58 protein-coding genes, 1 tRNA gene and 1 pseudogene (1 of these 60 cut by a window edge) are annotated in these 56,347 nt (G+C 71.1%); 12 read left to right on the top strand and 48 right to left on the bottom strand.

Features of this window, described 5'->3' with window-relative positions; translation table 11 throughout:
- Positions 1–983 (top strand): replication-associated recombination protein A (locus tag IT293_13340; protein MCC6765639.1); only part of this gene is annotated, 983 nt, incomplete at its 5' end.
- A 10-nt stretch (positions 984–993) separates the two neighbouring features.
- Here IT293_13340 and IT293_13345 read toward each other — a convergent pair.
- Positions 994–2,421, bottom strand: a complete 1,428-nt coding sequence (locus tag IT293_13345) for a sulfatase (protein MCC6765640.1) — start codon at positions 2,419–2,421, stop codon at positions 994–996.
- 124 nt (positions 2,422–2,545) lie between these two features.
- On the opposite strand from IT293_13345, the gene IT293_13350 reads away from it, so the two are divergent.
- Positions 2,546–4,402 (top strand): tetratricopeptide repeat protein, encoded by a 1,857-nt coding sequence (locus IT293_13350; GenBank protein MCC6765641.1) that lies wholly within the window; start codon positions 2,546–2,548, stop codon positions 4,400–4,402.
- Between the two features lie 25 nt (positions 4,403–4,427).
- Here the strand turns inward: IT293_13350 and truA are convergent, their stop codons facing one another.
- The 27 genes from truA to tolQ all read right to left on the bottom strand — a co-directional run bounded on the left by truA (position 4,428) and on the right by tolQ (position 28,334).
- Positions 4,428–5,165, bottom strand: a complete 738-nt coding sequence (gene truA / locus IT293_13355; protein MCC6765642.1) for a tRNA pseudouridine(38-40) synthase TruA — start codon at positions 5,163–5,165, stop codon at positions 4,428–4,430.
- A 39-nt stretch (positions 5,166–5,204) separates the two neighbouring features.
- Positions 5,205–6,233 carry an aspartate-semialdehyde dehydrogenase gene (locus IT293_13360; protein MCC6765643.1) on the bottom strand — a complete coding sequence of 343 codons (1,029 nt, stop codon included), beginning with the start codon at positions 6,231–6,233 and terminating at the stop codon, positions 5,205–5,207.
- 5 nt (positions 6,234–6,238) lie between these two features.
- Positions 6,239–6,835: a 3-isopropylmalate dehydratase gene (locus IT293_13365; GenBank protein ID MCC6765644.1), complete on the bottom strand. Its 597-nt coding sequence runs from the start codon at positions 6,833–6,835 to the stop codon at positions 6,239–6,241.
- The gene (locus IT293_13370; protein ID MCC6765645.1) at positions 6,832–8,133 is read right to left on the bottom strand and encodes a 3-isopropylmalate dehydratase large subunit; all 1,302 of its coding nucleotides are present in this window, start codon (positions 8,131–8,133) and stop codon (positions 6,832–6,834) included. The genes IT293_13365 and IT293_13370 overlap by 4 nt, the downstream gene beginning before the upstream one ends.
- 30 nt (positions 8,134–8,163) lie before the next feature.
- A complete protein-coding gene (locus IT293_13375; protein ID MCC6765646.1) occupies positions 8,164–9,735 on the bottom strand; it encodes a 2-isopropylmalate synthase in 1,572 nt (523 codons plus the stop codon).
- A 104-nt stretch (positions 9,736–9,839) separates the two neighbouring features.
- The gene (gene pssA, locus IT293_13380) at positions 9,840–10,628 is read right to left on the bottom strand and encodes a CDP-diacylglycerol--serine O-phosphatidyltransferase (protein ID MCC6765647.1); all 789 of its coding nucleotides are present in this window, start codon (positions 10,626–10,628) and stop codon (positions 9,840–9,842) included.
- A 17-nt stretch (positions 10,629–10,645) separates the two neighbouring features.
- Entirely contained in the window at positions 10,646–11,278 is a 633-nt protein-coding gene (locus IT293_13385; protein MCC6765648.1) for a phosphatidylserine decarboxylase family protein, read from the bottom strand.
- Positions 11,279–11,300: 22 nt separating this feature from the next.
- Positions 11,301–12,317 carry a ketol-acid reductoisomerase gene (gene ilvC / locus IT293_13390; GenBank protein ID MCC6765649.1) on the bottom strand — a complete coding sequence of 339 codons (1,017 nt, stop codon included), beginning with the start codon at positions 12,315–12,317 and terminating at the stop codon, positions 11,301–11,303.
- Positions 12,314–12,832 carry an acetolactate synthase small subunit gene (gene ilvN / locus IT293_13395; protein ID MCC6765650.1) on the bottom strand — a complete coding sequence of 173 codons (519 nt, stop codon included), beginning with the start codon at positions 12,830–12,832 and terminating at the stop codon, positions 12,314–12,316. The genes ilvC and ilvN overlap by 4 nt, the downstream gene beginning before the upstream one ends.
- Before the next feature lie 102 nt (positions 12,833–12,934).
- Complete coding sequence (locus IT293_13400; GenBank protein MCC6765651.1) at positions 12,935–13,153, bottom strand: DUF465 domain-containing protein; 219 nt, start codon at positions 13,151–13,153, stop codon at positions 12,935–12,937.
- Positions 13,154–13,218: 65 nt separating this feature from the next.
- On the bottom strand, positions 13,219–13,962 hold the full coding sequence (gene tsaB / locus IT293_13405) for a tRNA (adenosine(37)-N6)-threonylcarbamoyltransferase complex dimerization subunit type 1 TsaB (GenBank protein ID MCC6765652.1): 744 nt from the start codon (positions 13,960–13,962) through the stop codon (positions 13,219–13,221).
- 28 nt (positions 13,963–13,990) lie between these two features.
- A complete protein-coding gene (rseP, locus tag IT293_13410; protein MCC6765653.1) occupies positions 13,991–15,064 on the bottom strand; it encodes an RIP metalloprotease RseP in 1,074 nt (357 codons plus the stop codon).
- Between the two features lie 21 nt (positions 15,065–15,085).
- A complete protein-coding gene (locus tag IT293_13415) occupies positions 15,086–15,913 on the bottom strand; it encodes a phosphatidate cytidylyltransferase (protein MCC6765654.1) in 828 nt (275 codons plus the stop codon).
- On the bottom strand, positions 15,900–16,655 hold the full coding sequence (locus IT293_13420) for an isoprenyl transferase (GenBank protein ID MCC6765655.1): 756 nt from the start codon (positions 16,653–16,655) through the stop codon (positions 15,900–15,902). Before IT293_13420 ends, IT293_13415 begins: the two co-directional genes overlap by 14 nt.
- Positions 16,655–17,209: a ribosome recycling factor gene (gene frr / locus IT293_13425; GenBank protein ID MCC6765656.1), complete on the bottom strand. Its 555-nt coding sequence runs from the start codon at positions 17,207–17,209 to the stop codon at positions 16,655–16,657. Before frr ends, IT293_13420 begins: the two co-directional genes overlap by 1 nt.
- A complete protein-coding gene (locus IT293_13430) occupies positions 17,210–18,010 on the bottom strand; it encodes a UMP kinase (GenBank protein ID MCC6765657.1) in 801 nt (266 codons plus the stop codon). It lies immediately after the preceding gene.
- Between the two features lie 16 nt (positions 18,011–18,026).
- Positions 18,027–18,665: a translation elongation factor Ts gene (gene tsf / locus IT293_13435; GenBank protein ID MCC6765658.1), complete on the bottom strand. Its 639-nt coding sequence runs from the start codon at positions 18,663–18,665 to the stop codon at positions 18,027–18,029.
- Positions 18,662–19,453: a 30S ribosomal protein S2 gene (gene rpsB, locus IT293_13440; GenBank protein MCC6765659.1), complete on the bottom strand. Its 792-nt coding sequence runs from the start codon at positions 19,451–19,453 to the stop codon at positions 18,662–18,664. The genes tsf and rpsB overlap by 4 nt, the downstream gene beginning before the upstream one ends.
- Positions 19,454–19,584: 131 nt before the next feature.
- Positions 19,585–20,832: a transcription termination factor Rho gene (rho, locus tag IT293_13445; protein MCC6765660.1), complete on the bottom strand. Its 1,248-nt coding sequence runs from the start codon at positions 20,830–20,832 to the stop codon at positions 19,585–19,587.
- Between the two features lie 580 nt (positions 20,833–21,412).
- On the bottom strand, positions 21,413–22,315 hold the full coding sequence (locus tag IT293_13450) for an RluA family pseudouridine synthase (protein MCC6765661.1): 903 nt from the start codon (positions 22,313–22,315) through the stop codon (positions 21,413–21,415).
- Between the two features lie 8 nt (positions 22,316–22,323).
- Complete coding sequence (locus tag IT293_13455) at positions 22,324–23,250, bottom strand: bifunctional riboflavin kinase/FAD synthetase (GenBank protein MCC6765662.1); 927 nt, start codon at positions 23,248–23,250, stop codon at positions 22,324–22,326.
- Positions 23,251–23,252: 2 nt separating this feature from the next.
- The gene (gene ybgF, locus IT293_13460) at positions 23,253–24,056 is read right to left on the bottom strand and encodes a tol-pal system protein YbgF (protein MCC6765663.1); all 804 of its coding nucleotides are present in this window, start codon (positions 24,054–24,056) and stop codon (positions 23,253–23,255) included.
- A gap of 49 nt (positions 24,057–24,105) precedes the next feature.
- Entirely contained in the window at positions 24,106–24,633 is a 528-nt protein-coding gene (gene pal / locus IT293_13465; protein MCC6765664.1) for a peptidoglycan-associated lipoprotein Pal, read from the bottom strand.
- Between the two features lie 29 nt (positions 24,634–24,662).
- The gene (gene tolB / locus IT293_13470; GenBank protein ID MCC6765665.1) at positions 24,663–25,976 is read right to left on the bottom strand and encodes a Tol-Pal system beta propeller repeat protein TolB; all 1,314 of its coding nucleotides are present in this window, start codon (positions 25,974–25,976) and stop codon (positions 24,663–24,665) included.
- Positions 25,977–25,997: 21 nt separating this feature from the next.
- Positions 25,998–27,155, bottom strand: a complete 1,158-nt coding sequence (locus IT293_13475; GenBank protein MCC6765666.1) for a TonB C-terminal domain-containing protein — start codon at positions 27,153–27,155, stop codon at positions 25,998–26,000.
- Between the two features lie 9 nt (positions 27,156–27,164).
- A complete protein-coding gene (gene tolR / locus IT293_13480; GenBank protein ID MCC6765667.1) occupies positions 27,165–27,647 on the bottom strand; it encodes a protein TolR in 483 nt (160 codons plus the stop codon).
- 15 nt (positions 27,648–27,662) lie between these two features.
- Entirely contained in the window at positions 27,663–28,334 is a 672-nt protein-coding gene (gene tolQ / locus IT293_13485) for a protein TolQ (protein ID MCC6765668.1), read from the bottom strand.
- A gap of 304 nt (positions 28,335–28,638) precedes the next feature.
- Here tolQ and IT293_13490 point away from each other — a divergent pair, with 304 nt between their 5' ends.
- The 7 genes from IT293_13490 to IT293_13520 all read left to right on the top strand — a co-directional run bounded on the left by IT293_13490 (position 28,639) and on the right by IT293_13520 (position 34,201).
- Positions 28,639–29,814, top strand: coding sequence for a phosphoglycerate kinase (locus IT293_13490; GenBank protein ID MCC6765669.1), 1,176 nt, complete (start codon positions 28,639–28,641; stop codon positions 29,812–29,814).
- Complete coding sequence (locus IT293_13495; protein MCC6765670.1) at positions 29,811–30,575, top strand: triose-phosphate isomerase; 765 nt, start codon at positions 29,811–29,813, stop codon at positions 30,573–30,575. The genes IT293_13490 and IT293_13495 overlap by 4 nt, the downstream gene beginning before the upstream one ends.
- Positions 30,576–30,589: 14 nt before the next feature.
- Entirely contained in the window at positions 30,590–31,060 is a 471-nt protein-coding gene (secG, locus tag IT293_13500) for a preprotein translocase subunit SecG (protein ID MCC6765671.1), read from the top strand.
- A gap of 91 nt (positions 31,061–31,151) precedes the next feature.
- Positions 31,152–31,234: transfer RNA gene (locus IT293_13505), tRNA-Leu, on the top strand.
- A 311-nt stretch (positions 31,235–31,545) separates the two neighbouring features.
- Positions 31,546–32,271, top strand: a complete 726-nt coding sequence (locus IT293_13510; GenBank protein MCC6765672.1) for a phosphoribosyltransferase — start codon at positions 31,546–31,548, stop codon at positions 32,269–32,271.
- On the top strand, positions 32,252–33,181 hold the full coding sequence (locus IT293_13515; GenBank protein MCC6765673.1) for a DNA-binding protein: 930 nt from the start codon (positions 32,252–32,254) through the stop codon (positions 33,179–33,181). Before IT293_13510 ends, IT293_13515 begins: the two co-directional genes overlap by 20 nt.
- A gap of 78 nt (positions 33,182–33,259) precedes the next feature.
- The gene (locus tag IT293_13520) at positions 33,260–34,201 is read left to right on the top strand and encodes a lytic murein transglycosylase (protein MCC6765674.1); all 942 of its coding nucleotides are present in this window, start codon (positions 33,260–33,262) and stop codon (positions 34,199–34,201) included.
- A gap of 109 nt (positions 34,202–34,310) precedes the next feature.
- On the opposite strand, the gene IT293_13525 is transcribed toward IT293_13520, so the two are convergent.
- From IT293_13525 to IT293_13550, 6 genes and pseudogenes are all read right to left on the bottom strand, one after another.
- On the bottom strand, positions 34,311–34,556 hold the full coding sequence (locus tag IT293_13525) for a hypothetical protein (GenBank protein MCC6765675.1): 246 nt from the start codon (positions 34,554–34,556) through the stop codon (positions 34,311–34,313).
- Between the two features lie 191 nt (positions 34,557–34,747).
- Positions 34,748–35,425: a response regulator transcription factor gene (locus tag IT293_13530; GenBank protein ID MCC6765676.1), complete on the bottom strand. Its 678-nt coding sequence runs from the start codon at positions 35,423–35,425 to the stop codon at positions 34,748–34,750.
- The gene (locus tag IT293_13535) at positions 35,422–36,537 is read right to left on the bottom strand and encodes a hypothetical protein (protein ID MCC6765677.1); all 1,116 of its coding nucleotides are present in this window, start codon (positions 36,535–36,537) and stop codon (positions 35,422–35,424) included. The genes IT293_13530 and IT293_13535 overlap by 4 nt, the downstream gene beginning before the upstream one ends.
- 201 nt (positions 36,538–36,738) lie before the next feature.
- Complete coding sequence (locus IT293_13540; protein ID MCC6765678.1) at positions 36,739–37,401, bottom strand: BON domain-containing protein; 663 nt, start codon at positions 37,399–37,401, stop codon at positions 36,739–36,741.
- A gap of 143 nt (positions 37,402–37,544) precedes the next feature.
- A pseudogene (locus tag IT293_13545) lies at positions 37,545–37,787 on the bottom strand (cytochrome c).
- Positions 37,788–37,820: 33 nt separating this feature from the next.
- On the bottom strand, positions 37,821–38,537 hold the full coding sequence (locus tag IT293_13550; protein MCC6765679.1) for a TerB family tellurite resistance protein: 717 nt from the start codon (positions 38,535–38,537) through the stop codon (positions 37,821–37,823).
- Positions 38,538–38,734: 197 nt separating this feature from the next.
- Here IT293_13550 and IT293_13555 point away from each other — a divergent pair, with 197 nt between their 5' ends.
- A complete protein-coding gene (locus tag IT293_13555; protein MCC6765680.1) occupies positions 38,735–39,169 on the top strand; it encodes a hypothetical protein in 435 nt (144 codons plus the stop codon).
- Here IT293_13555 and corA read toward each other — a convergent pair.
- On the bottom strand, positions 39,166–40,254 hold the full coding sequence (gene corA / locus IT293_13560; protein MCC6765681.1) for a magnesium/cobalt transporter CorA: 1,089 nt from the start codon (positions 40,252–40,254) through the stop codon (positions 39,166–39,168). The genes IT293_13555 and corA overlap by 4 nt on opposite strands.
- Positions 40,255–40,258: 4 nt before the next feature.
- Complete coding sequence (locus IT293_13565) at positions 40,259–41,719, bottom strand: amidase (protein ID MCC6765682.1); 1,461 nt, start codon at positions 41,717–41,719, stop codon at positions 40,259–40,261.
- Between the two features lie 610 nt (positions 41,720–42,329).
- On the opposite strand from IT293_13565, the gene IT293_13570 reads away from it, so the two are divergent.
- Positions 42,330–42,929 carry a nucleotidyltransferase gene (locus IT293_13570; protein ID MCC6765683.1) on the top strand — a complete coding sequence of 200 codons (600 nt, stop codon included), beginning with the start codon at positions 42,330–42,332 and terminating at the stop codon, positions 42,927–42,929.
- An 84-nt stretch (positions 42,930–43,013) separates the two neighbouring features.
- On the opposite strand, the gene IT293_13575 is transcribed toward IT293_13570, so the two are convergent.
- On the bottom strand, positions 43,014–43,358 hold the full coding sequence (locus IT293_13575; protein MCC6765684.1) for a nucleotidyltransferase domain-containing protein: 345 nt from the start codon (positions 43,356–43,358) through the stop codon (positions 43,014–43,016).
- Positions 43,359–43,474: 116 nt separating this feature from the next.
- Positions 43,475–43,627, bottom strand: coding sequence for a hypothetical protein (locus IT293_13580; protein ID MCC6765685.1), 153 nt, complete (start codon positions 43,625–43,627; stop codon positions 43,475–43,477).
- A gap of 698 nt (positions 43,628–44,325) precedes the next feature.
- Here IT293_13580 and IT293_13585 point away from each other — a divergent pair.
- Positions 44,326–44,835: a cytochrome c gene (locus tag IT293_13585; GenBank protein MCC6765686.1), complete on the top strand. Its 510-nt coding sequence runs from the start codon at positions 44,326–44,328 to the stop codon at positions 44,833–44,835.
- A 20-nt stretch (positions 44,836–44,855) separates the two neighbouring features.
- On the opposite strand, the gene IT293_13590 is transcribed toward IT293_13585, so the two are convergent.
- The 10 genes from IT293_13590 to IT293_13635 form a co-directional block, all read right to left on the bottom strand.
- On the bottom strand, positions 44,856–46,361 hold the full coding sequence (locus IT293_13590) for a thymidine phosphorylase family protein (GenBank protein MCC6765687.1): 1,506 nt from the start codon (positions 46,359–46,361) through the stop codon (positions 44,856–44,858).
- A gap of 11 nt (positions 46,362–46,372) precedes the next feature.
- Positions 46,373–47,782, bottom strand: coding sequence for an MBL fold metallo-hydrolase (locus IT293_13595; protein MCC6765688.1), 1,410 nt, complete (start codon positions 47,780–47,782; stop codon positions 46,373–46,375).
- Positions 47,779–48,654, bottom strand: a complete 876-nt coding sequence (locus IT293_13600; GenBank protein ID MCC6765689.1) for a ribose-phosphate diphosphokinase — start codon at positions 48,652–48,654, stop codon at positions 47,779–47,781. Before IT293_13600 ends, IT293_13595 begins: the two co-directional genes overlap by 4 nt.
- 132 nt (positions 48,655–48,786) lie before the next feature.
- Complete coding sequence (locus IT293_13605) at positions 48,787–49,245, bottom strand: universal stress protein (protein ID MCC6765690.1); 459 nt, start codon at positions 49,243–49,245, stop codon at positions 48,787–48,789.
- Positions 49,246–49,252: 7 nt separating this feature from the next.
- The gene (locus tag IT293_13610) at positions 49,253–50,134 is read right to left on the bottom strand and encodes a universal stress protein (protein ID MCC6765691.1); all 882 of its coding nucleotides are present in this window, start codon (positions 50,132–50,134) and stop codon (positions 49,253–49,255) included.
- A 139-nt stretch (positions 50,135–50,273) separates the two neighbouring features.
- Positions 50,274–51,152 (bottom strand): FAD/NAD(P)-binding protein, encoded by an 879-nt coding sequence (locus IT293_13615; protein ID MCC6765692.1) that lies wholly within the window; start codon positions 51,150–51,152, stop codon positions 50,274–50,276.
- The gene (locus IT293_13620) at positions 51,149–52,180 is read right to left on the bottom strand and encodes a 4Fe-4S dicluster domain-containing protein (GenBank protein ID MCC6765693.1); all 1,032 of its coding nucleotides are present in this window, start codon (positions 52,178–52,180) and stop codon (positions 51,149–51,151) included. Before IT293_13620 ends, IT293_13615 begins: the two co-directional genes overlap by 4 nt.
- On the bottom strand, positions 52,180–54,204 hold the full coding sequence (gene fdhF, locus IT293_13625; GenBank protein ID MCC6765694.1) for a formate dehydrogenase subunit alpha: 2,025 nt from the start codon (positions 54,202–54,204) through the stop codon (positions 52,180–52,182). Before fdhF ends, IT293_13620 begins: the two co-directional genes overlap by 1 nt.
- A gap of 87 nt (positions 54,205–54,291) precedes the next feature.
- The gene (locus IT293_13630) at positions 54,292–54,780 is read right to left on the bottom strand and encodes a universal stress protein (GenBank protein ID MCC6765695.1); all 489 of its coding nucleotides are present in this window, start codon (positions 54,778–54,780) and stop codon (positions 54,292–54,294) included.
- 276 nt (positions 54,781–55,056) lie between these two features.
- Positions 55,057–56,347, bottom strand: partial view of an AAA family ATPase gene (locus tag IT293_13635; GenBank protein ID MCC6765696.1) — the 3' portion only. Its footprint extends 317 nt past the window's final position; only the last 1,291 of its 1,608 coding nucleotides appear in the window; its start codon lies beyond the right edge, outside the window; it ends in the stop codon at positions 55,057–55,059.

The raw sequence follows: 56,347 nt of genomic DNA on the forward strand, positions 1-56,347 counted from the left end.
AGATCCACCGCTTCAACAAGGCGCAGCAGGACGCCTTCCTGCCCCACGTCGAGAACGGCACGATCGTGCTCCTCGGCGCCACCACCGAGAATCCCTCGTTCGAGGTGATCGCGCCGCTGCTCTCGCGTACCCGCGTGGTCGTCCTCGAGTCGCTCGGCGACGACGCCCTGGGGCGCCTCCTCGATCGCGCCGTCGCCGACCGCGAGCGCGGGCTCGGCGCCTTCGACGTGACGCTCGCCGCGGAGGCCCGCGCCTTCCTCGCCGAGCGCTCCCATGGCGACGCGCGCGTCGCGCTCGGGGCGCTCGAACTCGCGGCGAGCCTCGCGCGCCAGCGCGGCGCGCCGACGCTCGATCTGGCGCTGGTCGAGGAAGCGCTGCAGCAGAAGGCGCTGCGCTACGACAAGGCCGGCGAGGAGCACTACAACGTCGTCTCGGCGTTCATCAAAAGCCTGCGCGCCAGCGACCCCGACGCCGCCATCTACTGGATGATGCGCATGCTCGACGCCGGCGAGGATCCCCTCTTCGTGGCCCGCCGCATGATCATCTTCGCCGCCGAAGACGTCGGCAACGCGGATCCGCGGGCGCTCCAGATCGCCGTCGCGGCCAAGGACGCGTTCCACTTCGTCGGCCTGCCCGAGGGACGCATCCCGCTCGCGCAGGCGGCGACGTACCTCGCGTGCGCGCCGAAATCGAACGCGTCCTACCGCGCCATGCTCGCGGCCGGCGAGGCGGTCGAGCGCCACGGCGCCCTGCCCGTCCCGCTGGCACTCCGCAACGCGCCGACGCCGCTCATGAAGGGACTCGGATACGGCGCCGGCTACCGCTATCCGCACGACTACGCGGGCGGCGTCGCGGCCCAGCAATGCCTCCCCGATCGGCTCGCCGACGCGACGTTCTACGAGCCGACCGAGCGCGGGGAAGAAGCGGCGGTCCGCGCGCGCCTGCTCGCCGTCCGCGCCGCGAAGGACGAGCCGACGGGCTGACGCCGCCGCGTCAGTGGATGTACCCGAGGCTCTTCAGCGCCTCGCGTGTCGCGTCGTCGACGGTCCCCGCCGGGCCGTCACCCTCGGCGCGCGGCAGGCCCGCGAGGTACAGCCGCATCGTGCGTTCCATGGACGAGGCGCGCTCCGGATCCGCCGCGATCAGGTTCGTCTGCTCGTGGGGATCGGCCGCGAGGTCGTAGAGCGCGGAAGCCCCTTGGCTGTTCCACATGTACTTCCAGTCGCCGTCGAAGACGGCGAGCCAGTCGCCGTACGGATACAGCGCGGCGAGAACGTAGCTCTCGGCCATGAGCGGCCGGCCGAGCTTCGGCGGCACCGCGCTCTGAATCCCGTCCGGCCGCGGCAAGGCGAGCCGCTCGAGCACCAGCGCCATGACGTCGGTGAGCTGGATCCGGTCCGCACGCTCGCCGAGACCACCATCGCCGAGCGGCGGCTTGCTCACGAACGGAACGTGCAGCACCTCCTGATAGGGCGCGGTCCCGTGCCCTTTCAGCCCGTGCTCTCCGAAGAGCTCCCCGTGGTCGGACGTGACGATGATCCAGGTCCGGTCGTAGAGATTGCGGCGCCTGAGCAGGCTCACGACCTCCCCGAGGTGCTGGTCGGCGTAGCGGATCTCGGCATCGTAGAGCGCCAGGGTCTGCTCCGGCGTCGGTTGCGCGCCCGGCGGCACCGGCGCCGGCAGGTAGCGCGCGGCGAGATCCGCGGGCGGAAGGAGCGGGGCGTGCGCATCGAAATAGTTGAGGAAGAGGAAGAACGGCTCCTCGACCCGCTCCAGCCACGGGAGCGCCCGCGCGTTCAGGTCGGCCGCGACGCGGCCGTTCACGCTGCCGATGCCGTCGTCGTCCCACCAATCGAAGCCGGTGCCGAGACCGAACACGGCCTTGAGCCACGGGCCGCCGGCAAAGCCGCCCGTCCGGTACCCCGCCTTGCCGAGCATGCCCGCGAGCGTCGCCTCCGTCGGCGCGACGCCACGCACGCGGTATTCGTTCAGGCTCGGCCGGTTCGGAATCGCGCTCGCGAGCACGAGAGAGCCGCGCGGGTCGTAGCGCGCCCCGTGGCTCGTCGGGCATTTTCCCGTGAACAGCGACGCGTGGGACGGCAGCGTCCACGTTCCGGGCGCGATCGCGCGGGTGTACACGGTCGACTCGACGGCGAGCGCGTCGAGCGCCGGGCTCGTGTCGCGTCCGTAGCCGTAGCATCCAAGATGATCCGCGCGTGTCGTATCGAGCGTGACGAGCAAGACGTTCGGGCGGTCGACGCGGCGTCGGCGACAGGCTCCCGCCACCGACGAAGCAAGCGCGAGCGCGCCGACGCGCGCGCCCGTCCCGAGCACGCGTCGGCGCGTCCAGGGCGGCGTCACCGACACCACCCGGACCGCGGTTTCTTGTCGCTCCGCGCGACCGCGTGGTATGGCCGCCATGATCGTGCGTGCGTCGGACGTCGCGCTCCGATCGCGTCGGTCATCGGACGAGGGTACCAAGTCGGAGCGACCCCGCAAACAACCCGATCGGTCGTCGTCGCCCGCGAGCCGGACGCGGGCGCTCATGGTCGCCCTGCTCGCCGGCGCGCTCACCGCGGCCGTCTACTGGCCCGCGACGCGCGGCGGATACGTGTGGGACGACGGCGGCCTCATCACGAAGCCGCGCGAGACCCTCGACGAATGGCGAGACGTGCCGGCGGCGTTCGGACGCGCCGCGACCGCCGGCGAAGGCGTCGCGTACTACCGACCGATCATGATCGCGAGCTTCGTCCTCGACGCGAAGCTCTTCGACCCCGAAGCCTCGTCGTTCCACCGCACCAACGTGGTCCTCCACGGCGCGAACGTCGGGCTGATCGTGCTCGCGCTCGCCGCCTTCGGATGCGGGATCTGGACGGCGGCGGTTGCCGCTCTGCTCTTCGGCCTGCATCCGCTCCAGTGCCAGGCCGTCGCGCTCATCCTCGGGCGGAACGACGTTCTCCTGGTTCCGCCGATCCTCGCGATGCTCGTCGCCGACGAGCGCGTGCGGCCGACGCGGCCGCGGCTCGCGGACGCGCTCGTGGTCGCGAGCTTCGCGGCGACGCTCTGGACCAAGGAGACCGGCATCGTCGCCCCGGTGTTCCTCCTGCTGATGGACGTGCTCTGGCGTCGCCGCTCACCGGCGCACGCCCTCCGAACGAGGCTGCCGCTCCTCGGCGTGCTGCTCCTCGTCACGGTCCTCTACGGCCTCACCCGCCTCGCGGTGATCGGCGCGCTTCTGGACAACGGGACGTACCCGTACGTTCCGATCGGCGAACGTCCTGCGGTCGCGATCGCCATCTTCGGCTACTACCTCCGCCACGTCCTGCTGCCGTGGGGCATGGCGCCCGCGCCCTATCACCGGGGCTTGATCGATCCCAGCAACCCCGAGCTCTGGAGCGCGGCCGGCTTCGTCCTCGCCTTCGCAGCGGTCGTCGTCCTGACTCTGCGGCGCGCCCCGCGGGTCGCCTGCGGCCTCCTCATGTTCGGCATCGCGCTCGCGCCCGTGCTCGCCATCGGCGCGCCGATGAAGGTCCTGATCCTCGACCATCGGGCCTATCTGCCCCTCCTCGGCATCGCGTTCGCCGTCGCCGCCGGCGGCCGGCTGCTCGATGCCGGGCGCGGCCGCGCCATCGCCGCCTGCGTCCTCGTCCTCCTCGCGGCGCTCACCTGGCGCCGTCTTCCGTCGTACGGCGACAGCCTCTCGCTCTGGGAGCTCGGCATCACGGCCGCACCGGCATCGGACTACGCGCACAACAACTACGGCGCCGCGTTGATGGACGCCGACCGCTTCCCCGAAGCCGTCACCCAGTTCCGCGAGGCGCTGCGCCTCAACCCCGCGTACGACATCGCACGCTTCAACCTCGCGGGGTGCCTCGAATACCTCGGCGAGCGCGACGAGGCGCTCCGCCAGTTCGAAACGCTGGCCGCGCACCGCCCGAACGACGCGGCCATGATGCACCGGGTCGCCGAGCTCCGCAGCCGCGCCGGCGATCTCGCCGGGGCGCGCGCCATGTGGGAGCGCGCCCTGGCGCTGAAGCCGAACGACCTCCGCGTCCTGCGCAGCCTCGCCGACCTGCTCGACCGTCAGGGCGCGAGCGCCGCCGCCATCCCGCTCCGGCGCCGTCTCGTGGAGATCGCGCCGGCGAGCCAGGCCGAGTGGAGCGCGCTCGCACACAGCCTCGCGAGCGCCGGTCAGCCGGCGGACGCAATCGCCGCATACGAGCACGCCCTCCGGATCGGCCCCGAAAGCGGCAGCGTGCGGCTCGGGTTCGCCCGCGCGCTCTGGTCCGCCGGGCGGTGGCAAGACGCGGCGGCGGAGCTCCGGCGCGCTCGCGCGCTCGGCGTCGACGATCCCGACCTCACCCGACGCCTCGCCGAGGTCGGCATCTTCGACGAACAGTGACGGCGCGCGTTCGCCCGCGCGAGCGTCACCCGTAGCGAACGGTCGTCAGCACGAGCCCCTGCGGCGGCGCCGTCTGTCCGGCCCGGGCGCGCGACCGGCTCGCCAACACCCGGGCCACGTCTTCCGCCGGGCGGCGCCCGGCGCCGACCTCGACCATCGTCCCGACGATCGCGCGCACCATGTGCTTCAGGAAGGCGTTCGCCTCGACGCGGTACACGCAGAGTCCCTCGGTCTCGGTGAAACCGCTGTGCACCACCCGGCGAACGGCATGGTCGGCGTCGCAATCGGAGGCGCGGAACGCGGAGAAGTCGTGCTCTCCGACGAGCGCCGCCGCGGCGAAGCGCATGGCCACGACGTCGAGAGGGCGCGGCACGTGCCAGGTGAACCGATGCCAGAAGGCCGACGGCCAGGGCGCGCTCCAGATCCGGTACTCGTACACGCGCCCCGTCGCGTGGCGACGCGCATCGAAGCGCTCGGCGACCGGCGCGATCTCGTGTACGGCGAGATCCGGCGGCGTGAGCGCGTTCAAGGATCGACGCAGCTCGCGGGGCTCGACGGGACGGTCGGTGCGAAAGGTCGCGACCTGCCCGAGCGCGTGCACGCCCGCGTCGGTCCGCCCCGACGCCGCCACCCGGACCGGATGCCGGAGCACGGTCGCGAGCGCGGTCTCGAGCACGCCTTGCAGCGTCCGCGCGTCCGCCTGCAGCTGCCAGCCGTGATAGTCGGTGCCGTCGTACTCGAGGAGCATCCGGTACTGCGCCATGAGCGCTCCGGGGGGATCGGCCGCGGCCGTCCCGCGCCGTCAGAGGTCGCGCGCCAGGATCTCGGCGATCTGCACCGCGTTCAGCGCGGCGCCCTTCCGCACGTTGTCGGCCGCGACCCAGAGCTGCAGGCCCCGCGGATGCGATGGGTCGTTCCGCACCCGCCCGACGTAGACGGCGTCGGTGCCCCCGACGTCGGCCGCGGTCGGATACGGCAGCTCGTCGCCGAGCTCGCAGAGGATGACGCCGGGCGCTTCGCGCAGGATCTGCCGCGCCTCGGCGGCGTCGAGTGGCTGCTCGAGCTCGACGGTGAGCGCGACCGTGTGTCCGTAGAAGGTCGGCACCCGGACGCAGGTGACGGCGATCGGCAGGCTCTCGAGGTGCAGGACCCGACGCGTCTCGGCGATGACCTTCGCTTCCTCCTTGGTGGACCCGTCCTCGAGGAACGCGTCGACCTGCGGGATGCAGTTGAAGGCGATCCGCCGCGGGAAGGCGGATCCGCGCTCGTCCTCGCTCGGCGACCGCATGTTGAGGAGGTCGATCGTCTCGCGCGAGAGCGCGTCGATGCCGCGCTTCCCGCCCCCCGACACGGCCTGGTAGCTCGACGCGACGATCCGCTCCAGCCCGACGGCCTCCGCGATCGGCTTCAAGGCCACGACGATCGGGATCGTCGTGCAGTTCGGGCTCGCGACGATGCCGAGGTGGCGCTCGTCGAGGTCGCCGGCGTTTACCTCCGGCACGACGAGCGGCACGTCCGGGTGCATCCGGAAGTGGCTGCTCTTGTCGATGACGAGCGCGCCGGCATCGACCGCCCGCGGCGCGTACTCGGCGCTGACCGCCCCTCCGGCGCAGAAGAACGCGACGTCGACGCCGTCGAAGGTCGCCTCCTCGAGGTTCTCGACACGCACCTCTCCCGCGCCCCACTCGACGAGCTCTCCCGCCGAGCGCGCCGACGCGAAGAGCCGGATCTCGCCGACCGGGAACACCCGCTCCTCGAGCGTCCGGAGGACCTCGGAGCCGACCGCACCGGTCGCCCCGACGATCGCGACCCTCAGCGCGCGTTCGGCCATCGTGGCTAGTCCTCGACGACGCGATTCACCGGCACGGCCTCGCGGACGTCCGGATGGGCCGTGCTCGCGATCATGCCGGTGCGGCGCGCGTACTCGAAGAGCCCGCCCGCGTCGATCACGGGCCGCGCGTCACCGAGCGGCCCGAGCGGCATCGTGGCGCCGCTCCGCAGGTTGGTGATGGTGCTCGCGTCGAGGTCGATCTCGGCCTCGTCGCCGATGACGAACTCGTCGACGAGACGCGTCGCCGTTTCCAACGGGTACAGCTCGCCGGTGGCGACGCAGTTCCGGAAGAAGATGCGCGCGTATGACTCGGCCACGACCGCCCGGCCGCCGGCGGCGCCGATCGCGATCGGCGCGTGCTCGCGCGACGAGCCGCAACCGAAGTTCCGGCCGGCGACGATGATCGCATACGGCGTCTTCGCCTGGCCCGGCGGAACGTAGGCCGGCGCGTCGAGCACGCCGCAGAGGGCGTAGCTGCCGAGCTTCTCGTACTCGTCGGGAATCGTCGGCACGAGGTTCAGGTACTGCGCCGGGATGATCTGGTCGGTATCGATGTTGTCGCCGAGGACGTAGACCTTGCCGCGGATCTTGTTGGCGCTCACGCGAGGAACTCCCGCGGATCGGTGATCCGGCCGCGAATCGCCGATGCCGCCACGGTGTACGGTGACGCCAGATACACCTGCCCCTCCTTCGAGCCCATGCGGCCCGGGAAGTTGCGGTTGGTGGTGGAGATGCAGACCTCGGGACCGTTGATCCGGCCGAACGTGTCGGCCGGGCCGCCGAGGCATGCCGCGCACGACGCGTCCATCGAGACCGTGCAGCCGGCCTCTTCGAAGATCGCGAGCAACGTCTTGCCGTCGAGCTTCTCGGTACGGATGCCCTGCGAGATCTCGGTGGTCGCCGGCACCAGGAAGGTCTTCACCGCCACCTTCCGTCCGCGCATCACCTGCGCCGCACTCACGAAGTCGGTGAGCTTCCCGCCCGTACAGGACCCGATGTAGGCGCGGGTGAGCTTCACGTCGCCGAGCTCCCGGGCCATGGCGCGCTTGTCCGGCGAGTGCGGCTTCGCGACCGTCGGCTCGATCGTGCGGGCGTCCCAGCGCTTGTAGAAGACGTGCTCGGCGTCCGCATCCGGCGCCACGGGCTCGAAGTCCTTCCGGGTGCGGGCCCGGACGTAGTCGAACGTCGCGTCGTCGGCCTCGATGATCCCGTTCTTGCCGCCGCCCTCGATCACCATGTTGCAGAGGGTCATGCGCTCCTCCATCGAGAGCCGCTGGATGGCCTCGCCCCCGAACTCCATGGCCTTGTAGGTGCCACCGTCGACGCCGATCTCGCCGATCAGATGCAGAATGACGTCCTTCGCCATGAGGTAGGACGGAAACTCTCCGTCGAAGACGAACCGCATGGTCGGCGGCACCTTCACGAGCAGCTTCCCGGTGCCGAGGATGAAGGCGGCGTCGGTGTTGCCGATGCCGGTCGCGAACTGATTGAAGGCGCCCGCGGTGCAGGTGTGGGAATCGGTGCCGAAGAGCACCTCCCCGGGTCGGCAATGGCCTTCCTGGGCGAGCGCGATGTGGCAGACGCCCCTGTAGCGGGGCGTGCCGACGTCGTAGTAGTGCGGCAGCTCCTGCTCCCGCACGAACTGCCGGAGGATGTCGACGTTGCGGTGGCACTTGTCGTCGGCCGTGAAGATGTAGTGGTCGGGAATGATGACCACCTTGTCGCGGTCCCACACCTTGGCGTTGGCGCCGAACTCGCGCTTGAAGATGCCGATCGTCCCTGGGCCGCAGACGTCGTGCGTCATCAGGGTGTCGACGTTCGCCCAGACGTTCTCGCCCGGGCGGACGGCGGCCCTGCCGGACGCGCGTGCCAGGATCTTCTCGGTCATCGTCATGCCCATACGGAGGAGGCTTCCTTTCGCTGCCGTCGGCTAGGGACCGGTCACCCGCGACCGGTCCGCGTAGCGCTTGCGGTATTCGAGCTTGTTGAGCGCGTTCAGGAGCGCGAGCGCGCTCGCCATGATGATGTCGGTGTGGGCGCCCTGCCCCGTCGACGTCAGATCCCCGTCGCGGACGAGACACGACACCTCGCCCTGCGCATCGGTGCCGCCCGTGATCGCTTTGACGGCGTACCGCTCGAGCTTGTACGGCGTGCCGGTGGCCTTCGCGATCGCCGCGTAACAGGCGTCGACGACGCCGTCTCCGGTCGCGTGCTCCGCGCGCTCCTCGCCGTCCACCCGGATGCGGACGTCGGCGCTCGGCACCCCGTCCATCGACGATGCCACGCTGAGCCCGGCGAGCTCGTAGCGGTCGGGCACGCTTGCCTGAGCGCGCGCACGCACCGCCTCCTCGGCGACGATCGCCATCAGGTCCTCGTCGTAGACGTGCTTCTTCTTGTCGGCCAGAGCCTTGAAGCGCGCGAACGCCTTGTTCATGTCAAGCTCTTGCGCGGCGATCCCGAGCTCCTGCAGGCGATCGACGAAGGCGTGCCGTCCGGAATGCTTGCCGAGGACGAGCCGGTTCGACCCGACGCCGACCGTCTCGGGTCGCATGATCTCGTACGTGATCTTGTTCTTGAGCACGCCGTCCTGATGGATCCCCGCCTCGTGCGCGAAGGCGTTGTCGCCGACGATCGGCTTGTTGATCGGAATCGGGATGCCGGTGATCTGCGAGACCAAGCGGCTCGCGGCGTAGATCTGTTCGGTCACGACACCCGTCTCGAGCCCGAAGAAATCCTTGCGGGTGCGGAGCGCCATCACGATCTCGTCCATCGAGGCGTTGCCGGCGCGCTCGCCGAGTCCGTTGACCGTGCACTCGACCTGCCGCGCCCCCGCCTCGACCGCCGCGAGCGAGTTCGCGACCGCCATGCCGAGATCGTTGTGACAGTGCGCGCTCCAGCGCGCGTCCCGGCCACCCGGCGTCCCCGCGATCAGGCGCCGGAAGAGCGCGCTCGTCTGGTGCGGCAGCGCGTAGCCGGTCGTGTCGGGGACGTTCAACGTCACGGCGCCGGCACGAATCGCCTCGCCGAAGACGGTGACAAGGTACTCCGGGTCGCTCCGCGAGGCGTCCTCGGCCGAGAACTCGATGTAGTCGAGATGCTTCTTGGCGAACCCGACCGCCCAGGCGGCGGCATCGACCACCTCCTGCCGGCTCATCATCAGCTTGTGCTTCAGGTGGATGTCGGAGGTGGCGATGAAGATGTGGATGCCCGGGCGCTTGGCCTTCGCGACGGCGCGGATCGCGCGCTCGATGTCGTTCTCTTTCGTCCGGGACAGGCTCAAGACGATCGGCCGGGCGACCGCCTCGGCGACGCGGCTCACGGAGTCGTAGTCGCCCTCCGAGGAGGCGGCAAAGCCGGCTTCGATGACGTCGACGTTCAACTGCTCGAGCTGGCGGGCGATCGCGACCTTCTCCTCGACGTTCATCGAGGCGCCCGGCGATTGCTCGCCGTCGCGCAGCGTGGTGTCGAAGATCTGGACGTGGTTGGAATCGCTCGCTTGCATCGGTCGTTCGCTTCTCACCGCTCCGCCCCGAAAACGAAAACTCCCGCGTGGCCTGTCTGCGCCAGCGGGAGCAACTTCACGCGCGGTCGGCGCTGCGCTTGCTCTTACCGGAAGTTCCGCACTTTCGCGACCGGCTCCTCCCCCGGTCGGTCGCGCCGGGCCCTCGGCCGGCCGAGCACCCACGTCACGGGCCCCGACAGCGCGTAGAGCATGAAGGCCGTGAACAGGAAGATTTGCGGCTCCGCGATCACGAACTTCAGTCCCACGATGAGCGCCACCAGGATCCAGAGCGGCTGGCGGGGATTCAGATGGAAGCTCTTGAAGCTGTTGTAACTGACGTTGCTGACCATCAGGGCCGCCAGACCATAGATCACCACGAGCAGGATGATGTGCTTGTGGGTGGCCCCTTCGCCGCCGAAGAAGTAGTACAGCAGTACCGTCGAGGCAACGGTGTCGGCGGCGGCGGGAATCGGCAACCCCGTGAAATGCTTCTTCGCTCCGAGCTCAGCCTGGACGTTGAAACGCGCGAGACGGAGCGCGCCGCAGGCCACGTACAGCGACGCCGCGAGCCAGCCCCAGGTTCCCCAGGGCTCGAGCGCCCATTTGTAGACCAGGATTCCGGGCGCCACGCCGAACGCGACCAGATCGGAAAGCGAGTCGTATTCGATGCCGAATCGGCTCGTCGACCTGGTGAGCCGCGCGATGCGTCCGTCCAGGCCGTCGAAGACGTGCGCGATCAGGATGCACACCGCCGCGACCTGATACGAGCCGTCGATGGTCGCGATGATGGCGTAGAAGCCGGAAAAGAGACCACAGGTCGTGATCAGGTTCGGCAGGAGGTACACGCCGCGATGGAGCGGCTCGTCGCTCTGACGCTCCCGACGCCCGTGCACCAACCGCACCTCCGAGCTCACGAGTACGACCCCACGATCGTCACGCCGGCCGTCGTTCGATCCCCGATCGCCACGTGCAACTTGACCACCTCGGGAACGTAGAGGTCAAGCCGCGAGCCGAACATGATCATCCCGTACCGGTCGCCGCGCCGGACCTCGTCGCCGGCGGCGACCTTGCAGACGATCCGGCGCGCCAGCTGTCCCGCGATCTGGACGAACAGGATCCGTGCCCCGCGTCGGTCTTCGACCACGACCGCGTTGCGCTCGTTCAGCTCCGAGGCCTTGTCCAGGAACGCGGCGACGAACCGTCCGGGGAAGTGCTGCACGTGCCGGACGACCCCGTCCACCGGGATGCGATTCACGTGCACGTTCAGCGGCGACATGAAGATGCTGATGCGGCGGCACGCACCCCGGACGAACTGCTCCTCGTGCATCACGTCCGTGATGGCGACGACCTTGCCGTCGGCCGGGGCCGCGATCAGCCCCTCGCCCGCGGGCGTCAGGCGGTCGGGGTCGCGAAAGAAGTTCACGACGAGCCCCGCCAGCGCCACGAGCGGCCACGCGATGCAGCGTGGGGCGGACGCCAGGCCAAGCACGGCGAGCGCGACCGCGAGCGCGACGTACGTGTACCCCTCGCGGGCGAGCCTCATGCCAACGTGCCGGAGACCGCCGTCAGTTCCGAGCCTTGTCGACGAGGCGGTTCGACCCGAGCCACGGCATGAGAGCGCGCAAGCCCGCTCCGACCTTCTCGATCGGGTGATGCTCGGCCTCTTGGCGCAGCTCACGGAAATGCGGCTGCCCGCACTTGTGCTCGGTGATCCACTCGTCGGCAAACTTCCCGCTCTGGATCTCCGCCAGGATCCGCTTCATGGCCTCGCGCGCTTCCTGACCGATCACCCGCTTGCCGCGCGTCATGTCGCCGTACTCGGCCGTGTTGCTGATCGAGTAGCGCATGTTCGCGATGCCGCCCTCGTAGATGAGGTCGACGATGAGCTTCACCTCGTGCAGGCACTCGAAATAGGCCATCTCCGGCGCGTAGCCCGCCTCGACGAGCGTCTCGTAGCCGGCGCGGATGAGCTCGGTGAGGCCCCCGCAGAGCACCGCCTGCTCGCCGAAGAGGTCGGTCTCGGTCTCCTCGCGGAAGGTGGTCTCGATGATGGCCGCGCGCGCGCCGCCGATCGCCTTGCCGTAGGCGAGCCCGATCTGTTTGGTGTCGCCGCTCGGGTCCTGATGGACCGCGAGCAGGCACGGCACACCGCGACCGCGCTCGTACTCGCTGCGCACGAGGTGCCCGGGCCCCTTCGGCGCGATCATGAACACGTTGACGTCCTTGGGCGGCACGATCTTCTTGAAATGGATGTTGAAGCCGTGGCCGAAGGCCAGGTACTTTCCGGCCTTCATCCCCGGGGCGATCTCGCTTTCGTACGTCTCGCCCGCGAGCTCGTCCGGCACCAGGATCATCACGACGTCGCCCCACGCGGAGGCCTCGGCCGTCGCCAGCACCTTGAGGCCCGCGCCTTCCGCCTTCTTCCACGACGCGCTGCCGCGCCGCAGGCCAACCGCCACGTCGATGCCGCTGTCGCGGAGATTCAGCGCGTGCGCATGCCCCTGGCTGCCGTAGCCGATGACGGCGACCTTCTTGCCCTCGAGCTTGCCGAGATCGGCATCCTTCTCAGTGAAGACGTTCACGCGACCTTCTCCTTTTCGTCGATGGCGCCCACGAGCGTCCGCGTGCCGCGCCACATGGCGACTCGGCCCGTCCGTACGATCTCGGTGATCCCGAGCGGCTTCAACAGCTCGATGATGGCGGCGATCTTGTCCTGCTGTCCGGTGACTTCGACCACGTGCGACTGCGGTCCGACGTCGATGATCTTCCCGCGGAAGATGTCGACGATGTTCATGAGCTCTCCACGGGTGCGCTCGTCGACCTTGACCTTGATCAGGACGAGCTCGCGCTCGACGTGCGCGCCGTCCTTGAAGTCGGAGACGCGGATCACGGGCACGAGTTTGTTCAGCTGCTTGATCATCTGCTCGAGGACCGCGTCGTCGCCGGCCGTGACCAGCGTGATGCACGACACCGTCGGATCCATCGTCTCCGCGACGGCCAAGCTCTCGATGTTGAACCCACGGCCGCTGAACATTCCCGCGACGCGCGCCAGCACGCCGAACTCGTTCTCGACCAAGACCGAAATGGTATGTCGCATTGTGCCTCGTCCTGCAGCTCGGGGAGGGGTGCCTGGGCAGACACGCGGTTGCCGCGCGTTCCGCGAACGTCGCGCCACCGTTCGTCCGCGCGACGTCGAAACTCAGCGGTACTTGTTGAGGATCTCCATCATGCGGTCTTTGCCCGCGAGCTTCACCTTCTGCAGCCGCTTCCGCTCGACTTCTTCGTCCTGGTTCAGAAAGCCTTTGTGGTTGAACTGGGCGAGCCGTTTTTCCAGCTGCACGTGCTCGTCATAGAAGCGCTTCAGATCCGGCTCTCGATCGACCAGGGAGAGGATGAGCTGCTCGTCCTTAGCCTCCATGGGACACTCCTTTCAGTGCACGACCCGGCGGCGGGCAAGTACCGAAAAACATTGATGTTTGGCTTCTAATACACGATCCGGACCTTGTCAACGAAGCTCTGGATCCGACCGCCCGCCGAGGGCGAGCGCGCGCTTTGCGAGAGCTCCGCTTCGGGCGGGCGGACGTACGCGGGCGAGAGCGATGCGAGATCGTCGCCTTCCGGCGCGCGGCGCAAACGCGCCGCCGCGAGCCGCGCCACCGCGATCGGACTCGGCGGATGGGTCGCCGGAGCGTAGAGCCGCGCCCCATCGCCCAGGACGCGGCGGAACACGTCGCCGTAGACGTCGACGCCGTCGCCCACGAATGCGCACGGCCCGCCGACGGCCACCGCCAGCCCCGCCGCGTCGATCGCACAAGGCGCGCCGCGGCGATGGAACCCTTCGGCGTCGCGCTCGTACAATCCGGCATACACTTCGCGCTTGCGCGCATCGAGCACCGCGCAGACGCGACCTTCCGCCTCGGGCGCCGCCAGCGCCAACGCGTCCAGCGTCGGCACGCCGAGGAGGCGATAGGCCCCCGCGAAGGCGAGGCCTTTCGCGAAACTGAGCGCGATGCGCAACCCCGTGAACGATCCCGGCCCGATCGTCACGGCGATCGCGTCGCCGGCCCCGATCCGGCCGCCCTCCTCCAGCGTCTCGGCGACGAGACGCGGGAGGATGCCGGCGTGATTCGAGGTCGCGCGTTCGCTCCGCTCGGCCACGACGACCCCGTCGCGTACCAGCGCCACACCGCACCGCCACGTGGCGGTGTCGATCGCGAGGATCCGCATCAGGGGGCGCCCGCGCGCCGGGCAACCGTCACCCGGCGATGATGCGGGAGATGTCGTTGTAGAAGACGAACACCATCAGCGCGAGCAAGAGGAAGAGCCCGACCTGCTGCGCCACCTCCCGCTGCCGATTCGCGAGTGGCCGGCCCCGGACCGCCTCGAACGCGAAGAACAAGAGGTGGCCGCCATCGAGCACCGGCACCGGCAGCAGGTTCAGGACCCCGAGGTTCACGCTGATGAGACCGAGGAACCGGATCAGGTAGTCGAGCCCGCGCTCGGCTTGCTGACCCGCGGCCTGGACGATCAGGATCGGACCGCCGAGATCGCGCGCCGAGACCGATCCCTGGAAGATCTTCACGACGCTCAAGAGGGTCATCTTCACCCAGAAGTACGTCTCGTAGACACCGAGGCCGACCGCGTTCGCGAGCGACACCGGCGCGATCTCGACGTAGCGCTCGATCCCGATGAGATAGGCCTGGCCGGTCTCCTCTCCGAAGATCGTCTTCTCGGGTCGCTCCTCCGGAACCGCGGTCAGCGTCTCGACGGTGCCGTCCTCGCGCTTCACCTCGAGGCTGAGCGCACGGCCACCGCTCGCGCGGACGACCTGCGAGAGCGCGTCCCAGCTGGCGATCGCCTTCCCGTCGACGGAGATGACGACGTCGCCGCGCCGCACTCCGGCCTTCTGCGCCGCCATGCCCTCCATGACGCCGCCGATCTTCGCGGCCTCGGTCGGCGTGCCCGCCCCGTAGAGCGCGAACACGACCGAGAACGCCACCGCCGCGGTCGCCAGGTTCATCAGCGGTCCCGCCACGACGATCGCCGCACGCTTGGCGAGGGATTGCTGCGAGAACGCGCTCGCGGCCTCACCGCTCGGCACCTCGTCTTCCGGATCGTCGCCGAGCATCTTCACGTAGCCCCCGAGCGGGACGGCGCTCACGGCGTACTCCGTGACGCCGCGGCGCCACGCGAGCAGCCGGGGCCCGAAGCCGAGCGAGAATCGCAGGACCGTCACGCCCGACCATTTCGCGACCGCGAAATGCCCGAGCTCGTGCACGAAGATCAGGAGACCGAGGATCAGGATCGCGATCAGAATGTTGCCGCCCATGCGTCGTCCTTTTTCAGGGGTCTAGTGGCCGAAGAAGAACCGGGCGTAATAGTAGACGAGCGGGGCCGGGAAGACGAGACTGTCAATGCGGTCCAGCACACCGCCGTGGCCGGGGATGATCCATCCCGAGTCCTTGGCGCCGAACGCGCGCTTCAGCATGGATTCACAAAGATCGCCCACTTGGGCGAGACACCCTACCGCGAGCCCGAGGCCGACGACCTCGGCCCAATCGAGCGTCGGGAAGAACGCGAGCTTGCAGAACGCTCCGCCGAGGAGGTTGCCGAGCACCGCCGTCGCGCTGCCTTCGACGGTCTTCCCAGGGCTCACCGTGGGCATCAGCTTGTGCCGGCCGAACCACCGCCCTCCGAAGTAGCCCCCGACGTCCCCCGCCATCGCGATCACGACGGTGAAGATCACCCAACGCCAGCCCCCGACCCCGAGCGTCGCGTCGACCGGGTCCGGAAGCGCGTGCATCCACACGTAATGCGGCAGGAGGAACGCCGTGTAGAGGCTCCCGAGAAGCGTCAGGCCGAGGGCATCGACGCCGTGCCGCAGGTCGTCCTTGCGCGCCAACGCGAGGACGAGCCCGGCGACGACGACGGCGGCGAGCGCCATCGCGAATCGCTCCTGCGTCGGCACGAGCATCGCGCTCAACAGCAAGCCGCCCGCGGCGAGCCCGAACCCGCGATCCCAGGGGTCGGTCGGGAACGCCATTGCGCAATACTCGGTGACCCCGACGAGCGTCGCCACGCCGACGAGCCACACGAACGACGACCACGGGTTCCAGACGATCAGCCAGACGAGCAGCGGGATCGCGACCGCCGCGGTGGCCAGCCTAGTGCGCAGCACGCAGACGTTCGCGCTCGGCTTGCTCTCCGGTCCGACCGAACCGCCGCTCGCGCCGCTGGAAGTGCGCCACCGCGTCCAGGAACTCACGCTCCCGAAAGTCCGGCCAGAGCGTGTCGGTCACGTAGATCTCCGTATAGGCGATCTGCCAGAGCAGGAAATTGCTGACGCGCATCTCCCCGCTCGTACGGATCAGCAGATCGGGATCCGGAACGCCGGCCGTTCCCAGATGCGACGCCACGAGCTCCTGGTCCACGTCTTCGGGATCGACATCGCCGCGGCGGACCTTGCGCGCGATGGTGCGCATCGCATCGGTGATCTCCTCCCGGGCGCCGTAGCTCACCGCCAGGATCACGGTCATTCCGACATTGTGCCGGGTGTCCTCGATCGTCTGTCGAAGCGCCACCTGCACCTCGCGCGGCAAACGACGAAGGTTGCCGATCGCGAGCAGCCGGATGCCGTTCTTCATCATCTTCTTCAGCTCGGCGGCGAGGAAGTGGCGAAGGAAGCGCATCAACGCCGCGACCTCGTCGCGCGGCCGCTGCCAGTTCTCGGTCGAGAACGCGTACAGGCTCAGGTACTGGATGCCGAGCCGGCGCGCCGTCTCGACGATCTCCTGCACCGACTGCTTACCGCGGCGATGCCCGGTGATGCGCGTCAGGCCCCGCTGGGTGGCCCAGCGGCCGTTGCCGTCCATGATGATCGCCACATGACGTGGCAAACGCTCCTTGTCGATCGCGATCATCAGACGGCCAGGATTTCTTCTTCTTTACCCTTCAGGACCTTGTCGATCTTCTCGACGTACTCCTTCGTCAGGTGCTCGATGCGCTCCTGGTCGCGCTTGAGATCGTCGTCGGTGAGCTCCTTCTCCTTGTGGAGCTCCTTCATCATCTCGATGGCATCGCGCCGGTGCGCGCGCATCGACACCCGAAACTCCTCGGCGACCTTCTTCACGTGCTTCACGAGCTCGCGGCGGCGCTCCTCGGTGAGATCGGGGATGGGAATGCGGATGATCTTGCCGTCGTTCTGCGGCGTGAGGCCGAGATCCGACTGGAGGATCGCCCGCTCGACCTCGCCGATCGCGCTCCGGTCGAACGGCTGGACGACCAGCAAGCGCGGCTCGGGCGCCGACAGCGATGCCAGCTGGTTCAACGGCGTCTTCGCGCCGTAGTACTCGACGATGATGCCGTCGAGGAGCGCCGTCGTGGCGCGCGCCGTCCGCAGGCGCGCGAGATCGCGCTTGAACGCGGCGACCGTCTCGTCCATCTCCTTCTTGCAGTCGTCAATGATCGAGCCCATTCAGTCCCCCTTCCCCGTGCCGGCCGCGAGCCCGCCCGGCTGCGCCTCGGCGTGAACGATCGTGCCGATCGGATCGCCGAGTACGGCCTTCCTGATGTTCCCCGGCTCGAGCAAGTTGAACACGATCACCGGCAGCCCGTTGTCCATGCAGAGCGAGATCGCGGTCGCGTCCATGACTTTGAGCTCGCGATTCAGCACCTCGATGTAGGTGAGCTCGCGATAGCGGATCGCGGCGGGATCCTTCACGGGATCGGCGCTGTACACGCCGTCGACCTTCGTCGCCTTCAGGATCACCTCGGCGCCGATCTCCATCGCACGGAGGCTCGCGGCGGTATCCGTGGAGAAGTACGGGTTGCCGGTGCCCGCGCCGAAGATGACGACGCGCCCCTTCTCCAGATGGCGCGTCGCGCGCCGGCGGATGTAGGGCTCGGCGACCTCCTGGATCGCGATCGCCGACTGGACGCGCGTGCTGACACCGAGCTTCTCGAGGGCGTTTTGCAGCGCGAGGCTGTTGATGACGGTCGCGAGCATGCCCATGTAGTCGCCGGTCGCCCGGTCCACGCCGAAGGCGCTTCCGGCGAGCCCCCGGAAGATGTTGCCGCCGCCCACGACGAGCGCGAGCTCGCACCCGAGGTCGTGGACCTCCTGGATCTCGCGCGCGAAGGTACCGACCGCGTCGGCGCTGATGCCAAAGCCCGCGCTCCCGGCGAGCGCCTCTCCGCTGATCTTGAGAAGGACTCGCCGATAACGCAGCGATGAATTGGAGACGCCCGACCCCCGCGACGACGAGCCGGGATCCATAGCTTCCCCGCCCCGACTAGGGCTTGGGGGCCCCGTCATCGCCCTGGGCCTGGTCAATGCCTTCGCCGAGCTGGAAGCGCATGAACCGCCGGACGGAGATGTTCTCGCCGAGCTTTGCGATCGCGTCGGCGACGACCTGACGAACGGGCTTGCCCGGCTCTTTCACGAAGTCCTGATCGAGCAGACAGATCTCCGCGACGTACTTGTCGATTTTGCCTTCGACCATCTTCGCGACGACCTGCGGCGGCTTCCCGGACTGAGCGGCCTGCGCCGCGTAGATCTCGCGCTCGCGATCGAGCTCGGCGGCGGGAATCTCGTCGCGGCTCACGTACAGCGGCCGCGCCGCGGCCACCTGCATGGCGAGGCCCCGAGCGAACTGCTGGAAGTCGTCCGTGCGCGCCACGAAGTCGGTCTCGCAGTTCACCTCGATCAGCACGCCGATCTTGCCGCCAGCGTGGATGTACGAGCCAATGACGCCTTCCGCGGTCGCCCGACCGGCCTTCTTGGCGGCCGCCGCGAGCCCCCGCTCGCGCAAGTAACGCACCGCCCCTTCGAAGTCGCCGCCGCTCTCACGGAGCGCGGTCTTGCAGTCCATGAACCCGGCGCCGGTCTTCTCGCGCAGGTCCTTCACGTGCTGCGCACTGACCTCACTCATCCGATGTCGCTCCCCGCAGACTCCTCGACGGCGGAATCATCCGACATGCCCGGCGCCCCGAGGTCTTCCTCCTCGGCGCCCTGCCCACGCTGACGCTCTTCGGCGAGCGCGCGGCCTTCGAGCACGGCGTCCGCGATCGCCGTGCAGAAGAGCCGGATCGCACGGATCGCGTCGTCGTTCCCGGGGATCTTATAGTCGATGACGTCCGGATCGCAGTTCGTATCGACGGCGGCGACCACAGGGATGCCGAGCTTATTCGCCTCCTTGACCGCGATCTCTTCCTTCTTCGGATCGACGATGAAGAGCGCATCGGGAAGCTTGCGCATGTTCTTGATGCCGCCGAGCGAGGCGATGAGCTTGTCGCGCTCGCGCGAGATCATGATCAGCTCCTTCTTGGTGAGCGCCTCTTTCATCGCCTCGCTCTCGAGGGTTTCCTCGTGCTTGCGCAGGCGATCGATGGATTGCTTGATGGTCTGGAAGTTCGTGAGCATGCCGCCGAGCCAGCGGTTGGTGACGTAGTACATCCCGCACCGCTCGGCTTCCTCGCGAATGGCGTCCTGCGCCTGCTTCTTGGTGCCCACGAAGAGGATCGTCCCGCCGTCGGCGACGAGCTCGCGAACGTACGCGTAGGCGTCGCGGAACATGCGGACGGTCTGCTGCAGGTCGATGATGTAGATCCCGTTGCGTGCCCCGAAGATGTACGGCTTCATCTTGGGGTTCCAGCGACTCGTCTGGTGGCCGAAATGCACTCCGGCCTCCAGGAGCTGTTTCATCGTCACTTCGCTCATACGAGTACTCTCATGCGGACTCCTTCACGCGCGGATCAATGAAATTGACGCGGCCGAGATCGCACGGCCGCGAACGGGTTCCTATAGCGCAAACGAAACGGGAGGCGCAAATACGAAGGCCGGGCGGGGGGCTATGAGTTCATCGACTCCATGAACTCCTGGTTGTCCTTGGTGCCCTTGATCTTGTCGGTCAAGAACTCCATGGCCTCGACGGTATTCAACTGCGACAGGAGCTTGCGGAGGATCCAGACCCGGTTCAGGACTTCCCGCGAGAGCAGCAGCTCCTCCTTGCGGGTTCCCGATCTATTGATGTCCAGCGCCGGGAAGATGCGCTTGTCCATGAGGCGACGGTCGAGGTGCACCTCCATGTTACCGGTGCCCTTGAACTCCTCGAAGATCACCTCGTCCATCCGGCTCCCGGTGTCGACCAGCGCCGTCCCGATGATCGTGAGGCTCCCGCCGTCCTCGATGTTGCGGGCGGCCCCGAAGAACTTCTTCGGCCCGCGCAGGGCGTTGGAGTCGACGCCGCCCGAGAGGATCTTGCCGCTCGGGGGCACGACCGAATTGTACGCGCGCGCGAGCCGCGTGATCGAGTCGAGGAGGATGACGACGTCCTTCCCGTGCTCGACCAGGCGCTTCGCCTTCTCGATCACCATCTCGGCGACCTGTACGTGCCGGGTCGCCGGCTCGTCGAACGTCGAGCTCACGACCTCCCCCTGCACCGAGCGCTGCATGTCGGTCACTTCCTCCGGTCGCTCGTCGATCAGGAGGACGATCAACACCACTTCCTTGTGGTTCTGGGTGATGCCGTGGGCGATGTTCTGCAACATCACGGTCTTGCCGGTACGCGGCGCCGCGACGATGAGGCCGCGTTGCCCTTTGCCGATCGGCGACACGAGATCGATGATGCGCGTCGTGTACTCGTCGGGGTTGTGCTCGAGCCGGAGGTGCTCGTTCGGGTAGAGCGGCGTGAGGTTGTCGAAGAGGATCTTCTCGCGCGCCCGCTCCGGTTCCTCGTAGTTGATCGCCTCGACCTTGAGCAGCGCGAAGTACCGCTCGCCCTCTTTTGGAGGCCGGATCTGCCCGGAGACCACGTCGCCCGTGCGGAGATTGAAGCGGCGAATCTGGCTCGGGGAGATGTAGATGTCGTCCGGACCGGGGAGGTAGTTGTAGTCGGGCGCGCGCAGGAAGCCGAAGCCGTCGGGAAGAATCTCGAGCACGCCCTCGCCGTAGATGAAGCCGTTCTGCTCCGTCTGCGCCTGCAGAATGGCGAAGATGAGCTCCTGCTTCCGCATCGCCGAAGAGCCCTCGACGTTGAAGTCGCGCGCGAGCTGCGCGAGCTCGGCGATCTTCTTGTCCTTGAGCTCCTTGAGGTTCAGGCCTCCGGGCGACTGCCCGTTCGCGGTCGTCGCGGGCGCCGCCGCGGGCGCCGCCGGCTCGAGGCTCGAACTCTGATCTTCCTGTGCCTGCTGGACGTCGGCCCGCGCGCGCGTTCGTACCATGGGTTGCTCCTCTACCGGACTCTCGGATCTTCCCTGGATGGAGTTCGTGAGTGTGAGTGTGTCGCCCTCGCGGGCACGAAGCGTGTCAGGGAAGCACGGACGGCGGGGTGCTACAGATCAGATCATCCGGCGGCGATTCTTTCAGCGCCATCCACCGCGGCACAACGTCGATACCCGCTTCGCACCTCTCCGGCTCTTCGAGCGCCGGCCTTCCCTCTGTCCAAGGATCATCGAACAGCGGACCACCACGTCGACTCGGCTGCGTATTTCAGGGTGCTGTTTGGAGGAGTGACTAACGTTGGATGTGAGAGCGACCTTCAGCCTCTCTCCCTCCCCGCCTCAACAACGACTCGGCGCGGACGCTAAACGAAGGCCATAGTGATGTCAATAGCGAAGTCGCGCGGAACCGCGACCGACGCGCACTAGAGCGAGACTATCGCGGCGATCGCGTATCACGTTACGCGCGCAATGCTTCGAGCAGCGCGACCATGTCGGGCCAGAGCTCGGCGCGGAAGGTCATCACGGCTCCTCGTACGGGGTGGACGATGCCGAGCGACGCGGCGTGCAGCGCCTGTCGCGCGATGAGCGCCGTCCCGACCCCGCGCGCACGGCCGTAGACCGTGTCGCCGACGATCGGATGGCCACGCGAGGCCAGGTGCACGCGGATCTGATGCGTCCTCCCCGTCTCCGGCGCCGCCTCGACGAGCGTCGCCCCGGCAAAACGCTCGACGACCCGGATGCGCGTCACGGCGGGACGCGCACGTGTCGCCCGCGTCGACATCTTCTTCCGTTCCACCGCATGGCGACCAATAGGTGCATCGATTCGGAGCACATCGGGCCCCACGCGACCGCGTACGACGGCGAGATAGCGCTTCTCCACCATCCGCGCCGCGAACTGCTTGGCGAGATGATCGAGGGCGGACGCCGTACGGGCGACGACCATTACCCCGGAGGTGTCGCGATCGAGTCGGTGGACGATGCCGGGGCGCATCGCGTCGTGGCCAGGCATCGGCCCCCAGCGATGCAGCAGGGCGTTCACGAGCGTCCCCTGCCACCGCCCCGGCGCCGGGTGCACCACCATTCCCGGCGCCTTGTCTATGACCACGATCGTGTCGTCCTCGTAGAGGACACGGAGCGGCAGCGCCTCGGGCTCCGCCACCGTCGTCGCCGCGACCGAGACGTCGACCGCGATCTCCTCGCCCGCCCGCACGAGCCGTCCCGCCTTGCGGGCACGACCGCCGATCGTGACCTTCCCGGCGTCGATGAGCTGCCGCACCTGCGACCGCGAGACGCCGAGGCCGCTCTCCGCGACGAACGCGTCGAGGCGCCTCCCGGCCGTCTCGCCCGCGACGACGAGCACGTGGCGGGTCACGTTCGCGCGAGGATGGCGCGTGCCTCCGCGACGTCGCGCGCGATCTGCGCCACCAACGCCTCGACCGAAGGAAACGCGGCCTCGCCACGCAGCCGCTCGACGAAACCGACCACGAGGCGCTCACCGTACACGTCCGCGTCGAAATCGAAGAGGTAGACCTCGAGGGTGCGTGGAGCAGCGCCGAAGGTCGGATTGGTGCCGATGCTGGCGGCGCCGTCGAGCCACTGCCCTCCGCGACGTACCCGCACCGCGTACACGCCGTCAGGCGGCCACATGCCGGCGTGCACGCGAATGTTCGCGGTCGGGAATCCCATGGCCGCGCCCCGCTGCCGACCGCGCACGACGATGCCGCCGAGGCGATGCGGCCGTCCGAGCATCGTCGCGGCGAGCCGCACGTCGCCGCCGGCGATCGCCCGCCGCACCGCCGAGCTCGAGACGTCGTGGCCGTCGACGCGGATCGGCCCCACCACCTCGACCGCGAAGCCGAGGCGCTCCCCGAGCGCGGTCAGCAGCGTCGCGTCGCCCCTGCGTCCGTGCCCGAAGCTCACCTTGTGCCCGACGACCACGCGCGACGCGCCGACGCGCTCCACGACGAACCGTTCGACGAACGCCTCCGCCGACAGCTCCGCGAACGCCGCCGTAAAGTGCTGCAGGATCAGCACGTCGATGCCGGTCGCGGCGAGGAGCGCGACGCGATCCCGCAACGAGGTAATGAGCGCCGGAGCCTGATCCGGCCGCAGCACCGCCACCGGGTGCGGATGGAAGGTGATCGCAACCGCCTCACCGCCGCTCGCCCGCGCCGCCGTCACGACACGCTCCAGAATGGCCTGATGCCCGCGATGGACGCCGTCGAAGGTTCCCAACGTCAGTACGGGCGCGACGAATCGTCGCGAGCTCGCGGCGATGTGCCGGACGACGTCCACGCTCAAAGCGCCTGGAGCTTCTCCCGGGCCTGAGCCGCCTCCGGCGAGGACGGATAGTCGTTGAGCACCTTCTGGAAGGCGAGCCGCGCTTCGCTCTTGTTCCCCATCTGCTGGAACGCGAGCCCGATCTTCAGGACGGACGCCGGCGCGCGATCGCTCCTGGGATGTTGCTGTCGAACCTGGTTGAAGTTCAGAATCGCCTGGTAGTAGTCGGCGAGCATGTAGTACGACTCCCCGATCCAATACTGCGCGTTCGGCGCGAGCGGCGATTCGCGGTTGGTGCGCAGGAACTCGCGGAGCGATTGGATCGCCTTGTCGTACGACCCTTGCCGGACGAGCGTGATGCCTCGGCGATAGTCGTCGGGTAGCTCCTTCGCCTCTTCCTTGGAGAGATCGGTCGCGGCGATCTCCGGACGCGGCGGTGCGGGTGTCGCCGTCGGCACTGGCGCGGGCGTCGCCGCCGTTCCGTCCGACGACAGCACCGGCACCCCCTCGATCGGGCTCGTGGAGGGCGCCGGGCGATGTCCTTCCAGCGCCCCGACACGCGCTTCCAGATCGTCGAGACGCGACGTCATGGTTTGCGCGCCCCGCGACGAGTACCGCACCTCGTCGACCCCGCCGCGCACCTTCGCGACGTCCCGCTGCATGGAGTCGAAGCTCGCGCGGGTGTCGGCGAGCTGCGTCCGGAGACGCCGTTGCTCGCGTTGCAGCTCCTGGACGTCGGCCTGCGTCGCGCAACCGCCGAGGGCGACGACGAGCGACACGGCCACGAGCGCCGCAAGAGGAGCGAGTTGCCGTCCGTTCATCGTGATTCCGCCTCGCGTCCGCAGCGCGCGCACGCTACCGGTGCGGCTTCTACTCCGACGGAGGAACGAAGTGCACGCGCCGGTTTCGCGCGTAGCACTGTTCACCCGCGTCGCGACAGAGCGGCAGCTCTTCTCCGTAGCTGATGGTGGTCAACCGATCCGATGCGACGCCGAGCGAGACGAGATAATCCTTGACCGCCTTCGCGCGCTTGGCGCCGAGCGCCAGGTTGTACTCCACCGTGCCGCGTTCGTCGCAGTGGCCTTCGATCTCGGTGCGGGCGCGCTTGTTCTCCTTCAACCACTCGGCATTGGCCGCCAGCACGTCGCGGCCGCTGCCGTCGAGCTCGTAGGAGTCGTAGGCGAAGTGCACGTCCTTGAGGACCCCGTCCTCCTCGGGACCGAGGCCACGCTTGTAGCGACCGAGGCTGCTGCTCTCGTTCAGCGACTCCTCGCTGCCGGCGCCCGTCGCGTCGCCGATGCTCGACTCGTCCGAGATGCGCTTCTTCTTGGCGCACCCGGTCGCGGCGACGGCCGCCACCATCACCAACACCGCGACGATGCGAATCGATCGTGCCATCGTACCCCTCCTCGACCTAAGCGCGGCGCTCATTCGAGCCAACGCGACCAGGCGGGACTGCTATCATCGCCCCCTGGTGGGGTCAATCGAGTTTGCCGTGTTCCGGCCGCATCCGAGAGGTAGATCGCACCGCTGCCGTCGCGCGTCGAGCTGAAGATCAGGTAGCGCCCGTCGGGCGACCATGACGGATCCTCGTTGTCGCCACGCGTGCTGGTGATCCGCTTCACGTCGCCCCCACCGAGCGCGACGGTGAAGACCTGGAAGCGGCCTCCCAGGCGGCTCGCGTACGCGATCCGATCCCCCTTCGGTGACCAGGCCGGCGACGTATTGTAGCTCCCCTCGAAGGTCACGCGGCGCGGAGTGCCACCCTGTGCGCTCACCACGTAGATCTGCGGCCCGCCGCCGCGATCCGAACAGAACACGATCGACTGGCCGTCCGGCGACCACGACGGCGAAACGTCGATGCTACGGTCCTTGGTGACGAAGTGCATGATCTGCCCGTCGGGATCGAGGAGCGCGATGTCCGTAGCGCCGCCGTTCTCGAGGGCGACGGCGATCGCCCGACCGCCCGGCGACCACCGGCCTCCGAGATTCAGGCCGTGCCGCGACGACACGAGGCGCTTGTCGCCGCCGAGGTCGGCGACGAACAGGCTCGGATTGCCCGACACGAACGAGGTGAAGAGGAGCGAGCGGCCGTCGGGGCTCCACGACGGCGCCAGCGCGATCGACCCGTCGCGGGTCACGGCGCGCAGGTCGCCGGCGTCGATCGACATCGCGTAGATTTCCTTGAACCGCCCCTTGCGGCGCGACGCGAACGCGATCCGCGACTCGAACGGACCACGCTCGCCGGTCAGGATCTGCATGACCTCGTCGGCGAAGCGGTGCGAGACGCGGCGGAGCTCGTCGTCGCCGGCGCGATACCGCTTGCCGCCGATCTGCTTGCCCTCCACGACATCGAACAGCCGCGCCTCGACGACGAGGCCGTCGCCGTCCCGCTCGACCGTTCCCTTGACGAGCGCCTGCGCCCCGACCGTCGACCAGTCGCGGAAGTCGATCGTCTCGGCCGTCACGCCGGACTGCTGCGAGTTCTCGATGTACGCGGCGCGATCGATCACCCGGAAGAGGCCCGACAGGTCGAGGTCCTTGGCGACGATGTCGGCGAACGTTCCCGCCTCGCGCTCGGCGCCCGACGTGGACTTGAGCGGCGACACGGCGATCGGGAAGCTCGTCGCGCCCGGTCCGACGATCGTACCGCGGACCTGGGCGCCCGCCTCTCCCGCCGCGCCGAGCGTCCCGAGCGCGATCACGATCCCAATGACCCAGCGTGCCCTACGTCCCACCATCGTTCCTCCTTGCGACACCCGCTACCGCTGCTGCAGATCGGCGGGACGAAACTTCAGCTCCACGTCGGCGAAGTCGCTGCGATACGCCTCCGGTGGCGGCGGCAGCGGTCCGGCGCCCTTCACGGCGCGCTCGACCGACGCGTCGAAGCTCTGGTCGCCCGACCGCTCCGTGAGCCGGATGTTCGTGATCTCTCCGGAGGGCAAGATGCTGAACTGAACCGTGACGCGCAAGTCACCGCGCGTCCCGACCCACGCCCAGCGTTCTTTGATGCGGCTCAACATTTGATTGTAGTAGACGACGAACTCGAGGCCGCGCACCGCACCACCGCCGCCCGGCCCCTCGCCTCCGATGCCGGCCGGTCCGGTGAGGGTCTTGGCCCTGCCGCCCTGACCGCCGCCGGGTCCGGTCGCGCCGCCGATCCCGCCGGCCTGCCCTTCCCTCTCGACCTTCGCCTCGACGCCCTTGATCGCCTCGGCGAGCTTCCCGTCGAGATCGTCGTCGGAGCGCCCGGCGGTCGGCCCCGGGCGGGGACGCGCGTCGGCGCCGGGCGTCGCACCCGCCTGCGGTCGCCGCGTCGCCTCGACGGGAGCGGGTGTGGCCTTCTTCGCGGCGGCGACCACCGTCGTCGCGCTCGGCTTCGGCTTCGCGGTCGCGGCCGCCGTGGCGCTCGGACGCGGGCTCGGCTTCCCGGTCGGCCGCGCCGTCGGGAGCGTCGTCGGCTGCGCCGTCCGCTGCACCCGCAGCGTCGTCGTCACGCGCGGCGTCGCGACGGGCGTGCCGAGCGGCACGGCCTCCGGATCGTGCTCGTCCTCCGGCACCGGCGGCGGCTCCTCGGCCTTGGCGAGCTGCTCCGGTGGAAGCGGTGGCTCGGGCGGAGGCGGAGGCGGCGGCTCCGGCTCCGGCGGCGGAGGAGGCTCCGGCGGCGGCTTCGGCGCCGCTTTCGCTTTCGCGGCGGCCGCTCCCCCGATCGGGCCTTCGAGGAGCTCCCCGCCGAGCGCGTTCGGATCGACGATCTCGACCGTGTACGCGGTCGGATGGGGCGCCGGCAACGGATGCGGCGCGAAGAAGATGAGGGCGACCGCCAGCAGGTGCACGAGGAGCGAGAGCGCGATCCCAGACGGCGACCACCCGCTTCCGTTGCGCGGTCCGTCCCCGCGGCCCCGTCGTGCGTCCGCCATAGGACGCGCTCAACCCCCGCGGGCGCGTTCGGACACGGTGGCGTCGGAGGATCGCCGGTCTCCCGCGCGTGCGGGCGCGGTCTCCGGAGCCGGCTCGGTCACCATCCCGAGCTTGTTGATGCCGGCCTCCTTGATCGCCGCGATGACGCCGACGACGTCCCCGTACGGCACGCTACGGTCCGCGCGCAGCAGCACCGCCCGGTCCGGGCTCGACCGGCCGATGGCGGCGAGCTTGGCGCGCAGCTCGGCGAGCGCGATCTGGTTGTCGTTCAGATAGACGCTGCCGTCTTTCGTGAGCCCGACGACCAGCGGATCCTCCTGGCTGTTCAGCCCGGCGGCGCGGGTCTTCGGCAGGTCGACGCTCACGCCTTGCTGGATGATCGGCGCCGTCACCATGAAGATGACGAGCAGCACCAGCATCACGTCGACGAGCGGCGTGACGTTGATCTGGGCGATCGAGCCGCCCCCGCTGCCGCGACTATCGAACGCCATGGTCCGCCCCGCGCGTCATTTGAGAAAGTGCCGTTCGGCGATGTTCAGGAACTCGGACGCGAAGTTCTCCATCTCGGTTCCGAGCACCCGCACGCGGTCGGCGAAGTAGTTGTAGGCCATGACGGCGGGGATCGCGGCCGCGAGACCGATCGCCGTCGCGATCAACGCCTCCGAGATGCCGGGCGCGACGGCCTGGATGCTCGAAGACTGCGTCGTGCTGAGGCCGCGAAAGGCGTTCATGATGCCCCACACCGTACCGAAGAGCCCGACGAAAGGCGCCGCGCTCGCCGTCGTCGCGAGGAAGGTGAGCGACTTCTCGAGCTTGGTGGTCTCCTGCAGGGCCGCGCGCTTCATCGCGCGCTCGACGTTCTCGACGCCGCCGAGGTCGGTCGACATGTCGTCGCCCGGAGCCGCCTCGCGCTTCGCGCGCGTGATGCGAACGAGCTCCTGATAGCCGGACCGGAACACCTGGGCCACCGGGCTCGCCTTCAGGTCGAGGCTCGCCGTGTTGATCGCGGTCAGGTTCTTCGCGTCCCAGAAGATGTCGATGAAGCGCTCCGACTCGCGCTCGGCGCGCCGCAACTGCCGGCGCTTCGTGAAGATGATCGCCCAGCTCATGACCGAGAATCCGAGCAGCAGGAGCAGGACGAGCTGCACCACCGCTCCCGAGCCCGTGACCATGTCGATGATGGTCTCCTGCGGCCGGGTGATCGTGAGCGGATCAGCGGATTGAACGACTAACTCGCGGACAGCGGATTCCCACATGCGCACCTCACGGCACCCTCGACCCTGCACCCCACCGCGCTTCCGTCTCGCGACGAAGCCGGCACGCTAGCCCAGGGGGGTGAGGCAGTCAATTACGCGTCGTTACAGGACAATTCGTTTGACTAGCGGCCAGTCGCGTGCGATATGACGCGCTTGTCTTCGCCCGCACCGGGCCCTGTCACTCGGGCGTCGGCCGCACACTCACGAGACACACGGGCACGAACCAATGGCCATCCGATACATCGACGAGCTCGACCTCGCCGGCAAGCGGGTCTTCATCCGCGCCGACTTCAACGTGCCGCTGAAGAACGGCGCCATCACCGACGCGACCCGCATCGAAGCGGCCCTCCCGACGGTACGGCACGCGCTCGCCGGCGGCGCGCACGTCGTCCTCGCATCGCACCTCGGCCGCCCCAAGGGCGGTCCCGACCCGAAGCTTTCCCTGAAGCCGGTCGCCGAGCGCCTCGCCGCGCTCCTGCACCTCGAGGTGAAGCTCGCGCCCGATTGCGTCGGCCCCGAGGTCGAAGGGCTCGCCCGCTCGCTCGATCGCAAGGACGTGCTGCTGCTCGAGAACCTCCGCTTCCATCCGGAGGAGGAAAAGAACGATCCCGGCTTCGCGCGGCAGCTCGCCGCCCTCGCCGACGTCTACGTCGACGACGCGTTCGGCGCCGCGCACCGCGCCCACGCGTCGACCGAGGGCATGGCGCGGCTCGTACCGGTGCGCGCCGCCGGCCTCCTCATGAAGAAGGAGGTCCGGGCGCTCTCGAAGGTGACCGAGCACCCCGAGCGGCCGCTGGTCGCCATCCTCGGCGGCGCCAAGGTCTCGGACAAGATCAAGGTGATCGAGCACTTGCTCACCAAGGTGGACACGCTGCTCATCGGCGGCGCGATGGCGTACACGTTCCTGCGCGCGCAGGGACAGACCACGGGTGATTCCCTGGTCGAGGAGGATCGCGTCGACGTCGCCCGCCAGGTGCTCGCGCGCGCCAACGAGCTCGGCGTGGCGCTCCGCCTCCCGACCGACCACCTCGTCAGCAGCGCGATCGACGGCAGCGCGCCGGCCGAGGTCGCGACCGCCATCGCCGCCGGCAAGAGGGGCGTCGACGTCGGCCCCGCCACCGTCGAGCTCTATCGCGGCGAGATCGCCAAGGCCCGCACGATCTTCTGGAACGGACCCATGGGCATCTTCGAGGTCGACGCCTTCAGCAAGGGCACGACGGCGATCGCCGACGCGCTCGCCGACAGCAAGGCGCTCACCGTGGTCGGCGGCGGCGACTCGATCGCCGCCCTCTCGCGCTCCGGGCGCAGCGGCGACATCACGCACATCTCGACGGGCGGCGGCGCGTCGCTCGAGTTCCTCGAGGGTCGCGTACTCCCCGGTCTGGCGGTTCTCGAGCAATGAAGAAGCCGACCGGACGCCGCCCCCTTCTTGCCGGCAACTGGAAGATGCACGCGACGCGCCCCGAGACGACGGCGCTGATCGACGGCATCAAGGAAGCCGCCGCCGCGCGCGACCGCGACGTCCTGGTCGCCCCGCCCTTCACCGCGCTCGAGACTGCGGCCAGGGTGCTCGCCGGCACGAGCATCGGCCTCGCCGCGCAGAACCTCCACGCCGAGCCGAAGGGCGCCTTCACCGGCGAGGTCGCCGCCGAGATGCTGAAAGACGTCGGCTGCGGCTGGGTCATCATCGGACATTCCGAGCGCCGCCAGTACTTCAACGAGACGAACGAGATGGTGCGGCAGAAGATCGGCGCCGCGCTGCGCGCCGGCCTGACGTCCATCGTCTGCATCGGCGAGACGCTGCGCGAGCGGGAGGCCGACAACACGCTGCCCGTCATCGAGCGCCAGGTGCGCGAAGGGCTCGCCGGCCTCTCGCGGGAGGCCGTGAAGGGCCTCGTCATCGCCTACGAGCCGGTGTGGGCCATCGGCACCGGCAAGACGGCCACGCCCGAGCAGGCGGAAGAAGTCCACGCCGCCATCCGCGGTCTGCTCCGCGAGTTCGCCGGCGAGACGGGTTCCGAAGCCGTCCGGATCCTGTACGGCGGCAGCGTCAAGGCCGACAACGTCGATGCGCTGATGGCGCAACCGAACATCGACGGCGCCCTCGTCGGCGGCGCGAGCCTCGACCCGGCCGCGTTCAGCCGCATCATCGCGTTTCAATAGGAGCTCGTGACCTCATGACCATACTCATCACCGTCGTCCACGTGATCGCCTGCATCGTCCTCGTGCTCGTCGTCCTCCTGCAGGCCGGCAAGGGCGCCGACATGGGCGCCGTTTTCGGCGGCGCCAGCAGCACGATCTTCGGCAGCAGCGGCGCGGGGAACTTCCTCACCCGCCTCACGACCGGCGCCGCCGTCGTGTTCATGACGACCTCGCTCGCCCTCACCTACGTCGGCTCGCACGGCGGCCACTCGACGATCATGCCGGAGAGCGGCCTGCCGAGCGCCGCGCCGGCCGAGCCCGCGACCGACGCCGGCGGCGCCGCCGACCCCGAAGCCGCCGCGGTCGCGGACAGCGCGCCCGCCGCCGCGCCCGCGGAAGGCGGCGCCGCGCCGGCGGCGCAAGATGAGGCCGCCGCGCCGGCCGGCGAAGCGGCACCCGCGCCGCAGGCCGCGCCCGCCGACGAGCCCGCACCCGCCGCACCGTAACGGAGGAAGAAGCGTCCGCGCGAGAGCCCGCGCCGCCACCGCGCGCTCTCGACAGTCAGCGGTCGCGATGGTAGCTCTCGACCGCTGTCACGCGAGGATGGCGAAATGGCAGACGCGCTAGTTTGAGGGGCTAGTGGGGTAACACCCGTGGGGGTTCAAGTCCCCCTCCTCGCACTGGATTTTTCGGCAACCTACCCCGGTGGGAAGCCATCCCGCGCATGCCGAAGGTCAGCGGCGCGTCACGATCGGACCTGCTCGACCTCCCGAAGAGGGCCACCCGGTCGGCGCTGATCCCGGTCGGCTGCCCGGGTCCGCAAGTTCGGCCCAGCGAAACGCCCGCCCGCGCTGCGAGTCGTCTCGTGGGACCGCTATCGCGGCTGAGAACCCCGGACCCACATTCGGGAAAACGTCGGGCACTACGGCGCCCAACCCCTCGCCCGCGGGGCGCCTCCCGGATGGCAAGCGGCTTGCAGCACCCGCGGAAAATGAGCATCGAATCGCACTTGCCGGAGGCCAGCACCGCCGCTGCCCTCTTCACGGATCGGCGCGACGCTGGCCGCCGGCTCGCCGCGCGGCTGATGCCCTTCCGCAACGAGGCGCCGGCGGTGCTGGCGTTACCCCGCGGCGGCGTCCCGGTCGGCTACGAGATCGCCCGGGCGCTCGTCGCGCCGCTCGACGTGATCGTGGTCCGGAAGCTCGGCGCCCCCGGCCAGCCGGAGCTCGGCATCGGGGCGGTGGTCGACGGCGACTCTCCGCTCGGCGTCTTGAACCAGGAGATGATGCGCGCGCTCGGCGTGTCGCAGGACTATCTCGACCACGAGGTCGCGGCGCAGCTCGCCGAGATCCGCCGCCGGCAGTCCGTCTATCGTGGCGGACGTACCCGGGTGCCGATCGCCGGCCGCACCGCGATCGTCGTCGACGACGGCCTCGCGACCGGCAGCACGATGCGCGCGGCGCTCCGGAGCATCCGGCGCGCCGATCCAGCGCGCCTGGTGCTCGCCGTCCCGGTGGCGCCCGCCGACACCCTCTCGGAGCTCTCGAAAGAGGTCGACGAGACGATCTGCCTCGCGACGCCCGAGCCGTTCGGCGCGGTCGGCTTCTTCTATCGAGACTTCGGTCAGACGCGCGACGACGAGGTGATCCATCTCCTCGACGCCGCGCGCCGGGCCCTGGACCCGCATGCCCGCGAAGATGCCCGAGCGGACGAATAACGCCGCCGTCGCCGACGCCCTCGACGAGGTCGGAACGCTCCTCGCGGCGCAGGACGCGCACCCGTCGCGCGTCGTCGCCTACCATGGCGCCGCGGAGATGGTCCGCGCCCTCCCCGAGCCGCTCGCTCCGGATGGTCGGCGCACCGGCGTCCAGCTCCCCGGCATCGGACCGAGCCTCGCCCGTGCGATCGGCGAGCTCGCGGCAACAGGGCGCCTCGGGCTGCTCGACCGCCTGCGCGGCCACGACGACGGCGAGGCGCGCCTCACGACGGTCCCCGGCATCGGCCTCGCCCTCGCCCACCGCATCCACGAAACGCTCGGAATCGAGACCCTGGAGGAGCTCGAACTCGCCGCGCGCAGCGGGCGCCTGGCGCGCGTCCCGGGCATCGGGGCGCGCCGCGCCCGCATGGTGCTGACCGATCTGCAGGCGCGCCTCGAGGCCCGTCTCGTGCGCCCCGCGCCGGCCACGGCCGAGCCGCCGGTCGCCGAGATGCTCGCGATCGACCGCGCGTACCGCGAGCGCGTCCGGGCCGGCACGCTCGTGAAGATCGCGCCGCGCCGCCTGAACCCGACCCGCGAGGCGTGGCTCCCCGTCATGCACGTCCGCCGCGGCGCCCGTGAGTACACGGCGCTCTTCTCGAATACCGCGCGCGCCCACGCGCTCAGGGCGACGCGGGACTGGGTCGTGCTCTACGTCGACGAGGACCACCACGAACGCCAGGCGACGGTCGTCACCGAGACGCGCGGGGCGCTCGCCGGCAAGCGTGTCATCCGCGGCCGCGAGGTCGAATGCGCGGCATACTATGCGGGCGCGGCCGCGGCGGCGCGGCCCGCGGGCGCGGTCCCGCCCCGGCGTCGCGAGGACGCCGCGCCACGTCCCTCCCGGATCGACCCCTCCCCGCCCGCCTAGGAGTCAGCCGGACTGAAGCCGGACGTGCGGACGGCCGAGATCGTGCTAAGGGAACTCGTGCTCCGGAGGATCGTCGTCATGCGTCGTCTGCCGATCGTCGCCTTCATCTTCTGCGCATCTCTCGCGGCATCCGCCGTGCGGGCTGCGGCGAGCGACGACGAGGCGATCGCGGCCCGCCACGGCTGGCGCTGGCTGGTCGACAAGCTCGCGGCCGACGGCGTGCCGCGCGCCGAGGCGGCGGCGGCCTTCGCCGATCCCCGCCTCCCCGCCTTCGACGGCCTCTGGTTCGCGCTCGCGCCGCGCGAGAGCAGCACCCGCTACCGCCAGCTCCGGAGCCCGGCCAGCGTGCGCGCGGCGGAGCGGTGCCGCGCTCGTTACGCCTCCGCCTTCCGGAAAGCGGAGGAGCGCGAAGGCGTTCCGGCGGGCCTCATCGCAGCGATCGTGCACGTCGAGAGTTCGTGTGGGAACGCAACCGGCTCGAGCAACGTCCTCCACCGCCTCGCCCGCCTCGCCATGGCGAACGAGCCCGCCAACCTCGCCCGCAACGTCGTCGACCACGCCGGCGAGCCGCCCGACCCGGCGATCGCAGCGGTCGTGCGCGAGCGGGCCGCCTACCTCGAGCGCACCTTCTACCCAGAGGTCCGCGGCGTCTTCACGATGGCCGAACGGCTCCGCATCGATCCCCTCGCCATGGAAGGCTCGGGCGCCGGCGCCTTCGGCTTCCCGCAGTTCCTGCCGACGAGCTACCTCCGCTACGGCGTCGACGGCAACGACGACGGGCGCGTGAGCCTCTACGACATGGACGACGCCGCGGCCTCGTGCGCGCGCTTCCTTGCGGGAAACGGCTGGCGGGCCGGCCTCACGCTCCCCGAGCGTCGCCGCGTCATCTGGCAGTACAACCGCTCCGACGCCTACATCGACACGGTCCTCGCGCTGCACCGCCAGATCGAGGCGCCGGCGCCGGTCGAGCGGAATCCGCGCGTCGCCAGGAACGAGCTCCGTAAGCGCCGCGCCCGCTGATCCGTTCGACGGCGCCGCCGTCAAACGCACAGGAGGCCGCGCCCGTACGGCAGCGGCACCGCCAGCGCGTCGAGGAGCCCCGGCGGAGCCGCGCAACGGGGCCGTCCGTTCAGGACGCCGGCACTGGTTCCTCCACGATCCGACCGTTGCGGTCGAGAACGTCCTCGTGGGAGGCCTTGATGTGGTCGTACACGGCGCCACGGAGCTTCGATCCGAAGCGGCATTCGGCGCAGTAGTACATCATGCTCGGCCGCCGCGGCGGCGGCTCCGCCGCCGCCGGCTTCGGTCCACCACCGAACAGGCGGCGATACCACGGAACGCGGCCGTTCCCGGATGCGGAGCTCGTCGATGCCATTGCGACTCCTTTCGCTCGCGACCACATCGTCGAAGAAACGGGGCGAGCGCGCGCAGCATACCGACGGGGGCCGCCGGGCCTAGCTGCCAGACGGTCGGAATCTCTCTGCGACTTTGGTCGGAGGCGCCCTCCACTTCCGGCCTGATGCAGGCGGGTCCGCGGACCTCCCACGGATCGCCTCCGTTGGCCGCTCAGCCGAGCCGGTCGCGGACGTCGACGAGCCCCGTGCGCACGGCCCAGAGCGCAAGCTCCACACGATCGCGCACCCCCAGCTTCTGGAAGACATTCGTGAGGTGCGTCTTCACCGTAACCTCGCTCACGTGCAGGCGCGTCGCCACCTCGGCGTTGCGCAACCCGCGCGCAACGTGCCGCACGACCTCGAGCTCGCGCTCCGTGAGCCCCTGCACCCCCGGCGTGCGCCACTCGGCCGTCATCGCGGCTTGCAGCTCCGGCGGCATCCATACGTGTCCCGCCTGTACGGAGCGGATCGCCCCCATGAGCGTCTCGATGGCGTAGCGCTTGAACACGACCCCGCGGACGCCGAGACGCAGCACCGCCAGCGCTTCCTCGGGCGCCTCGTTCGCCGTCACGACGACGACCCGCGTGCGCTCCGCGAGCACCGGTACGTCCGGCAGAGCGCTCCGCTCCATCTGCAGGTCGAGGAGCAGGAGGTCCGGAACCGCGCCGGCAACGATGGCGGTGAGCTCGTCCATCGTCGCGGCCTCCCCCACGATGCGGACGTCGGACTGGAGCTCGAGCATCATGCGAAGCCCCTGGCGAAAAAGCGCGTGGTCGTCGGCGATGACCACGCGCATCGGCTCGCCCGCGCCGGAGTCCCCGTAGTCCTCGGCGCGGTGGCCGCCCGTCATGCGCGCGGCAGCTCCACGATGATCTCACCTCCGCGCCGCGCTCGTTCCCCCACGCGGACGACGCCCCCGCAGTCGCGCGCCCGCGAGGCGATCGTCCAGGGAATCTCGTCCGTCCCGGCGAAGCCGACACCGTCGTCCGCAATGGTGATGCGTACGCCGTCGCCGCCGGCCGCGGCGACGACGCGACTCGACGTGGCGCGCGCGTGCCGACGCACGTTCCGCACGCCCTCGAGCATGATCAGGAGCGCATGCTCGACGAAGATCCCCGAGCCCTCGATCTCAGCGGCCACCGTACAGCGCGGCTCGCGGCCATCCGTGTCCCCGTCGTCACGGCGACCGAGGGCCGCGAGCGAGCGTACGTACGATCGCACTTCGTCGTACTCGCGCCGGACGCCGCACTGAAGCGCAGCGAGCTCCGTCGAGGCATCCTCCCGACGGTCACGATCGAGCAGCACCCGGCAGTTTTCGAGACGGACGTTCACCGCGGCGAGCGCCTGCACGTAGCCGTCGTGCAAGACGCGCGCGATGCTGTGGCGTTCCGCCCGTGTCTCCGCCTCGCGCACCCGCTGCTCGCAGTCGAGCCGCCGCTGCGCGAGATACGCGACGAGCCCGCCCGTGATCGCAAGATAGATCGGCCGCATCATGAAGAGGCTGGCGCCAGAGGTATCCGAGGCAAGGATGATCCCGAGGTAGAACGCGACGCAGGCAGTGGTCACGGCGAGGATGACGCGTGCGCCGGCTCGTGCGCCCGCGGCAAGGATCGCGAACGCAAAGAAGACGTAGGCGGGGCTGGTGGCGCCTTCCGTGACGATCGCGACGGCGACCCCGAAGAGCACATCCGCCACGACCGACAGGCGCGCTCGGCGCTCGCCCCGGGCAGGACGCGCCACGTCGAGCCTCCAGCACCCGAGGGCGTACGCCAGATGTGCACTCAGGACCGCGAGAGCCGGGCCGTCGATCATGAAGAGACCGCCGGTCACGCGTACCCAGTGGCTCAAACTCGGCGTCGTCGGATCGATCCAGACCGAGACGATCGCCGCAACCGAGAGGATGACCCGACCGAGCACGATGTGACGCTCGATCGGCGCCGGAGCGAGGATGACCATCGACATGCGGCCGAGACTAGCGCACTGACGGCGCGGCGCCACGCCGGTACTGGCCAGCGAAGCCGTCCGGCCCCCTACCGCTCCCGCCCGCACGCTCCTGCGGGCCTGATCGCGACCTTCCGCACCGGTCGCGGCGCACGCCGACGAAATTCCGCGGCGCACGGCCCCGTGCGCATCGCGGTCCTCGCGCTCGAACGGCTACACGGTTCACGCCGGGAGCATCAGCCGATCGCACACCGCGACGACGCCCGGTAGATGGCCGACGACGCCCATCACGGCTCGCTTCTCGGCGAACGAGTCGACCGGACCACTCAACGTCACGACACCGTTCTCGACGGCGACCGCGATCCGCCGCGTATCATGATGGGCCTGGCGCGCGAGCGCGTCCTCAATCGCCGAGCGCACCTTGCGGGAGTCGATGCGGCGCGGCGCCACCACGAGGTCGTTCACGACGTTCCGGACACCGCGCAACGCCCGCACCGCCTCCTCCGCGTCCTCGCGCTCGCGCAGGAGCTCGACGGTGCCCCCGAGCGTCACCGAGCCGCCGCTCACGGTCGAGGTGATCCGCTCGTCGGGCACGCGCACGTCCCACTGGAGCGCATGACGCACGGCGGCGGCGATCTCCGCGTCGCTGCGCTCGTCCGCTCTCGCGAGCACCGTGACGTCGTTCACGACGTCGAGCACGCCCGGCACGCGATGCGCCGCGCGTTGCGCCGCAACCTTCTCCGCGTAGCTCCTCACCGTCCCGGTGAGCGCCACGATGCGATTGGCGACCGCGACGTGCACGCTCACGGCATTGACCTGACTGTCCCAGGCGAGCTCGCGTCGGACCTCCTCCGCGAGCGCCTCGTCGCTTCGCAGGACGATCATCGTCGTGCCCTCCGTGCTTGGGTGAAGCGGCTTTCGTGCCAAGACGCCGGCCGCGCGCCCGCAGGGAAAGGCGGAGCGGCCTTCGCAGCGACGCGAAAGAGCCCGCGCGCCGTCGCGCCGCCGGGAAGATCGCACGCCCCGGCTCAGGGCGGCGGCGGTCCCGCCGCGGCGCGGAGATACGCCCGGACGTCGCGCAGGCGAGCCTCGGCGAGCACGTCCCGGAAGTGCAGCATGAGCCCGCGCTCCCGTTCGAGCATGTGAAGGAGCGCGGCGCGCGGACAGCGTCCGGCGGCGCTCGCCGGCGGCACGATCTCGTCCGTGTAGACGCCCTCCCCATCGTCGCCGTGGCAATCGGCGCAGTAGGTGTCGTAGACGCGGAAGCCGTCGCTCCGCGCAAGCGCCGGCCGCGGCCGCCCTCGTCACCGGGACCCGCGGGCCTTGCCGATGGCCGTGAACGCCGCGGTTGCGGCCGCGAGCCGGCGCACCGCGAGCACGGCGAACTCGGAGCCGAGATCGAGAACCTTGATCGGCTGATACCGCTCGATGACGGCGCGATACGCGTCCTCGACGACGGCCGCGGACGCGCCGGGCGCGAGCCCGAGCGCGGCATAGGCCGTCGCGAGCGGGTCGGACGTCGGAGCCGGCGGCGCTCCGGCCGTCTCGGATGCCGCGGCGGGGCTCGTCTCGGCCCACGCCGCCGCGACCGGCCGCGGCGCGGCCTCCCCCCGCGGCTCCGCGAGCACCGATGCCCCGGTCACCGCGGCCGCGGTCCGCACCACGTGCGCGACGATCGCCGGCGCCACGTCGAGCGCGTCGCCGATGCGGCCGAGGAGCGCGACCTCGCGCGGATCGAGCTCGCCGTCACTCGCGGCGATGTCGGCGAGCGCCGCGAGGATAGTGCCGCCGCCGTCCGGGTAGGCGTCGAGCAGCACGGCGCAGGCAGCACCGACATCGATCGGTCCGTCCACGGCGCGTGCGAGTTCGTCCCGGGTCGCGGGCTCGAGCGCCCCGAGGCCGAGCCGGACGAGCCCGGCGGCGGCGGCGATCTCGGCGCTGGTCACACGGGCGTCGGCCGCCATCACGGCCGCGGCGAGGCGCGCGATCGAACGGCGTGGATCGACAACGAGGTCCGTCATGCCTCCACGACAAGCGAAGCGCGTGCCAGCCTGGGAGGCACGTGGCGCCGCGGCGGTGTTCGCAATTCTGGCAAGAAAACGGCGGCGTGCTTCCCGAAGAACCGGACGTCGGGCCCGCGGCGTCCGCGAGGCGTCGCCATCCGGACGCGGCGCGCTCGTTGCCGTGCGGGCCCCTCGTCCTCTATAGCTCCACGTCCATGGACTCCCGGATCCGCGCGCGCCTCGTCTTCCACGGGGCGGTCGTCGTCCTGCTCGGCCTGCTCGCCGGCTTCCCGCACGCGTTCGTCCTGACCGGCCAGATCGCCGGCGAGGAGCGCGCCTGGCGCATGGCGCACCTCGAAGGACTCCTGAACGGCATGCTGACCATGCTCGCGGGCGCCGTCGGCGGATCGCTCGTGCTCTCGGCGAGCCAGCAGCGCTGGCTCGTCTGGTCGCTCGCCGCCGCCGCCTACGGCAACGTGGTCGCCTCGGTGCTCGGCGCGACCTTCAGCGTGCGCGGCCTGGCGCTCGCCGCGCCGCCCGCGAACGCGATCGTGAACCTGCTCTTCTGGCTCGCGATCGTCGGCGTGTTCGTCGGCGTCGGGCTGCTCGTCGCCGGCGCCGCGGCCGCCGTCCACGCCGGGCGACGCTAGAGAACCTCGGAGCCCGCGCGCGCCCGGCGCCGCCCGCTCCCGAGCCAGCCGCGGCGGCGGAAGAACCCCAGCATGCCGAGCGCTGTCGCCACCATGACGGCGAGCACCACGAAGTAGCCGACCGGCGAGCGCAGCTCGGGCATGTTCTCGAAGTTCATGCCGTAGATGCCGGCGATGAAGGTGAGCGGGATGAAGACGCTCGACATGAGCGTCAGCACCTTCATCACCTCGTTGGTGCGATGGCCGATCGTCGAGAGGTGCAGCTCCGAGAGGCCGACCGCCATCTCGCGCGCCGAGTCGATCATCTCGACGATCTGCGACACGTGATCGAACGTGTCGCGGAGATAGAGCTGCACCGCCTCGGACACGAAGGGCGTCTTCTCGCGCACGAGCTGGCTCACGGCCTCGCGCTGCGGCCACGCCACCCGCCTGAGCACCGCGAGCTGGCGGCGCAGCCGGTGCAGCCGCCCGAGCGCATCGCACTCCGGATCGTCGACGATCTCGTCCTCGAGCGCCTCGAGCTCCTCGGAGATCTGCTCGGCCAGCGGGTAGTAGTGGTCGATCATCGTGTCGAGGAGCGCGTACGCGAGATAGTCCGGGCCCGAGGACCGCATCGGCCCGAGCCCGGCGCGCAGGCGTTCGCGGGCGGCATCGAAGAAGCCGAGGAAGCGGACCTGGAAGGTGAGCAGGTGGCGCGGTCCGATCAGCATGCAGACCTGCGGCGTGTCGACGCCACCGCCGTCGTCGAGGATCGGCAAGCGCGCGATCACGAGCTGGTGGTTCGGGTACACCTCCGACTTCGCCCGCTGCGGCACGTTCACCGCGTCCTCGAGCGCGAGCGGGTGGATGTCGAAGATGCTCCCGATCCTCCTGAGCACGACCTCGTCGCCGAGCCCCTGCACGTCGATCCAGCACATCCCGGGCGCGTCGCGAAACGCCGCGAGGTCGTCGACGTTCGCGACCTCCACCTCGCGGATGCCGGCGGCGTCGTAGGCCGTCACCTTCAGGCGCGGCGGCGGCGAGCCCGCGGGGATCGCGAGGGTGCCGGGCCGCGCGCCGATCGGTGGATGGGCCTTGCGGAACATCGCCTCAGACACCCGAGGGTGGGACGTAGCCCCCGATCACGTCGGCGAGCCGGCGCGCGAAGTCGATCGTCGTGCGGTCCTCGAGGTACGGACCGACGATCTGGAACCCGACGGGCAGACCGGCCGGCGTGCGGCCGATCGGTACGGCCGTCGCCGGCAGCAGCGCCATCGTCACGAGCCCGGCCCAGACGATGAGCTCGATGTACGAGCGCTCGAGGCCGTTCACGCGGATCGTGCGCGAGAGCAGCGTATCGCCGTGGTCGTGCGCGATCGCGGGCACCGGCCAGATCGGGCAGATCAGGACGTCGAAGCGCGTGAAGAACTCCGCCCAGCCGCGGCGGATCTGCTGGCGCTCCTCGTCGACCGCGATCCAGTCGCGCGCCGGCAGCGTGACGGCGCGGACGAAGCGGTCGAAGAGGTTCGCGTCGTCGGGCGGCGTCGCGGCGGCGACGCGCGCCAGCTCCGCCACCTCCTCCACGGTCATGCCGCCCGAGAGGATCGGCCAGAGGAGCTTCTCGTAGAGGCGGTGCACCACGCCGAGATCCGCGACCGGCCGCGCCCGTTCGTCGACCGCGACGCCCGCCGAGCGCAGCGCCGCCACCGTCGCGGCGCCGTGCGCCCGCACCTCGGCGTCGACCGGGCCGAAGGGATCGTCCATCCACACCGCGACGCGGTAGTCGCGCAGCGCGTGCCGGCGGGGCGGCGGGAGCGTGAGGCGCCAGCCCGCAGCGTCCGCCGCATCGGGACCGGCGAGCACGTCGAGGAGGAGCGCCAGGTCGTCGGCGCTCCGCGCCAAGGGGCCCATCACCCCGAGATCGTACTCGCCGAGCGCGCCCGGCGGCCCGGGAATGTGGCCGCGCGACGGGACGATCCCGTGGGTCGGCTTGTGGCCGTAGATGCCGCAGCAATGGGCCGGACAGCGGATCGAGCCTCCGATGTCGCTGCCGATCTCCGCGCCCGCGAGCCCGGCGGCGATCGCGACCGCCGCGCCGCCCGAAGACCCGCCGCAGGTGCGCTCGAGGTTCCATGGATTCCGCGTGATGCCGAAGATCGGGTTGTAGGTCTGGACGTCCGCCGCGTAGGTCGGGGTATTCGTCTTCCCGAAGATGATGGCGCCCGCGGCACGCGCGCGCTCGACGACCGTCGCGTCGGAGCCCGGGATGTAGCCCGAGAGCAGCGTCGCCCCCGCCGTCGTGCGGAGGCCCGCGGTCTCGAGCGTGTCCTTGATGGTCATCGGCAGCCCGTGAAGCGGCCCGAGCGTCGCGATGCCGCGCCTGCGCGCGGTGTCGGCGGCATCGGCGGCGCGGCGCGCCCGTTCCACGTCGAGGGTCACGACGGCGTTGAGGGCGCCGTTCAGCCGCTCGACGCGCGCCAGGTAGTGGTCGAGGAGCTCCCGGGCGCCGAGGTCGCCCTTCTTGAGCGCGGCGACGAGCTCGACGGCGGGGCGGAGGGCGAGGTCGGTCATGGGTCGCTTCCGTAGCAAAGCGGCGGCCGAGGGGACAGTGCGTGCGGAGCCGACGCACCACGAGCGCAACGACTCAGGCACCCACTCGATGCCCCCGGCGACGTCAGCAGCATCGAGGGCATCGGCGCCGGCCAGCCAGGGCGCCATGTCGAGCGCGCGCCCGTTGGCCTCGACTTCCCATCGCCGGCGCGCCTCGGGGTCACGATCGACGAGCGCGCGGCCCTCGCGCACGATCCGGCCGACCAATGCAGGAGCAGCCGATCCGAGATCCACTACGTCCACGGGCGTCCCCTCCGCCGAGGTGCGCGCCGGCATCTGATCGCAGCATTGCCCCACACGCGCGTGTCACCACGTGATTCATCCGGGTCTCGTCCTCGTGAGGTGATCGGAGCCTTCGCGGCGTCCGGCGTCGCTGCTATGGTGACCCGCATGGACGCATTACGTCGCGATGCCCTCGAACGTGCGCGTCGCACCCCACCGGAGGTGCGGGCCGCCCAGGCCCTCCAGGCAATACGTCTGGGCATTCGCCTTCGTCGCGCCGCTCTTCGGGTACGTCATCCCGACGCGTCGGACGAGGCGATCGAAGCGCTCTTGCGCCGTTGGCTGTCCCGTGACGCTTGAAACTCCCGAGGTCGTCCTGGCGGATGTCGCGCATCGCCTGGAAGGGCGCGGGGTGGCGTTCGCACTCGTCGGAGGCCTCGCCGTTTCCATTCGCAGCGAGGTCCGCTTTACCCGCGACGTCGATCTCGCGGTCGCCGTCGCCGGTGACGACGACATGGAAGCCCTGGTTCACCACCTGCGCGGGGTGGGCTACCGTTCGGTCGCCGTCGTAGAGCACGAAGTCCGCCGACGGCTGGCGACCGCACGCCTGGAATCGCCGACGGGGATGCTGGTCGATCTCATCGCTGCATCGTGCGGAATCGAAGCGGAGGTCGTAGCGCGGGCCGAGCGTATCTCCATCGAGGGTGCCGGCACCATCCCCGTTGCGCGCCCCGAGGAGCTCCTGGCCATGAAGATCCTCTCGATGACCGAGCAGCGGCTGCAGGACCGTCTCGACGCGATCAACCTCGTGCTCGCCAATCCGACGCTCGAGCTCGCCGAGGTGCGAGCCCTCCTTGCCCTCATCACGTCGCGCGGCTACGAGCGCGGCCAGGATCTGTCCGCCAAGCTTGACGAGCTACTCGCCGCGGCCCGCGCCCACACTACCTGAGGTCGGAGATCGGCGACGAGCCGTTCGCACCATCATTTCGCGCCGGCTCGAAAGCGGCTCGACCGGACCCGGAACCCGCGAGACTCACCCGGACCGGAACCGGCGGGGTGGAGGCACCGCCGGAGCCGAGCTGATCACGGCCACCCACTCGGACATGGCTACCTGCAGGAGCGACGACGGTTGCGCGCGCAGGGTCCGCCACTCGGCGGGTGTGTAGATCATCAGATCCATCGGCGGCAGACCTTTGCCGAGGCCGGGAACGTCACGAAATCGATCGGGGAACGTCCGCGACGACGGCGCGACGAGGATCAGATCGATGTCGCTCTCGGCCGAGGCCTCGTCACGCGCGTAGCTTCCGAAGAGGTACGCTTCCGTCACGCACGCCGGCAAACGCCGGCGCAGCTTCGCCAAGAGCGCGGCGCGAGACACCGGAGACGGCCGCCTCCACGCCACCGCGGCCGATCGCTTCACGGAGGTGATCACCTACCTCCTTTCGCGAGTGCTTTCTTGGCCGCGGCATGACCAATCGTTGACGCGGTTCTCCGTCACGCCTGCGGGACTATCACGCCGCCACGCCCGCCCCAACGGTGTACCCGCCGCTCTCCGCGTGCGGACACCGGTACCGTCGCCGCCGTCAGCAGCACGACGCGCGGCTTCTCCTTGCCGTCGCCGATCACGACCACGCTCGGTACCGTCACGAGCGCCCGGCCAAGGAACCGCGGCGTGTGGCGGACCGGGAAGCCGGCGGTGAACGCGTAGCCGGCACGCGGCAGCGCGACCGCGCGGAGACCGAGGACGCGCTCGGCCCGGCGCCGCGGTGTGGCCGTCCAACGATCGAAAACGGTAGCTCGTGGTCGGATCGTGGAATCGGGCAGAGGAGGACGCCGCGTGGGCTCATCTCCAGCGGGAACGCTAGTCCTCGTCCCCTTTCCGTTCTCGGATCTCTCGCGCTCCAAGCTGCGTGCACTACGCGACGCGCCCGAGAAGGCGGCCTGAAACCCGCCCCTTCGAGCTCGCCGGAATAGGCTCGAACCGGCGCACGCGGTGCCGTCGTCAGCTCGCGAAGGAGCGCGAGGATCTCCGACGGACGACCCTGCCCCCTCCCGTCAGCCGAGGCGGAGCAGGTTCACGAGCAGGCTCGAGAAGACGACCACGTAGACGACGAGCCAGAACATCGTGAGCGGCCAGGGAGCCGGCGTGTCGAGACGACGCGGTGCGGCGGTCATGCGGGCTGGGGTAGGCAAGGCGCGTGCCATACCCAAGACCGTGGAAACACGGCATTCATGATTCGGGGGATTCCGAACCCCGAGAAGAATCGCCCCGCGGGGTCGCGCCGCTGGGAAAGCCGGTCCGATCCGCGCTCGCGCGGGCGGCTCCGCCCGGATAGAAGGCGCCCGTGCTCCGTCACGGACCGGGTCGTTCCGCCCTCGCGGTCGCCGCCGCGCTCGCCCTCGCCGGCGGCTGCGCTCGCCCCGGCCGCTTCGATCCGACGCGCCTCGACCCGACGAGCCCGGCCTCCCTGGCCGCCGCCGCCGAGGACTTCCGCGCCGCGTGCGCGCCCTGCCACGGCGCCGACGCGCGCGGCACGGGCCCGGTCGCCGCGAGCCTGCGCCAGCCGCCGACGGATCTCACGCTGCTCGCGACGCGCCGCGGCGGGATCTTCCCGTTCGACGACACGGTGGCGGTGATCGCCGGCGAGCGCGCGATCGACGCGCACGGTACTCGCGTGATGCCGATCTGGAGCTTCCGGCTCGGCGGCGGCGACGCGGCCTCGGCGGTCGCGTCGATCGACGCGCAGCGCCGGGTCGACATGCTCGCCCGCTACCTCGCGACGCTGCAGCGCCCGGCGCCGCCGCCGACCCCGACGAAGCCTTCCGCGCCGCCGCGGGCGCGCACGTCGCGCTGACGCGGTCCGCCGGCCGCGACTCAGAACCCGTAGCGGATGATCTCCGGGTGCGCGTTCGCGTACGCGCACGCGAAATCGAGCTGGGCCCGGCTCTGGGCGTGGATCTCGAAGAGCGCCTCGCCGCGCGTCACGACGTCCCCGAGCGTCCGCAGGAGCTTCACCCCGGCGACGACGTTCGCGGGGGCGCCGGCGCGCTTCGCGACCCGCGCGATCTCCCAGCAGTCGATCTCGGCGATGCGGCCGTCGGCGGGCGCCGGGACGATCGCCCGATGCTGCGCCTCGGGCGGGAACGCGCGCCGCCCCTGCACGTCCACGATGCGCTCGAAGGCGGCGGCCGCGGCGCCCGAGTCGAGCGCCTGCTGCGCGGCGTGATAGCCGCCGGCCGCGGGCACCGCGCCGACCATCTCGAGGAGATGCGCGGCGAGGTACAGCGCCTTCTCGCGGAGGTCGCGCGGCGCGCTGCCGTCGCGCCGCAGCACGGCCAGCACGTCGAGCGCCTCCAGGCGCGGGCCGATGCCGCGGCCGATCGGGCCGCGCGCCTCGGTGACGAGCGTGTCGACGCGGAGCTCGATCGCCTCCGCGACCACGCGGAAGAGCGCCGCCAGATGCTCGGCGGCGACGTGGTCGCGGACCTTGGCGGTCGGGCCCACGGGAATGTCGATCAGCACGTGGGTCGCGCCGGCGGTCTTCTTCTTGGCGAGGATCGACGCCACCATCTGCGGCTCGGTGTCGATCTCCATCGGCCGCTCGACGGTGATCAGGATGTCGTCGGCGGGCGCGAGGTCGAGCGCCCCGCCCCACGCGATGCAGGCGCCCGCCCGCTCGACGACCCGGTGCAGCTCGGCCGGCGGCAGCGCGACCTCGGCGAGGAGCGCCATGGTGTCGGCGGTGCCGGCCGGGCTGGTGATCGCGCGCGACGAGGTCTTCGGGATCGTGACGCCGAGCGCGGCGAGGATCGGCACGACGATCATGGTCGTGCGGTGGCCGGGAATGCCGCCGATGCAATGCTTGTCGGCGATGGGTCCGCGGCCGAAGTCGAGGCTCCGGCCGCGCGCGATCATGGCGCGGGTGAAATCGACGATCTCCCGCTCGTCGAGCGTCCGCAGCGCGCACGCCAGCACGAACATCGCGAGCTCGACCCGCGAGTAGCGGTGGCGGACGACGTCGCCGAGGATGGCGTCGAATCCGGCCCGGTCGAGCCGCTCACCACGGAGCTTCGCGCGCACGAGATCGACGCTGCGGGGCGCCGGCGCGATCGTCGCGTCGACGGGCGCGCCCTCCGGAAGCCCGAGGTCGCGGAATGCGACGTCCGAAAGCCCGATCTCGTCGGGCGCGATGAGCGCGTCGCGACAGAAGTTGAGGGTGCCCGTGAGCTCGCGCGGCTCGCCGCTCGCGGCGTCGACGCCGGCGACGCGCACGCGGTCGAGCACGTTGAAGCCGAGCGTGCCCGCGCGCACCGCCTCCTCGTGCACGAGGACGACGTGCTCGCGCATGGTGTCGATGCAGAGATGCTTCAGTCGGAACACCCGCCCCTCCCTCAATCCACGCGCACGATCTCGAGGTAGCGCGGCACCGCGGCGGTCCACCCGAGCTGCTGCTCGATGGCGTCGTGGAGGCCCTGTGCCGCCGGCTCCTCGCCGTGTACGACGAAGACGGTCTCGGGCGCGCGCGGCGCGCGGCGGAGCCACGCGACGATCTCGTCGCGATCCGCGTGCACCGAGAACGCCGGCACCGACGCGACCTCGGCGCGCACGCCAATGTACCGTCCGTGCATCTTGAGCTCGCGCGCCCCGTCGGCGAGCGCCCGTCCGCGCGTGCCCTCGGCCTGGAAGCCCACCAGCAGGACGGCGTTGCGCTCGTCGGGCAGGCGGCGCGCCAGGTGGTGCAGCACGCGCCCGCCGCTCGCCATGCCAGACGCCGACACGATGATGCTCGGGCCCCTGGCGTCGTTGATCGCGATCGAGTCCTCGACGGTGTGGGCTTCGATCAGGTTTCCGGGGTCGAAGGGATCGCCGTCACCGGCGAAGTCGGGCCGGATCTCGAGGCCGCCCGCGGCGATCGCGCGCCGGTACACGTCGAGCGCGGCGAGCGCCATCGGACTGTCGACGTAGACCGGGAGGTTCGGCACCCGCCCCTCGCGGATCAGCCGGCGCAGGTGCAGGAGCAGCACCTCGGTGCGATCGACCGCGAACGACGGGATGACGATCGTGCCGCCGCGCGCCGCCGTCCGCGCGATCGTCTCCTCGAACCGCGCGAGCGCGGCGGCGTCCTCGTGGCGGCGGTCCCCGTACGTCGACTCGATGAGCACGAGGTCGGCGGGCGGCGGGTCGGCCGGCGGATTCAGGATCGGATGGTGCGGCCGGCCGAGGTCGCCGCTCACGAGGAGCGCCCGCGGCTTCGCCCCCTCGATGGCGAGCAGGACCATCGCCGACCCGAGGATGTGGCCGGCGGGCAGGAAGGTCGCGCGCACGCCGGGAGCGATCTCGATACCCTGGAAGAACGCGGCGGCGCGGAACTGGCCGAGCGCGCGCTCGGCGTCGGCGCTCGTGTAGAGCGGGAGCGCCGGCACGTGCCTCGAGGTGCCGCGCCGATTGGCGTAGCCGGCGTCCTCCTCCTGGAGGTGGGCGCTGTCCGGCAGCACGATGCGCGCGAGGGCGTGCGTGAGATCCGTCGCGTAGATCGGGCCCCGGAAGCCGTTACGCGCGAGCGCCGGCAGGTAGCCCGAGTGGTCGAGGTGCGCGTGGGTGAGCGCGACGGCGTCGATCGACGCCGGGTCCACCGGGAACGGGCTCCAGTTGCGGAGCCGGAGAGGCTTCAGGCCCTGGAAGAGGCCGCAGTCGACGAGCACCCGCGCGCGCGGCGTCTCGAGGAGGAAGCGGCTGCCGGTGACGGTGCCCGTCGCGCCGAGGAACCGCAGGACGGGAGCGGCGGTGCGATCGCGTTTCATGTCGACCTCGGGAGCGCGGCCGCGACGAGCGCGGCGACGCCGATGGCGTTGGTGCAATGCGGGAGCGTGTCGCACGACAGGAGACGACGGACGCCGGCGGCGCGGATGCGGGCCTCGGCGCCGGGCGCGAAGATCGCGTGGCTCACGATCGCGTCGACGGAGCGCGCGCCGGCGGCGCGGAGCGCCCGCGCCGTCGCGGCGATCGTGGCGCCGCTGCTCGCGATGTCGTCGACGACGACCGCGCGCGCCCCGCCCGCCGCCGCCGGCACCTCGACGGAGACGGCGCGGTCTCCGTGCCGCACCTTGCGCGCCACCACGGCCCGGGCGCCGGCGCCGCGCGCGATCGCCCGCACCCACGGCGCCGATTCCTCGTCGGGTCCGACGACGAACCATGCGCCGCCGCGGGAGCGCAGCCACGCCGCGAGCGCCGGCGCCGCCGACACCGACCGGCTGCGGCCCGGGACCACCTCGGCGAGGCGCCGCACCCGATGAAGGTGCGCTTCGATGGTGAGCACGCCGTCGAATGCCTCACCGAGGAGGCGCCCGACGACCCGCTGCGACACGGGCTCGCCGGGATGGAACACGGCGTCCTGCCGCATGTACGGCAGGTAGGGGGCGACGAGCGTCACGCGCCGCGCTCCCGCGCGCCGGAGCGCGTCGGCCGCGAGCAGCACCTCGACGAGGCGCTCGTTCGGATCGGCGAGGGCCCGGACCAGGATCGCGTGGCGCCCGACCGGCGCCCGGACCCGGACGAGGCTTTCGCCGTCGGGAAAGCGGTGCAGGTCGACCGGCACCACCCGCCGCCGCGCCGCCCGGGCGAGCGCCGCTCCGAAGGCGGACGTGTCGGGGAAGACGTGAAGGGACGCGGACATCGGCTGCTCGTTATACGGCGGGCTCAGGATTTCAACGGAGCGACGCTCCGCCGGCGCGGTCCGGTCGGCGGGACACGGGGCTGCTGCCATCGCCTCCGGATCACCGCGCCGCGCGAGGATCGGACCGCGACACTACCGACGGGCGGAGCGATGCCGGGAGCGCGCGCCGGCGCGGACCGTGAGCACCGGCACCTCGGCGTGTCGGATGACGCGCTCCGCGACGCTCCCGAGGAGAAGGTGCGGAAGCCCGCTCCGCCCGAGCGTTCCCATCACGATCGCGTCGGCCTTGCGCGCGGCCTCGAGGATGCAGCTCGCCGGCGCCCCGGTCATCACCCGGCTCCGCACCCGTCCGACGCGGCGGCCGGCGACGGCGCGCGCGACATCCTCGGCGAGCCTCTCCTTCACCGCCGCGACCTCCGCGGCCGACGGCAGGATCGGTAGGCCGTGCGGCGGGTAGATCGGTGAGATCGCGTGCATCACGAGAAGCGACCCGTCGTGGCGCGCGGCGAGGTCGGCGGCGACGTCGAGGGCTCTCGCCGCCGACTTCGAGAAGTCGTACGGAACGAGAATCTTCCGGAAGAGCGCGGGCATGCGATCGTCAGCCGCGGGCGGCGCGCGCGTACTCCTCGAGGATGTCGCTCGCCGAGATCACGCCGACGACGCGCTCGCCGTCCACGACGGGCAGCGCCCGCACCCGCCGCTCCAGCATGAGCCGGGCGGCCGTGGCGGCATCGACGCCGGTGCCGACCGTCGTCGGATCGGACGTCATGGCGGCGTTCACCTTGGTGCGGGCGAGATGTCCGACGTGCGGACCGAGATCGACGTTGCTCAACATGCCAACGAGCTTCCCGTCCTCGACCACGGGAAGATGGCGGATGCGGTGCTGCGCCATCTTCCCCCGCGCCTCCTCGAGCGTCGCGTCGGGTGCGATCGTGATCGGCACCGCGCGCATCAGCTCGCCGACCTCGCCCGGACCGGCCGTCGTCGCGGCCGCCGGCGCGCGCGCGGCCTCGGCGACGAGCGCCCCCACGTGGGGCTGCCGCTGCGCCGGCACGGTGAGCACCGGGCACGGCGCGAGCCGCGCCACCTTCGAAGCGACGCTTCCGAGTAGCAGGTGCTTCAGCCCGCTCCGCCCGTGCGTCCCCATCACGATCACGTCGATCTGGCGCTCGGCCGCGAGCTGCAGGATCCGCAGCGTCGGCGTATCGACGCGGACGTCGACCTCGAACGCGGGCACCTCCCCGTCCCGCTCGAGGAGCGCGCGGACGTGCTGCTGCAAGCGCTCCGTCTCCTCGCGGATCCACGCCCCGTCGATGGGCGCGATCGGATACTCGGTCATGGTGTAGACGGGCAGCGGCAGCGCATGGGTCACGAGCAGCCGTCCCTTCGCCGCGCGCGCGAGACCGCCGGCGACGCGCAGCGCCGCATCCGCGGGCGCCTCGTAGTCGACCGGCACCAGAATGTTCGTGAAGGTCGTCATGCGTCCCGACGATGCCGCTTTCGTGCCAGGCGGAGCGCCCGTGTTTTCCCGGGCGACGGTCCCGCGCGCCTCCGAGATGCGAGAGGGCTCCTGCCCGAAATTCCCGCGTCTGGGAAGAGACGCGCGCGCGAGAAGGCGCCTACCCGAACGCGGAGTCGGCGGGGCCGAAGGCGTCCGGAAGCGCCAGGAGCTCGCCGTACGAGAAGACCGGGCCGTCGCTGCAGACGTCGCGGTCGTTCACGTAGCAGTGCCCGCAGAGCCCGGTCCCGCACTTCATGTAGCGCTCGAGCGCGACGTGGATCGCGCCGGGCGCGAGGCCGGCGGCGGCGAGCGCCGCGGCGGCGGAGCGCAGCATCCCCGGCGGCCCGCAGAGCGCGGCGCGCTCCGCACCCACCGCCGCGACCGCCGCCGCGACGAGCTCCGTCACCACCCCCGTCCGGCCGTGCCACCCGGGCGCCGCCTCCTCGACCGTCTCGAACAGCGCGACGTCCGGCTGGACGCGCCAGCCGGCGAGGCTCGCCCGCAGGATACGGCTCCCGGGCGTACGCGCGCCGTAGAGGATCGCGACCGGGGTGCCCGCCGCCCGCGCCCGGAGCTGCGCGTCGATCGCGCTCCGCAGCGGAGCCAGGCCGCAACCGCCCGCGACGTAGAGCGTCGGACGATCCGCGCCGTCCTGCGGGAAGCCGCGCCCGAACGGCCCCCGGACGCCGACGCTCGCGCCCACCTCGCAGGCGAAGAACGCCCCGGTGAGCGCGCCGACCCGCCGCACGGTGAGCGTGACGGTACCGGGCGCCGCGCCCGCGCACGGCAGGTGGGCGAGCGTGAACGCGGCCTCACCGTGGCCGAGGAGCGAGAGCATCACGAATTGCCCGGGCCGCGCGGCGTCGAGCGCGGGGACGGGCGTCGCGAGGCCGAGCACGAAGGTACGGGTGTCCTCGGCCTCGTCGTGCATCGCCACGACGCGAGCGGGGTGCGGCAGGGCCGCCGCGAAATCGTCGGGCGGTGCGACCACGCTCATCGCTCGCCTCCGAGCGCCGCCAGGACGCCGAGCGCGCCGATCGTGCCCGGACACGCGACGTCACAGCGGCCGCAACCGACGCAGCCGAGCCGCCCCGTCGGGCCCGCGAAGTCGCGCGAGAGCTTGTGGTACCAGAAGCGCCGCACGCGATCACCCGGACGGGGCGCGGGGTGATGTCCCGAGGCCTGGCGCTGGAAGCCCTCGAGGAGGCAGCTGTCCCAGATGCGAGCGCGCGTCCCGCCCGCGCCCACCGGCTCGTCGACGACCGTGAAGCAGGTGCAGGTCGGGCAGAGGCTCGTGCAGCCGGTGCAGGCGAGGCAGCGCGGACCGACCGCCTGCCACTCCTCGTCGGCAATCGCGCCTCCCGCCGGCGCCGCGTTCATACGCGCGAGCCCGCGCGCGACGTACGGCCGCACCGGAAAGCTCGCCGCCGCCCCGGCCGCCAGCTCGGCGAGCAGGAGCGCGGTGCCGTCGTCGACCGGCGTGCTCGCCACCCCGGCGCCGTGCAGCGCCGCGACCCCCGCCGCGCTCCCCCACGCGACGACGACGCGACCGTCCGGCAACGCCGTCAGGTTCAGGTCGAAGGGCGCGCGCGCGAACGGGCCCGCGTCGACCTCCAGACAAAAGCCGCCGGCACAGGCCCCCGAGCAGTCGAGGCCGACGAGAAAGGCCGCCGCGCGCCGGGCGCGGTACCACGGATCGGATCCGAAGTGCGCATCGAGGTGCGCGATCGCGGCGAGGTCGCACGCGCGAAGGCCGACGAAGGCGACCCGCTCGGGGCATGGGACGACGGGACGCATGGCGCCCGTGTCGTCCCAGGCGAGCACGGGCTCGCGCGGCGGCACGAGCCAGCCCTTCACCCCCGCGAGCGGCGCCGCCGTCGACCACGCGAGCGCACCCTCCCCGTTCGTCGCCGTCCAGACCGGCGCGCCCTCCACCGTGCGCGGCTCGATCACGCGCCGGTCGAGGGCGAGCGCGCGGCGGATCCGGTCCACCGCCGCCCGCGACGCGAGCACGCACGCGTCCATCAGCAGGCCTCCACCGCGACCGCGCACACCTTGAGCTCCGGCATGCGGGCGATCGGATCGAGCGCGTCGTTGGTGACGAGATTCGGCGAGGCTTCGGCGAAGTGGTACGGCATCGCGACGACGCCCGGCGGGACGTCGTCCGACACGATGGCGCGCGTCGTCACCTCGCCGCGCCGCGAGCGCACGCGGACGCAAGCGCCGGTCGTGATCCGCCGGCGCGCGGCGTCGCTCGCGTGCATCCACACGAGACCGAGCGGGTTCTCGCGCTCGAGGAGGGGCGCGCGCCTGGTCATCGACCCCGATCCGTACTGGTGGTGCAGCCGGAAGGTCGTGAGCTGGAGCGGGTACTCGGCATCGGGAAGCTCCGCGGGCGGCGTCTGGTCGACCGGGATCAGCCGGCCGCGTCCGCGCACGCAGCTCGCCACGTGCAGGCGCGGCGTACCCGGATGCGCGGGCGTGGGACACGGCCAGCAGAGCCCGCCGCTCGCCCCGATCCGAGCGTGGCTCATGCCTCCGTAGATCGGCGTCAGCGCCGCCATCTCGGTGAAGACCCCGGCCGCATCGCGGAAACCCATCGGCCGCCCGAGCCGCGCCGCGAGCGCTTCCAGCATCTCCCAGTCGGTCCGCGCCTCTCCCGGCGGCGCCACGGCGCGCCGCACCCGCTGCACGCGCCGCTCGGTCGACGTGAACGTCCCGTCCTTTTCGGCGAAGCTCGCCGCCGGCAGGACGATGTCGGCGCACGTGGCGGTCTCCGTGAGGAAGAGCTCGGCGACGATCAGGCAGTCGAGCCGCCCGAGGGCGCGCGCGACGAAGCGTCCGCCGGGATCGGTGACGACGGGATCCTCGCCGATCACGAGCAGCGTCTTCAACCGCCCGTCGTGCGCGGCATGCTGCATGGAGAGCGACGTGAGCCCCGGCGCGGACGGCAGCGCGACGCCCCACGCGGCCTCGAAGCGGCGCCGCGCGGCCGCGTCGTCGACCGGCTGATACCCAGAGTAGACGTCCGGGAGCGCGCCCATGTCGCACGCGCCCTGCACGTTGTTCTGCCCGCGCAGCGGGTTCACCCCGCCGCCGATCGCTCCGACGTTTCCCGTCACGAGCGCGAGGTTCGAGAGCGCGATGACGGTCTCGGTGCCCGAGACGTGCTGGGTGACGCCGAGCCCGTACGCGAGCCAGCCGCGCCGGCTCGCGGCGTAGAGCCGGGCCGCGTCGACGATGGCCGCGGCCGGGACGCCGGTCACGCGCGCCGCCTCGTCCGGCGTCCACCTGGCGAGCGCCGCCCGGAGCGCGTCGACGTTCTCGCAGCGCGCGTCGAGATACGCGCGATCCTCCCATCCATGGGCGAAGATCGCGTGCAGCATGCCGTTCACGAAGGCGATGTCGGTGCCGAGCCTGATCTGCGCGTGCAGGTCGGCCGCGCGTGCGAGGCGGGTGCGCCGCGGATCGACGACCACCAGCGGGACGCCGCGCTCGTGCGCGGCCAGGATGCGGGCGCCCAGGATGGCGTGGTTCTCGGTGACGTCGGCGCCCACGACGAGCAGACAGTCGGTCTCGTCGACGTCGGCGATCGGGTTCGTCATCGCGCCCGAGCCGAGGGTCCGGCGGAGTCCGGCGACCGACGGCGCGTGACAGACGCGCGCGCAGTGGTCGACGTTGTTCGTCCCGAGCACCGCGCGCGCGAACTTCATCGCCGCGAAGGCGTCCTCGTTGGTCGCGCGCGCGCTCGCGACGACCCCGACCGCATCCGGGCCGCCCTCGTGGCGCGCCGCCGCGAGCGCCTCGGCGGCGGCGGCGAGCGCCACGTCCCATGCGACCGCCTCGAGCCGCCCGTTCCGACGCAGCAGCGGCCGCGTCAGGCGCTCCGGGCTCGCGATGAACTGCGCCGCGTTCCACCCCTTCACGCAGAGCTGCCCGCGTGACACCGGGTGCAGGCGCTCCGGCGCCACCCCGACGACCCGTCCCCCGGCAACGTCGAGGACGAGCCCGCAGCCGACCGCGCAGAAAGGACAGGTCGTCGTGGTCACGGCGCCGCCGCCTCCAGCGCGCGCGCGGCGCGACCGTCGGCGCGGACGAGCCGGCACGGCGCGGCGGCGGGGGCCGCCCCGATGCGTTCAGCGACGCCGTCCACGGTGTCCTCCCTTGCCGCACCCGCCGACGGCCGGCGCGCGCACCGTCAAGACCGGCACGGGCGCGTGGCGCACGACCTTCTCGGCGACGCTGCCGATCAAGAGGTGCGCGAGTCCGGTCCGGCCGAGCGTGCTCATCACGATCACGTCGGCGCGCTTGGCGGCGTCGAGGATCGCGGGCACGGCTTCGCCCGTCACGGCGCGGCAGGCGACGCGCTTCGCACCCGCGCCGAGCGCCTGCCGCGCCACCTCGGCGAGCCGCGCCTCGCGCTCGCGGGCGATCTCCGCCGGCGGCGTCCAGGCGATCTCTTCCCGGGTCGGATAGCCGGGGCCGGTGTAGAACGGCGTGAGCACGTGCAGGAGCGTGATGCGCCCCTCATGGCGGTCGGCGAGCGCGGACGCCACGCGCAGCGCGTGGGTGGCGTTCGGCGAGAGGTCGTGCGGCACGAGGATGCGCCGGAATCGCGTCGTCATACCCTCAGCACATTCCAAGATCCCTGCCACGCCGTGCGCAGCGCCAATCGCGCAACCCCACGCGACTCGACACGCCGCCGCTTGGCGCGGCCGGGAATGCGAGGCCGTACATTCGCAGCCCTGGGAACGGCGCGCGGCGGCGCGCGCGACCACGCACATGGTCCGCGCCTTCGAGCACGCCCGCGCCGCGCTCGGGCTCGACACGTCGCCGCCGCACGACCGGGACTCAGAGGTTGTGAAGAAATCCCGGACGGGAGGGGATTTTTTCACAGCCTCTCAGTCCGCGCCGTCCGTCCGCCACGCGAAGAGCGCGCCGAGCGCGGCGGCGCGCGCGGCCCGCGCGTCGCCGTCGGTCGCGATCGTGACGCGCGGCTCGCCGGGCGCCCACGGCTCCGCCTCGGACGCCTGGGCCAGATAGGTGTCGAAGCGCGCGTCGGACACGTCGCCGGGCAGCCGCGCCGCGAGCCGCGTCCGCACCGTCTCGGGCTCGGCGGTCGCCTCGACGAAGAGCACGCGCCGGCCGCGCCGCGCCGCCACCGCCGCGACCGCGTCCCGATCGGCACGGCGCAGGAACGTCGCGTCCGCGATCACCGTCCGGCCGGCCGCGAGCCCGGCGTCGACCTCGCCGCAGAGCGCCGCGTAGACGGCGGCGCGCGCCGGCGCGCCGTAGCGGTCGGGCGGCGCGGCGGCGCCCGGGTGGTCCGCGCGCTTGCGGATCACGTCCGAGCGCAGCACCTCGGCCTCGGTGATCTCGGCGAGCGCGGCGGCGATCGTCGACGTCCCCGTGCCGCTCCGTCCGCAGCAGACGATCAGCGCCGGCGCGTGCGCGCGCCAGGCGGAGCGGAGCGCGAGCGCGACGTAGGCGGCGGCGCGCGCGCGCGCGCGCTCCCGCTCGGCCGCCTCCACCTCGGGCTCGGCGTCCGTGAGCGCGGCGACCATCGCGCGCACGCTCGCCCGATACGCAGCATAGTACGGCACGAGCCGCGGGAGCACGGGATCGTCGGCCGCATCCACGTAGGCCGCCGCGAAGGCGGCGGCGAGGTCGCGCCGGCCGCGGGCCTCGAGGTCCATCGTGAGGAACGCGATCTCCGACGCGACGTCGTTGCAGCGGAGCGGCAGCGAGAACTCGATGCAGTCGAAGACGTAGATGCCTTCCGGCAAGCCGCCGGCGCCGCCCGCCGGCACGAAGCACACATGCTCCGCGTGCAGGTCGCCGTGTCCCTCGCGGATGCGGCCCTCCGCCTGACGCGCCCGCAGGAGCGGCGCGTGCGCCCGCACGAACCACTCGGCGGTCGCGACGAGCGCCGCGTGCTCCTCCGCGAAGAGCACGCGGCCGACGAACGGCCGGAGTGTGGCCAGGGTGTCGGCGAAGCGCCGCCGCACCGCCTCGGGCGACGCTTCGGCCGCGACCGCCGGTCCGCTCGGGGCCGCGCCGTGGAACGCCACGATCCGGCGCGCGAGCGCCGCCATCATGGAGACGTCGACGGCGCCGGCGGCGAGCAGGGCCGGCAGCAGCCGCGCCGCGGGGAGGCGCCGCATGTGGAGCACCGGCTCGACGGGCTCGCCC

The sequence above is a fragment of the Deltaproteobacteria bacterium genome, from assembly GCA_020848745.1.
Classification (GTDB): domain Bacteria; phylum Desulfobacterota; class Binatia; order UTPRO1; family UTPRO1; genus UTPRO1.

Excerpts from the sequence above, each read along its gene's own strand:
- tsaB (MCC6765652.1), bottom strand. The coding sequence starts at position 13,962 with ATGCGGATCCTCGCGATCGACACCGCCACGTGGCGGTGCGGTGTGGCG.
- IT293_13510 (MCC6765672.1), top strand. The coding sequence starts at position 31,546 with ATGAGCATCGAATCGCACTTGCCGGAGGCCAGCACCGCCGCTGCCCTC.
- IT293_13475 (MCC6765666.1), bottom strand. The coding sequence starts at position 27,155 with ATGGCGGACGCACGACGGGGCCGCGGGGACGGACCGCGCAACGGAAGC.
- ilvN (MCC6765650.1), bottom strand. The coding sequence starts at position 12,832 with ATGCGACATACCATTTCGGTCTTGGTCGAGAACGAGTTCGGCGTGCTG.
- IT293_13490 (MCC6765669.1), top strand. The coding sequence starts at position 28,639 with ATGGCCATCCGATACATCGACGAGCTCGACCTCGCCGGCAAGCGGGTC.
- IT293_13400 (MCC6765651.1), bottom strand. The coding sequence starts at position 13,153 with ATGGAGGCTAAGGACGAGCAGCTCATCCTCTCCCTGGTCGATCGAGAG.
- rseP (MCC6765653.1), bottom strand. The coding sequence starts at position 15,064 with ATGGGCGGCAACATTCTGATCGCGATCCTGATCCTCGGTCTCCTGATC.
- IT293_13595 (MCC6765688.1), bottom strand. The coding sequence starts at position 47,782 with ATGAAACGCGATCGCACCGCCGCTCCCGTCCTGCGGTTCCTCGGCGCG.
- IT293_13550 (MCC6765679.1), bottom strand. The coding sequence starts at position 38,537 with ATGACGGACCTCGTTGTCGATCCACGCCGTTCGATCGCGCGCCTCGCC.
- IT293_13530 (MCC6765676.1), bottom strand. The coding sequence starts at position 35,425 with ATGACGGGCGGCCACCGCGCCGAGGACTACGGGGACTCCGGCGCGGGC.
- IT293_13370 (MCC6765645.1), bottom strand. The coding sequence starts at position 8,133 with ATGGGCATGACGATGACCGAGAAGATCCTGGCACGCGCGTCCGGCAGG.
- IT293_13375 (MCC6765646.1), bottom strand. The coding sequence starts at position 9,735 with ATGCAAGCGAGCGATTCCAACCACGTCCAGATCTTCGACACCACGCTG.
- tolR (MCC6765667.1), bottom strand. The coding sequence starts at position 27,647 with ATGGCGTTCGATAGTCGCGGCAGCGGGGGCGGCTCGATCGCCCAGATC.
- truA (MCC6765642.1), bottom strand. The coding sequence starts at position 5,165 with ATGGCGCAGTACCGGATGCTCCTCGAGTACGACGGCACCGACTATCAC.
- tsf (MCC6765658.1), bottom strand. The coding sequence starts at position 18,665 with ATGAGTGAGGTCAGTGCGCAGCACGTGAAGGACCTGCGCGAGAAGACC.
- IT293_13565 (MCC6765682.1), bottom strand. The coding sequence starts at position 41,719 with ATGACCGACCTCGCCCTCCGCCCCGCCGTCGAGCTCGTCGCCGCGCTC.
- corA (MCC6765681.1), bottom strand. The coding sequence starts at position 40,254 with ATGTTCCGCAAGGCCCATCCACCGATCGGCGCGCGGCCCGGCACCCTC.
- pal (MCC6765664.1), bottom strand. The coding sequence starts at position 24,633 with ATGGCACGATCGATTCGCATCGTCGCGGTGTTGGTGATGGTGGCGGCC.
- rpsB (MCC6765659.1), bottom strand. The coding sequence starts at position 19,453 with ATGAGCGAAGTGACGATGAAACAGCTCCTGGAGGCCGGAGTGCATTTC.
- IT293_13600 (MCC6765689.1), bottom strand. The coding sequence starts at position 48,654 with ATGTCCGCGTCCCTTCACGTCTTCCCCGACACGTCCGCCTTCGGAGCG.
- IT293_13630 (MCC6765695.1), bottom strand. The coding sequence starts at position 54,780 with ATGACGACGCGATTCCGGCGCATCCTCGTGCCGCACGACCTCTCGCCG.
- IT293_13515 (MCC6765673.1), top strand. The coding sequence starts at position 32,252 with ATGCCCGAGCGGACGAATAACGCCGCCGTCGCCGACGCCCTCGACGAG.
- secG (MCC6765671.1), top strand. The coding sequence starts at position 30,590 with ATGACCATACTCATCACCGTCGTCCACGTGATCGCCTGCATCGTCCTC.
- IT293_13555 (MCC6765680.1), top strand. The coding sequence starts at position 38,735 with ATGGACTCCCGGATCCGCGCGCGCCTCGTCTTCCACGGGGCGGTCGTC.
- frr (MCC6765656.1), bottom strand. The coding sequence starts at position 17,209 with ATGGGCTCGATCATTGACGACTGCAAGAAGGAGATGGACGAGACGGTC.
- IT293_13495 (MCC6765670.1), top strand. The coding sequence starts at position 29,811 with ATGAAGAAGCCGACCGGACGCCGCCCCCTTCTTGCCGGCAACTGGAAG.
- IT293_13360 (MCC6765643.1), bottom strand. The coding sequence starts at position 6,233 with ATGGCCGAACGCGCGCTGAGGGTCGCGATCGTCGGGGCGACCGGTGCG.
- IT293_13540 (MCC6765678.1), bottom strand. The coding sequence starts at position 37,401 with ATGATCGTCCTGCGAAGCGACGAGGCGCTCGCGGAGGAGGTCCGACGC.
- IT293_13615 (MCC6765692.1), bottom strand. The coding sequence starts at position 51,152 with ATGAGCGTGGTCGCACCGCCCGACGATTTCGCGGCGGCCCTGCCGCAC.
- tolB (MCC6765665.1), bottom strand. The coding sequence starts at position 25,976 with ATGGTGGGACGTAGGGCACGCTGGGTCATTGGGATCGTGATCGCGCTC.
- IT293_13430 (MCC6765657.1), bottom strand. The coding sequence starts at position 18,010 with ATGGATCCCGGCTCGTCGTCGCGGGGGTCGGGCGTCTCCAATTCATCG.
- IT293_13605 (MCC6765690.1), bottom strand. The coding sequence starts at position 49,245 with ATGCCCGCGCTCTTCCGGAAGATTCTCGTTCCGTACGACTTCTCGAAG.
- IT293_13420 (MCC6765655.1), bottom strand. The coding sequence starts at position 16,655 with ATGATCGCGATCGACAAGGAGCGTTTGCCACGTCATGTGGCGATCATC.
- IT293_13350 (MCC6765641.1), top strand. The coding sequence starts at position 2,546 with ATGGTCGCCCTGCTCGCCGGCGCGCTCACCGCGGCCGTCTACTGGCCC.
- IT293_13525 (MCC6765675.1), bottom strand. The coding sequence starts at position 34,556 with ATGGCATCGACGAGCTCCGCATCCGGGAACGGCCGCGTTCCGTGGTAT.
- ybgF (MCC6765663.1), bottom strand. The coding sequence starts at position 24,056 with ATGAACGGACGGCAACTCGCTCCTCTTGCGGCGCTCGTGGCCGTGTCG.
- IT293_13345 (MCC6765640.1), bottom strand. The coding sequence starts at position 2,421 with ATGGCGGCCATACCACGCGGTCGCGCGGAGCGACAAGAAACCGCGGTC.
- IT293_13535 (MCC6765677.1), bottom strand. The coding sequence starts at position 36,537 with ATGTCGATGGTCATCCTCGCTCCGGCGCCGATCGAGCGTCACATCGTG.
- IT293_13620 (MCC6765693.1), bottom strand. The coding sequence starts at position 52,180 with ATGGACGCGTGCGTGCTCGCGTCGCGGGCGGCGGTGGACCGGATCCGC.
- IT293_13385 (MCC6765648.1), bottom strand. The coding sequence starts at position 11,278 with ATGAGGCTCGCCCGCGAGGGGTACACGTACGTCGCGCTCGCGGTCGCG.
- IT293_13610 (MCC6765691.1), bottom strand. The coding sequence starts at position 50,134 with ATGACGACCTTCACGAACATTCTGGTGCCGGTCGACTACGAGGCGCCC.
- IT293_13520 (MCC6765674.1), top strand. The coding sequence starts at position 33,260 with ATGCGTCGTCTGCCGATCGTCGCCTTCATCTTCTGCGCATCTCTCGCG.